The sequence below is a fragment of the Paenibacillus terrae genome, from assembly GCF_005217525.1.
GTDB classification, from domain to species: Bacteria; Bacillota; Bacilli; order Paenibacillales; family Paenibacillaceae; genus Paenibacillus; species Paenibacillus terrae_C.
Window position 1 is genome coordinate 271,684 of sequence record NZ_PNXQ01000016.1, and the last position, 57,671, is coordinate 329,354.

Consider the following 57,671-nt stretch of genomic DNA (forward strand, 5'->3'; position numbering starts at 1 on the left):
ATAATAGTGAAAGTATTATTGAGAAAACAAACGCTTGGAGATATTACATTCTCGATTATTAACGGGCTTGTTATGCTATTGGTGGTGGTAGCCACATTATATCCGTTTCTTAATACCATCGCCGTATCTTTTAATAACGGGATCGATACAATTCGAGGGGGGGTTTATCTCTGGCCACGGGAATGGACGCTTCAGAACTATGTTTCGGTGTTCAAAAATCCGCATTTAGGACAAGCTGCGTTTATTTCCGTGGCAAGAACGGTCATTGGTACTATCATCCAATTGTTTTGTACTGCGATGCTTGCTTATGTTTTAAGCCGTAAGGAATACATGTTTAATAAATTTGTAACGACATTGTTTGTGATTACCATGTACTTCAGCGGCGGTCTTATTCCGGGGTACATGCTGATTAAGCAGTTGGGTCTGTTGAACAATTTCTGGGTATACATCATTCCCGGCCTGATTGGCGTGTTTAATATGATTGTGATTCGTACTTTTATCCAAGGGCTGTCAGAAGAATTAATTGAATCGGCGAAAATAGATGGAGCGGGAGATTTTAAAATATTTTTCCGCATCATATTGCCTTTATCCAAGCCAGTTCTGGCAACAATTGCTTTGTTTATCGCTGTGGGACAATGGAACTCCTGGTTTGATTCTATGTTGTATGCAGCCGGTAATCGAAATTTAACCACATTGCAATATGAGCTTATGAAATTATTGTCGTCTGCTACTTCTCAGGGTGGAAGCGTCAATTTGGACCAATATAAGAATGTAACCAATCTTGTTACGCCTGTATCTATTCGGGCTGCTATAACGATTGTTACGGCGATGCCAATAGTTTTGTTATATCCGTTCTTACAAAAATATTTTGTGACCGGATTTATGATTGGAGGAGTGAAAGAATGACAACGCTTAAACACAATTCAGTTATGTATAATAATCCGATTATGCCTGGTTTTTATCCAGACCCCTCGGTATGCCGTGTTGGGGAAGATTATTATTTGGTGACATCGACATTTGCTTATTTCCCTGGTGTGCCGATTTTCCATAGCCGTGATCTTGTGAATTGGAAGCAGATTGGTAATGTACTTGACCGTCCTTCACAATTGAACTTACAGGGAGCAGGGCATTCACAGGGAATTTTTGCTCCAACCATACGTTATCATGAAGGTATTTTTTATATGATTACGACCAATGTAACGCATGGTGGAAATTTCGTTGTTACAGCAACCAATCCTGCTGGGCCATGGTCTGACCCTTATTTTATTCAAGGAGCGGTTGGTATTGATCCCACGATTTTCTTTGATGATGACGGGCAAACCTATTATTTGGGAACACGCCCTAACTCATCGGGAGTACGTTATGACGGCAATTGGGAAGTATGGATTCAGAAATTGAACATTGAGACCATGCAGCTTGTGGATGAAAGCTTTGTACTTTGGAAAGGCGCCATGGTAGAAGTGATTTGGCCTGAAGGACCGCATTTGTATAAGAAAGATGGCTACTATTATTTAATGATCGCAGAAGGAGGAACAGGGCCGAATCACGCGGTGACAATTGCACGTAGCAAGAAGCTGACAGAAGGTTATGTTGGGAATACGAATAACCCGATTATCACTCATCGTCATCTGGGCAAGCGCTATCCGGTTATTAATGTGGGGCATGCGGATTTGGTGCAGGCTGCGGATGGCCAATGGTTTATGGTGATGCTCGCTTCACGTCCTTATGGAGGCGGCTATAGTAATTTGGGGCGGGAGACGTTCCTTGCTTCAGTGAATTGGGAGGATGGATGGCCTGTAGTCAATGAGGGCCGAGGAATGCTGGAGGAGCAGGACGTCATGAGGTTGACACCGGTCCCGGTGGAGCCGCAATTGCGCTGTGATCATTTTGACAGTGATAAGCTGGCACTTAAATGGATGTTCTTAAGGAATCCGCAAACGGATTTGTATTCTTTGACAGAACGTAAAGGATATTTGCGGCTAAAGCTAAAGCCTCAAACGTTTAAGGATAAAGATAATCTCAGCTTTATCTGTTTGCGCCAGCAGCATTTTAATTATACGGCCGCGGCTGCGATGGAGTTTAAGCCACGTAGTATCCATGAATCTGCAGGTTTGGTTGTCATTCAAAATGATATGTATCATATCCGATTTGAGTGCGTGATACTTGATGGTCGGCAAGTATTGAGTGTTGTGACCTGCATAAATGGCCAGGAGACGAACGTTGCGCAGGCAGATGTTGATGCTCAGCGGTTATATTTAAAAATGGCTGCGAGGGGGCAGGAGCTTAGCTTCTATTACAGTACCGACGGAGATCAATATTATTTGATAGCAGAACAGGTGGATACGAGCAGTTTGAGTACCGAGGTTGCGGGCGGATTTGTTGGCTGCTGCATTGGAATGTTTTGCACGAGTAACGGTACAGCCTCTGACAATGCGGCTGATTTTGATTGGTTTGAATATGGCATGTACTAGAGCGTGTACGCAAATCTAAGCTAGCCAAACCATAATAGAAATCAGCGCGGCTTGCTTTAAAATATCGTTCTCCATTCTGAGGCGTTGATTTTCTTTGTGCAAGGTAATAAGCTTTGAACTTAAGGCTTTACTGAATTGATTAAATTAAAAACAAACTTGATCCCCTTGGGGTGGTAACAAGCATATGGTGATTTTTGAAAAATGACCTCATGTATGCCAACCTCAAGGGGATTATTTCATGTTTAGAGGTAGGTATAGTGAGTTAAAACTAATATTTCCTTAACATGTTCAGTGCATTTTTTTTAATAGTTTTTAGGTATATTATATTAAGGAATCGGTTCCAAGGAGCCTTGCTGCATTGAAAAATAAGTACATATACCTATTCGTTGTCGTTTTTATATCCTTTTTGTGTCGAAGCGTTTTAGAAGGAGATGATGAAGAACGAAAAAGGGGAAGTGAATTTGTCAAGGGAATAATCATCAGCAGAGCGAAGCGGTTCACAATATGCAAGCAATCCAGATGATGAATTGGAGATGTTGAATAATGAAGAATTTTGCAGGAAAACCATGGGATGTAAGAAGGATGCTCAGCAATAATTTTAAAACGAAGCTGATGGTTGCTTTTATTGCTTTTTTGATCATACCATCTATGATTGTTGGGGCTTTGTCGTTTGTGAGCGCCAGCAAGGAGATTCGAAACCAGATTGAGTATAGCGCCGAGCAGGCCATTGTCCGCACTAATTATGTTATTGACAGTGCTGTTTCACCTAAGGTACACGACGCAGAATATTTTGCTGAGAGGCTAAAAGGCAATCGAGTAGAGACAGAGGAAAAGGCAGCTGAGCTGGAGGGATTTTTCAAGCAATATATTATACTCCATCCTGAAACAGAATCCATTTATTATGGTTCAAAGGATGGTAAATTTACAACCTATCCACAGAAGCAATTACCCGATAACTATGACCCTCGAGTTAGACCTTGGTATGAGGAAGCCATGAAGGAACAAGCAAAAACAGTGATTAGTTCGCCCTATCTCTCCTCTTCCTCCAAGCAAATGACAGTCACAGTGTCCAGAGCCACGACGGATGGGTCGGGTGTTATTGGCATTGATCTGAAGATTAGCGGTATTAAGGAGACGCTGAACAATATTAAAGTAGGCCATGAGGGTTATGCCATATTGCTGGACAGCAATCGTACTTACATTGTTCATCCGACGAAGGCACCAGGCACCCAAATAGCAGATATTGAATCACGCATGTATGAGAGCGACGCTGGTGAATACGAGTATCAGTATGAAGGTCAGTCCAAATATATGAACTATGCGACCAATAAGCTGACAGGCTGGAAAATAGGCGGAACGCTGTATTTATCTGAAGTGGATGAAGCAGCACGACCGATTTTGATCAGTACCTTGCTTACGGTCGTCGGGTGTCTTGTGGTGGGGATAATCATTGTTTATTTCCTGATCCGTTCCATCATTAAACCTATTTTAAAATTGAAGGAACAAGCGGTTAATGTGAGCGCAGGGGATCTGACGCAGGACATTCAAGTGAAAAGTGAAGATGAGATTGGACAATTGGGACTGGCTTTCCGAAACATGCAGGATAACTTGCGATCTGTCATTCAGAACGTAGGAGATAGTGCAGATCATGTTGCTAGATCCTCAAGCGAGCTAACGGTAAGCGCAGAACAAACCAGTGCTGCAAGTGAGCAGGTATCCCAGGCTGTACAGGAAATTGCCAGCGGAGCGGAGAAGCAGACTACAGGCCTGGAAAATAACTCAGTAGCCCTTGACGAAATTGCACAGGGGGTCACACAAATTGCGGAACGCTCAATCTCGGTAGCCGATTTGGCCAGACGATCCTCTTTACAAGCAGAGGAAGGACGGAAATCCGTTGAGCAAACAGGCGAACAAATGAATTCGATTCACCATTCGGTAGAGCAATCCAACCGAATGATTCAAGCCTTGCAAGCTCGCTCTCAGGAAATCGGTGAAATTACCAAGGTTATTGGTGAACTATCCAATCAGACGAACTTGCTGGCCTTGAATGCGGCGATTGAGGCGGCCAGGGCAGGGGATCATGGCAAGGGCTTTGCCATCGTTGCTGATGAGGTGCGCAAGCTGGCAGAGCAATCGCAGGCATCTGCAACACAGATTGCCACATTGATTGCCGAAATTCAGCATGAAACGGAAACCACGGTTCAGACGATGAACCGTGTTACGGTTGAGGTTCAGGATGGGCTGCAGATTTCCAAAGCAACCATTGTCAAGCTGGGAGACGCGATGGAAGGCATTCGGGAGACCACACCTCAGGTGGAGGAGGTCGCTGCGATTGCACAACAGATATCAGCGAGTGTACAAGAGATTGCAGCGACAGCCAACGAACTGGCGACAATTGCAACTGGTAATGCTGCTACATCTGAGGAAGTCGCTGCTTCCTCGCAAGAGCAGCTGGCTTCCATGGAGGAGATATCAGCCTCTGCTCAACTGCTATCAACAATGGCTGCTGAGTTGAGGTCTATGATTAGTCGTTTCAAGTATTAAAACGAACTTGAACCCTATGGAATCTATAGTACAATGAATGCTCGGGACAGTTCTTTAAGCCTTATGGCATAAGGAATCTGTCCTGAGTTTTTTTATATTTTCATTCTTGCAGATTACAGGAGGGAGAACATTTGGTTCGAGATTTGGTGCTATATTTTATCGTGATATTATTAATAGTTTTGACTTTTCAGTCATCTATTACATTTGGACGCCCCAATCTGATTTCTCAGCTCATTAGGCAGACAATCGCGCGTGTTTTTTTTGGGGTGGCCGGAATTCTGTTTCTATATTTTGGTATCAGCGCTAGAGCAAGCATGACTTCTGTGTTGGAGCTAGGGATTGGTTTGATGTTCATCGCTTTGTTTGTACGCGTTTGGAACGTTAAATATACATATGAACAACGTTTGCTGGACCAAAACCGTGACCTCCTAAATGTGCTTCGGGTTCAACCTGGCTTTACCTTCAGGCTGGAGAAAAGCGGCGACGAATTTTATTATACACTGCTCGAAGGTGGCTTGCTGGAGCTCATGGGCCTGAATATGCAGGTCAGCTATAATCGAAGGGAGCATGTGGAGAAACTAGGGGACATTTTTGAACTATCCTCTGAAACTCTGGAGCAGCTTTGTGAATATTACAAACAGGCATGGTTCGGTGACCGGACGGTATTTGAGCTGGAGTTTTGGGAGTACTCAGCTTTAATTACCTTACATCCGGTCAGGGAGGATGGGATTACCAAGCATGTCATCGGTCATGTAATGGATATTACGGAGTATAAAGCTTCCGAGCAGAAAAGAAAGAAGGTAGACGAGGCTAACCATGCAAAAAGCGTTTTTTTGGCTCATATGAGCCACGAAATTCGCACGCCGCTAAATGGGATCATCGGTCTGTCCAAGCTGTTGAACAAGACAGAATTGACTGCTGCCCAAAAAGACTACCTTGACAAGCTGCTCGCCTCCTCACGAACCCTCTCATCCATGCTCAATAACGTACTGGACTTTTCCAAAATGGAAGCAGGCAGTTTGGAACTGGAAAGGCTGGAGTTTGAGCCGGAGAAAATGCTTCGGCATCTTGCAGATACGGTGAGTACTTTGCTGGAACACAAAGAAATAGAGATCATTTTTATAACGGACCCCAAATTACCCAAAAGTGTTAAAGGTGATCCATTGCGGATGGAACAGGTGCTTTTAAACCTTCTGACTAATGCCGTCAAATTTACGGATCAGGGACATGTGCTGTTAGAGGTGAACATGCTAAGCCAGCAGAACGGACGGGTAGCGTTGTCCTTTATGGTGGAGGATACAGGCATAGGTATTTCCGAGGTGGGTGTGAACAAGCTGTTTGTCCCTTTTACCCAAGCGGATACATCAACCAGTCGCCGATATGGGGGCTCCGGGCTGGGTTTGGCCATTAGCAAGCATTTGGCTGAAGCCATGGGCGGGAATGTAGAGGTTGAAAGCCGATTGGGGGAATACAGTAGGTTTTACTTTAATGTTGAGCTGGATATCGGGGATCTACATCCGGCAGGCACACAGATAGAAAAACAAATAAACGGCAAAGCCTTAATTGTTGTACGGCATGAGCTGTTGAGATATAGTCTGAACGAATTACTGCAAGGAACAGGATTAGAAACCTACAACATTTCTTCCTATCAGGAATGTGTGGAGGCTTTTGAAAATGGTGACCATTTTGGTTTAGTTATGGTCGACATGAGCATGGGTGGCTTTCGGGAACTGGGGACCCGGAGACAGTGGCTTCAATTGCTGGATAGACAGATGACTCAGGTCATTGGACTTACAACAGTGTACCAGATGGAAGGGATAGCGACTGGGGAGGAGGATAGCAGGGTGGATGCCTTTTTGTCCAAGCCCGTAACTCAGAACGCTCTATTGGAGTCTATCCGATGGTTGCTGGAAAAGGAAAAGGCAGTTTCTGTAGATATTAATACTCTGGATACATATACGATGATGAGTCCTCGTTATAAAGGAGAGACTACAGCGCAGAAGTATCAAATTCTTATAGCAGAGGACAATGAGATTAACCAGGTGGTGATTACCGAGTTCCTGGAAGAGCGCGGTTTTGAAGTAACTATGGCTGCAAATGGAAGAGAACTGCTAGAGTCACTGGAGCTGCGTTCATGGGATATGGTAATGATTGATCTGCATATGCCAGAGATGGATGGTTTTGAGACAGCCAGACATATTCGCAGAAACAAAGCTTTTAACAGACTTCCAATTATCGCCTTTACGGCCGATGCTGCGCAGCATGAACAGGAGGTTTGCCTTCGTTCAGGCATTAATGCTGTGCTGCTCAAGCCTGTCCATGAACTGAATGCTGTAAGAGTGTTAAACAGCTGGATTCATTTAGCATGGCTGCAAGAATTACATGGTGTTCACGCGGAGCAGGCGATAGCCGGGATGGATGGAAAGGTATATATTTTCCAATTCGCCCTTTACAAATGGATTCAGGAATACCAGCATCTCGATAAAAGATTGACGAGGAAAATGGACAACGGACAGTTATCTGCCGCTCTCCGATTAATCCACTCGCTTAAGGGAGGAGCAGGAAACCTCTTTGCGTCTGGGCTGCTGGCAAAGGTCATAGAGCTGGAAAAGGGATTGAAGCGTAGCCATGAAACCTCAGCGGGGGAGCTGTATCCAGACTGGAGAGAGCAATTGAGCTTGGTTCAAAAGGAGATTAACGAAATCAAGTCATCGGTTCCCTGGAGCTGATCGTGCTACTGCATAAATTTATAACCAATTCCCCAGATGGTCCTGATCAATTTTGGCTTTTTAGGGTCTTTTTCGATTTTCCTGCGCAAATGGTTAATATGTACGTCTACAGCCCTCTCATTAATAAAGGAGTCTGTTCCACGGAGAGCCTGAATCAAGGCATATCGGCTGAATACAATTCCCCGGTTCAAATAAAAAAGCTTCATAAGCTCAAATTCCGAAAATGTCATCTCCACAAGCTGCCCATCAACGGTAATCATTCTTCGCGCCAGATCCAAAGCAATGTCTGTTTCAGGCGCGGCCTCAGGCGCAAGGCCTCTTGCCTGTAACCGTGTAATTTCAATACGACGGAAAAGAGCCTCGATTCGTGCCTTTAGCTCCTGCATACTAAAAGGTTTGCAAATGTAATCGTCTGCTCCCAGCGTAAGTGTACGAATGCGCTCAGAGATATCATTTTCTGAAGAAACCACGATGATTGGCACATCCGTATGCTTGCGTATCAGTGGGCAGGGATTGACACCGTCCAAATCTGGAAGCAGCAGATCTAGCAAAATAATATCAGGCTGCACCATACCCAGCCGGGCAATTCCCTCAGCCGCTTGTTCAACCCGGGTAACGTTGTAGCCTTCTCCAGTCAAATACAAGGAAAGGGTATCTCCCAGCATATTGTCATCTTCAATAATCAAAACATTAGACATGATGATATTTCCCTTATCTTTCTATCGAATTCGAGCCAAATGGTTAAGATAGTTTCAATGCATACAACAAGTTTTTGTCAGGTTCTTTTGATAGAGTAACCGCCTTTGGACAGTCTGTCAAAAGATCAGGGGATCGGAGCAAACCAAAAGCCGGGCAGAACGAATTTATATCTTTTTGATATGGATATGCTCTATTTCTGAGATTTTTAGTTCTATTCCGACATTTTTCGTGGAGAATTAACAAAATGCATCAAGCCTCCGACACTCAATTACAAAAATTTAACAAAACATATCAGAAACATGCATTGACTTCAAAAAAAGTTATGGTATTTTATTACATAGGAGTGACATACACTGATAGGCCCCTTAGAAAACCCCACCATTTAATCTTCTAGAATTTAATTCACGCTCCATAGACTATTCAGCATGTATTCATTCGTACTCTAATCGTTCCCGTGATCGTACTCATGATTCTTTGGTGTGGCTACCCCATCGAGATTCAGGCTGTCTTCTTATTTTAGCTTACATATTTACACTTTTTTTGCTTTCCATGCTTGTATTTTTTTCCAAATCAGGTCTAGCGGGAGGACGAGAAATTAATGAACACATTCGAAGCACTGGAGTCCAATGTAAGATCCTATTGCAGAAGCTTTCCGGTTGTTTTCAACAAAGCGAAAAACGATGTGCTGTACACGGAGGCAGGAGAGGCATATATCGACTTTTTTGCCGGAGCAGGTGCCTTGAACTACGGGCATAACAACGATTTTATGAAAAATCGGATTTTGGATTACTTGACCTCAGATCGGATCATGCACGGTCTGGATATGTACACAACGGCGAAACAGGAGTTTATTGAGTCTTTCTCCGAGCATATTCTCCAGCCCAAGGACTTGAATTATAAGCTGCAATTTTGCGGACCAACGGGAACCAATGCGGTAGAGGCAGCGCTGAAGCTTGCACGCAAAGTCAAAAAAAGAAATGGGATTTTTGCTTTTATGGGCGCATTTCATGGCATGTCTCTAGGAAGTTTGTCCGTTACCAGTAACAACTCCATGAGAGAGAGTGCCGGTGTATCCCTAAATAACGTTACCTTCATCCCCTTTAACAGTACGTTTAACGGCTTGGATACCATTTTGTATATGGAGCAGCTTTTAACAGATACCCATTCCGGGGTGGAAAAGCCAGCGGCCATCATTCTGGAAACGGTACAGGCTGAAGGTGGTATTAACATTGCCGATACTGAATGGCTGCGTGACTTGAGACAACTGTGCGATGATCATGATATTTTGCTGATTGTTGACGATATTCAGGTCGGCTGCGGTCGGGTCGGATCGTTCTTCTCGTTTGAGCGTGCGGGTATTGTTCCTGATATGGTCGTTTTGTCCAAGTCGATCAGTGGCTATGGTTTGCCGATGTCACTGCTGTTGCTCAAGCCGGAGTTGGATATTTGGAGCCCTGGCGAGCACAATGGTACCTTCCGGGGGAACCAGCTTGCTTTTGTCGCCGCCAAGGCTGCGCTGGAGTTCAGGGATACGGTAGGGCTGGAAGCACAGGTAAAAGAGAAAGAAGCTTTTGTTCAGCAATTTTTGTATGAACATATTCAAACGATTGACCCTCTCATTGACATTCGCGGCTTGGGACTAATCTGGGGCATTGATGTGTCACCTCTGGGAGAAACCTTTGCCAAAGAAGTAGCTGCTCTTTGCTTTAGCAGGGGGCTCATTATTGAGCGGGCTGGACGTAACGATACGGTGATTAAAATTATGCCTGCGCTAACGATCAGCTTGGAAAACCTGCGTCAAGGCTGCAACATCATTAAAGAAAGCATGGTTCAGGTGTCCAGCACACTGGTTACTTTGTAATCTTCCAAAATCAAAAAATCCCCTTGGTCGGTAGACTGCCACGTTCTGCTTCACAGCAAGTGGCAGCTCCAAGCAAGGGGATTTTTGCAAAATCCTCATTCAATTAAGAAGTAACGGTTTGCGCATAGTTTTGCGCGGATTGCTCCAACTGCTCATCGGTCAGTACCGCAGCACCATATTGTACAAAATAAGGGAGCAATTTGGCACCAATCAAGTGGCTTGTAGCTTCGAGAGGTCTCAACAGCTCTTCGATTGTGTATCTGTTCCGTCCGTCATGTTGATAGTTTTCCTCTAAACTCGCAGCAGACAAGGCGATCAACAACTCTTTACCCTCCAATTTGTCACCCCCGCTTCCAAAAGCCCAGCCGTAAGTCAGAACCTCATCTTCCCATTTTTTCAGCAGGGAAGGGGTGCTGTACCAGTAAAAAGGGAATTGCAGTACAATACGGTCATGCTGCTCCAGCAGTTCCTGCTCTTGAGCTACATTGATTTTCTCATCAGGGTATACTTCATACAGGTTGTGAATAGTCACGCCGGGTTGCTTCTTGAGCTCTTGGACCCATCTTTTGTTAACACGGGACTCCGCAAGATTAGGGTGGGTTACAATAACAAGTGTTGACATGGTGAAAAACATCTCCTTTAACTTAGTTTATGTAAGTAAATTACCAATACACATGTAACTATTTTAGTTTCAACTAATAAGATTGTCAACTCCTTAAATTTTTAAGCTCTGCATACAAAAAAACTCCGGCAAGCTTATGCAGGAGTCTCATCAAATGAAATATTTTTACTTCAAGCGATATGGTTAAGCCCAGCAACAATTTTATTTTTTCCAGAACGCTTGGCTTTATACAGATAGTCATCTGCTCCCTGGAAGAATGTATCTTTGTTCATTTCTTCCGAATAGCTTTTTAATCCGATGCTTACGGTCACAGAAACTCTTTGCAATTTGTCTTCAAAGGTCTTTTTCTCTACTTCACGCCGGATGTTCTCGACAATCTGATAAGCTTCCTCAAAAGTATGCTCGAACATCAGAATAGCAAATTCCTCACCGCCATATCGGGCTGCAATGTCATTGGCTGTAATCTGCTCTGTAATGATTTGTGAGATGCTCTCCAAAATTTTATCTCCAAACTGGTGTCCGTACGTGTCATTAATTTTCTTGAAATTATCAATATCTACTACCGCTAAATGGATAATAGCACCTTGCTTGGCATATTCGAGCGCTTTCTCATAAAAAGTTTGAAACGATAAATGATTGTATAGCTTTGTCAGTCCATCGGTCATTGACATTTTGCTTATAATCGCGTTGCTGATCATTAGTTCCTGCTGTGCGTGCTGTGTTTTATACAAATCTACTAGCAGATCACGACCGCTGGCTTGAATGATGAGCGCAATAAAGGTGGACATAATCAAAAATGCCGGAATGGCTACGATGTCAAAGTCCGATAAGGAGGTATGGAACGAGCCGTCAATTGCAAGCAAGGAAAAAAAGACTACAACTTGTAAGACAAAGGAAAGCCATATCAGCCGACGATTGAAAAACAGGATGGATGAGAAAACAGGCAACAAGCACAATGCTGTAATAATCCGGACATCATAGTTTAAACGAATAATCACCCAGCAAATAACTGTACTTGCCATAAACAGGATTACGAAAGAAAACCTGTTGCATTTATGATGAGCCAGCTCTGCAAGTAAGTTGGAACCGCACATGATTAGCGTGGGAACAATGAGGGTTTCAACGTAAAATTCATAAGGTGTAGCACGATAGTCGAGAAATAGATAGCTTCCAAGCTGGGCAATAAAATGTACTGCTATAATCATCCAGTAAAGCAATAGCATTTTGCGTACCCAGCGACCTTGCTTTGTATTATAATCCAATGTTTGAGTATCCCGTTTTGTTCTATTCATGATTGTCACCACACTTAATGTATCTTTAGCCATTCTCGTATTATAAGATACTATGTGATGAAGTTGAAGCTAAATTTTTAGAGGGTAAGCACTTGTTAGCCCAGCAACACGTGTACCTGATGAATAGCACCATCTCCTGCAATCGGCAGAACATTGTCCGTGAGAGGGGTACCATCTAGTGTGACTGTTGCTACACCCTTGGATATATGTTGTGGATTCATGATTTGGATCACGTAGGTATCGCCTCGGAAGACACGAGTGATTGTAAATTCATCCCAAGCTTTAGGAATGCACGGATCAATGCGCAGACCTTCCCATTCCGGCTGAATGCCAAGAATAGACTGCGTAATGGCTACAAAGTTCCACGCCGCTGTGCCGGTCAGCCAGGAATTTTTGGCTTCGCCTTCACGAATGGCATCCTTACCCGCAATCATTTGCGCATATACATAAGGCTCGGTGCGGTGGATGTCGCTGATGTCCTCCAGATAGGCTGGAGCAATTTTGCTATACAGCTCAAATGCACGATCCCCACGGCCAATCACGGCCTCCGCCATCATAATCCACGGGTTATTGTGACAGAAGATGCCCGCATTTTCCTTGTACCCTGGAGGATAAGAGGATATTTCACCCAGATTGATGTAATAGCGGGAATAAGGCGGATTTTGCAGCACAATGCCATAGGGAGTCTCCAGCCGATCCCGTGTAGAGTCGAGCGCTTTTTGAGCCAGACCTTCCTCAACGCCGATTCCGGCCATTACGCAAAAACCCTGCGGCTCAATAAAAATTTGGCCTTCCTCACAAGCCTTGCTGCCGACCTTGTTCCCATAGTGGTCGTAGGCTCGCAGAAACCACTCCCCATCAAAGCCATGCTCTAAAGTGGCTGCTCGCATCCGATCCACATGGGCTTGCGCCGTGGCTGCTTCCTCATCTAATCCTCTGCGCTTGCACAGCTCGATAAAATCCGGTCCTGTATATACGAAGAGTCCGGCGATGAATACCGATTCCGCTGTGCGGCCCTCCAAATTTTGAGTGGTCTGATAGGGCTCATCAGGTGTGGCGGAAAAACAGTTCAGATTCAAGCAGTCGTTCCAATCTGCCCGGCCAATCAGTGGAAGACCATGCGGGCCAAGATTGTTAACCACATGATAAAAGGATCGCTTCAAATGCTCAAACAGGGTAGCTGTATGCTCTTCATTCCCATCGAAGGGCACCTGTTCGTCTAATATGGCGAAGTCTCCCGTTTCCTTGATATACGCAGCGGTGCCGACAATTAGCCACAGCGGATCATCGTTGAAACCGCCACCGACCTCGTGGTTTCCTTTTTTGGTTAAAGGCTGGTACTGATGATAAGCCCCGCCGTTATCAAATTGAGTGGAAGCGATATCGATAATCCGTTCCCGCGCCCGCTCCGGTATTTGGTGGACAAAGCCGAGCAAATCCTGATTCGAATCCCGGAAACCCATTCCACGTCCGATGCCGGATTCGAAATACGAAGCGGAACGCGACATATTGAACGTAACCATACATTGATACGGGTTCCATATATTCACCATCCGGTTCAGCTTATCGTCGTGGCTCTGAATGGTGTACTTGGAGAGCAGATTGTTCCAATAGGCCCGCAGCTCACTTAAGGCTCGTTCAACATCGGCTTCCTCCGCGAATTGAGCAATCATGGCATGGGCCTGCTTTTTGTTAATCACACCAGGAGATTCCCATTTTTCATCCTCCGGATTTTCCACATAACCAAGTACAAAGTGAAGACCCGTTTCTTCACCTGGCTCCAAGGTTACTTCGATGCAATGCGACCCTACAGGCGACCATCCGCTGGCCACAGAGTTCGAGGCTTGCCCGGCGGTGACGGTTTGCGGCTGATCCAGCCCGTTGTATAGTCCCAGAAAAGCTTCACGGTCTGTATCGAATCCTGCCAGCTGGCGATTGACTGAGAAGAAAGCATAGTGGTTGCGACGCTCACGATATTCCGTTTTATGATAGATGACGGAGTCCTGTATTTCGACCTCGCCCGTGTTCAGGTTGCGTTGAAAATTGGTCATATCGTCATAGGCGTTCCACAGGCAAAATTCCACGAAAGAGAAGAGCTTGATCCTTTTAGTCTGTGCAGAAGTGTTCTGAAGCTTGACCTGATGTACTTCGCCATCAAAGGACAGCGGTACAAAAGCCAACTGCGTGGCCCGAATACCGTTACGTTCACCCATAATTGACGTATAGCCAAGCCCATGTCGGCACTCATACAGATCCAGCTCCCGTTTGACCGGCATCCAGCCTGGAGTCCAGTAATCCCCTTCATCATGAATATAAAAATAGCGGCCGCCGTTATCGACAGGAATATTGTTGTAACGATACCTTGTTAAGCGACGTAAACGCGCATCCCGGTAAAATGCATAGCCGCCGCCTGTATTGGAGATCAGTCCAAAAAATCGTTCGTTGCCTAAATAATTGATCCAGGGATAAGGGGTTTGAGGGGTGTGGATGACATATTCTTGTTTAGCATCATCGAAGAAACCGTACTTCATGGCGCAGAACTCCTCTCGAATTTACAGAAATAAGGCCAAACACATTATTATATTCAAACATGAAGCTGTTCTTCCTAAAAGAAGCGGTTTCCTGCCTGATGCAAAAGATGCTTGATTTCCCCGACCTTGTTTCTTGAATTTGCAAAATATTTGAAATGGGTAAATATACCTCTTTATGCTAAAATGAAAGAGTTAGCACTCAGCATGGCAGGAGGTTGCAAGGATGGCACGCATCACATTGTTTTTCATTCCATATGCAGGCGGATCAGCATCGGTCAGCTTCAAATGGAAAAAGCTGCTGCTTCCGCAGATTAAGCTTGTTCCGCTGGAACTGGCGGGCAGAGGTATTCGTTCTGGAGAACCGTTAAAGGATAGCATCGAGGAAATGAGTAAGGATTTACTGCTCAAAATCAGTCAAGAGATAGCCCCTGGCGATCCTTATGCAATATACGGTCACAGCATGGGAACGATGATCGCTTTCGAGCTGTATTACAAGCTGGTGGCTGGCGGTTATGGCAAACCTGCTCATCTGTTCGTATCTGGTGGACGGGCACCGCATGTCCCAAGAGATTTCCCGTGGGCCCATGATCTGCCCGCAGAGCAGTTCAGGACACATTTACAGCGATATGGTCAGCTTTCAGAGGCTATTTTTGACAACCGCGAATTGTATGACTATTTTATCCCGGTGCTAAGAGCGGACTTCAAAGCCGTTGAGACGTATGAGTACATGACTCCAGCCGTACCTTTGAATTGTTCGGTCACAGCATTGACAGGGCTGACCGATAACACAATGACCTTGCAGGATGCGGAGGCGTGGGGGCAGCATACGGATCAGAATTTTCGTATTTTCACCTTTGATGGAGGTCACTTTTTTATTCATGACGAGGTGGAGCAGATTACGCAAATCATTAATGAGACCTTGGAACGCAGTGCTGTAGCAAGTAGAATGCAACATTAAAAAGAAGAGGTGATTTCAGTGACTGTAGGTGTACTGGCTCATTTATTTGGCAAGTTGCCTTATCACGAGTTGGCTGCAAAGGTAGGAGCAGCGGGCTTTACTCATATTCAACTGGCTCCGTGGAGAGCGATCAGTGATGTGGACTTTAATAAACCGGGAAAGTTCAGTCCGGGATTGGCACTGTCTATCGCGGAGGCATTCCGTCAGCATGGAGTATCTATATCGGTGCTTGGATGCTATTTGCATTTTTTCGAAAAGGATGAGGAGCTTCTACGTGAAAATGTAGAGCGCTTTAAAGAGCTGATCCGATATGCGAGCCTGTTAGGGGCACCGATGGTGGCAGCCGAAGTCGGACGTAATGAGGATGGAAGCGCATATACGGAACGAGACTGGAAGGTTGTAAAGGAAGTCGTGCGCGAATTAGCGGACGAGGCGGGAAAATGGGGCGTATTCGTCGGATTAGAGGCCGCTAACGATCATTTGGTCGGAACGGCGGTAGAGCTTGCTACCTTGCTGGAGGAAGTGCCGTCATCCCAGATCGGTGTAGTAATTGATCCGGGCAATCTGCTGAAAACGGAAAATCTGGCACGGCAGGATGAGGTTATCCGCGAAGCGTTCCAATTACTAGGACCTCGAATTATAGCGGCCCATGCCAAAGACCGGCGTTTGTCATCGACAGGTGAGATCGAGACCGTACCGCCGGGTTTTGGTGACATGAACTATGGTCTATACATGGAGCTACTGGAACAGTACAAGCCGGGGGTTCACATCATTATGGAGGCCGCGCAGGAGCACCAGATGGCTGAATCCAAACGCTACATCGAGGGTCATCGGTTAGCGGCTCAGAAGGTGCAAGAAGTACAGACGAAATCATAGTATTCTTTCATATTCGGGAATTGCTCAGGAGACTTGGAAGCGTCTACTTTCCAAGTCTCTTTTCATTAGCTATGTTTAACCTTGGACAACCGCCACAATCACAAGCACCCAGCTTGTCAAGAAAGCCACCCCGCCAATCGGGGTAATCGCTCCGAGCTTCTTCAGACCGGACAAGCTAAGGGCATACAAACTGCCGGAGAACAGGAGAATACCTGCTAGCATTACCCAGCCTGCGGTAACAATCAGAGAAGAATGGACCAGATTTCCTGCAACTACTCCGAGCAGAATCAAGCCCAAGCCATGAGCAATATGATATTGGATACCTGTCTGGAATATGCTCATCATGTCTGCGGAAAGTCTTTTTTTCAAAGCATGTGCTCCGAATGCTCCCAGAACTACAGCTAAAAACATCATTATACAACCAAGCAATAGCAAAACTTTCATGTTTTAACGCCTCCCTGTAAAATAGTACCGATTCCAATGGGATTCGTCAATTTTCGTTGTGAAGCTCTAAATATATAGAATTTTTCGACTCTCATTTGATGTCTAATGTGGTATATTTTTTCCAGGGCCAATGCGAAGCATTTGGGGCTATAGACAGCGTGTCCTCCACCTTTTTTTTGGGAAAGCGAGGTGATGATGCTGTCTTTTTGTGTTGTCGTTTCTCGAAATAAAATCTTATGTAAAGTCAAAATTGATAATGGAGAGGGTGAATGCAAAAGTGATTAGTAAAAAATCCGTGTTCAAGAAATCTGTCTCTATGGTTATGTCAGCAATTTTGGTACTTCCTTTATCCATAGGCTTATTTCAGGCCGAACCCAACCGTGCATCAGCTGCAACGCCAGAATCGACACGCTTTCTTCAATTGTATAAACAGCTGAAGGACCCGGCTAGTGGATATTTCTCAAAAGAAGGTATCCCTTATCATTCCGTTGAAACACTCTTGAGTGAAGCTCCAGACTACGGACACCTAACGACCTCGGAAGCCTACAGTTACTGGATGTGGCTGGAGGTACTGTATGGTAACTATACTGGGGATTGGGGACATCTGGAATCCGCATGGGACAACATGGAGAAATACATCATTCCAGGTAAGGAAGAGCAGCCGACAATGAGTAACTACAACCCGAACAGCCCTGCTACTTATGCCGCAGAATACTCGCAGCCGGATCTGTACCCAAGCCGTCTGAGTGATCAGTATAGTGCTGGCAAAGATCCGCTGGATTCCGAACTGAAGGCAACCTATGGCAATAATCAGACTTATCTGATGCACTGGCTGCTGGACGTGGATAATTGGTACGGCTTCGGCAATCTGCTGAATCCGTCGCATACAGCAACCTATGTGAACACTTTCCAGCGTGGGGAACAGGAATCGGTATGGGAGGCTATACCGCATCCATCGCAGGATAATCATAAGTTTGGCAAGTCTAATGAGGGCTTTATGAGCCTGTTCACCAAGGAAAATAATGCCCCGGCACAGCAATGGCGCTACACGAATGCTACTGATGCGGACGCACGGGCAGTCCAAGCGATGTACTGGGCTAAGGAATTGGGTTATGATAATTCTGTATATTTGGATAAAGCCAAAAAGATGGGAGACTACTTGCGTTACGGCATGTACGATAAGTACTTCCAAAAAGCAGGAAGCGCTTCCAAAGGAAGTCCGATTGCTGGTACGGGCAAGGATGCCAGTTTTTACCTGATGGCATGGTATACGGCTTGGGGAGGCGGACTTGGCCAAAGCGGCAACTGGGCTTGGCGGATTGGCGCCAGCCATGCGCATCAGGGCTACCAAAATGTCGTCGCAGCGTATGCTCTGTCTGATAAAGACGGTGGATTAATACCGAATTCGCCAACGGCGGGACAGGACTGGGCGACCTCGCTGAAGCGCCAACTGGAGTTTTATACTTGGCTGCAATCCAATGAGGGAGCTATTGCAGGTGGAGCGACGAATAACTCAAATGGTGACTATAAGGCCTATCCATCTGGCACGAGTACCTTTTATGGCATGGCTTATACTGGGGCTCCTGTATATAACGATCCACCATCCAACAATTGGTTCGGGATGCAGACTTGGCCCGTCGAGCGGATTGCCGAGCTGTACTACATTTTAGCCAAGAAAGGAGATACTTCGTCTGAGCAGTTTAAAATGGCTAAACAAGTGACGGAAAACTGGATAGCATGGTCCAAGAGCTATGTATTTGCCAACGAACGGCCTGTGACTGATGCGCAGGGCTATTATTTGGATGCTCAGGGCAAGCGCATTCTAGGTGGCAAAAATCCGAAAGTGGCTACTACAGTAGCTAAAGGCGAGTTCTGGTTGCCGAGCGATCTGGAATGGAGCGGAAAGCCTGATACCTGGAGCGGATTTGCCAATCATAAAGGGAATACCAGTCTTCATGTGGTAACAAAGAAACCGGTGCAGGATGCAGGAGTGCTAGGCAGCTATGCTAAGGCACTTACTTTCTTTGCTGCTGGAACAAAAGCTGAAAAAGGAGACTATTCCGAATTAGGCAAGGAAGCTAAGGATCTGTCTAAAGCTTTACTTGATGCTGCATGGAGTTATAACGATGGTATAGGTATTACAACGAAGGAAGCACGCGAGGATTATTATCGTTATTTCAGTAAAGAAGTGTATATTCCGAACGGCTGGAGCGGTAAGACTGGACAAGGTAACACGATCCCTGGCAAAGATGCTACCCCGTCTGATCCGTCGAAGGGCGGTAATGGTACGTATTCCACCTATAGCGATATTCGTCCTAATATCACTAAAGATCCGCAGTGGTCTTATCTTAAAGACAAATACACGACTTCCTGGAACAATCAGACCCAAAAATGGGATAAAGGAGCTCCGCAATTTACCTATCATCGTTTCTGGGCCCAAGTGGATATGGCAACGGCTTATGCCGAGTATGACCGTCTTATTAACGGTAGTGGACCAACCGAGCCTACAGCTCCCAAAGCTCCGGCAAATGTGAAAGCAAGTGCCGGGGATGCTCAGGTCACACTGAGCTGGAGCAAAGCGACGGGGGTGGACAACTATACCATCAAGCGCTCCACAACCAGTGGAGGACCTTATACCACGGTAGCAACGGTAACGGATAGCACTTACAAGGATACAGGTGTGGTGAATGAAACCACCTATTATTATGTAGCGAATGCGACCAACTCCTTGGGAACCAGCCCGGATTCCGCCGAGGTCAGTGCCAAGCCTACGGCAGCAGCCATTCCGGCAACGGGAGATGTGGTTGCCCAATACCGCGTGGGCGACACGAACCCGGGAGATAACCAGATTCGGCCACTATTCCGTATTGTAAACAAGGGTAAAGAAACTGTTGATCTGAAGAATGTCAAGCTGCGGTACTATTATACTGTAGATGGCGACAAGTCACAGGAATTCCATTGTGACTTTGCACAGTTGGGTAGTAGTAATGTTATGGGTAAATTTGTTAAATTGGATAAAGCCGTTACAGGCGCAGATTATTATCTGGAAATTTCCTTTGGAGCTGGAAGTCTGGCGGCAGGGGAAAATACAGGAGATATTCAGATTCGCATTAACAAGACGGACTGGAGCAACTATAACGAAAGTGATGATTTTTCTTATGATTCAACCAAGACATCTTATGGGGACTGGAACAAAACACCTTTGTATATAAACGACCAACGCGTATGGGGCCTGGAGCCTTGAATGTAAAATAAACATTGGGTGAGACGAGCGCAATGCAAGGAGGGGAGACCTCACATTGTATTGCGTCCGTTTTCCAATGATATTTCTCCGATATTGTATATTCCCGTCGACACTCTTGTGGTACACTAAGATCGCTACATCATTACATATATGACCGAGGTGACCTGAGACATGAAAGACAATTTGGCACAGGCTCTAAATGAGCAAATGAATTTTGAATTTTACTCCGCTCATGTATATCTGGCAATGGCTGCTTATTGCTCCAGCGAAAGTCTGGATGGATTCGCAAACTTTTTCCTGGTACAAGCTGAAGAGGAACGCTTTCATGCCATGAAGCTGTACAAATATATTAATGATCGCAGAGGACGTGCTACATTGGCTGCATTACCTGAGCCTAAAAACAGCTACGATTCCATGCTGGATGTGTTCGAGCACGGCTACAAGCACGAGCAGCAAAATACACAGAAGTTTTATCGTTTGGCTGACCTGGCCCTGGACGCACGTGAGCATGCGACGATCCATTTTCTGAAATGGTTTATTGATGAGCAAGTCGAAGAGGAAGCTCTGTTCGACAATGTGATCCAGAAGCTCAAGCGTATTGAAAGAGATAGCAACGCTTTTTATATGCTGGACAGTGAATTTGCCCAACGCAGCTTTACAGCCCCTGCGGAATAAAGCAACATGCACATTTCGTCTGAATGCTAAGGATATGGCTGGCATGGTATGAGACGAGGAATTAGAAAAGCCCGGTTTTCGGGCTTTTTTTGCGTTTTTTATGATCAGGTGCAGCTTGACACATTAGCAAATTCGAGAATATTATAGATATAATGAGTCTTTAATATCTTTTTTAAGGAGATGAGCATCATGATTTACGATTGTGCTATTATTGGCGGAGGCCCCGCCGGATTGAATGCAGCCCTTGTGCTTGGCCGGGCAAGACGAAGTGTGGCTTTGATCGACAACAACCAGCCCAGAAATGCCGTTACGCATGCATCGCACGGCTTTATTACAAGAGACGGCGTAACGCCATCCGAGTTCCGTCGCGTTGCTTATGAGGAAGTACTGCGCTATCCGTCTGTCGATCATCTGCAAGCCGAGGTTGTTTCGATTGAAAAAACTGAACCCGGATTTGAGGTGCTTGATTCGTCAGGCCTTCGCGTTCAAGCGCGAAAACTGATTTTGGCGACGGGCGTAAAGGAGATATTTCCCGAGATCGAAGGCTTTTATCCACTATACGGAAAAAGCTTGTTTAATTGCCCCTATTGCGACGGCTGGGAGCTACGGGATCAACCGCTTGTCGTTGTGTCCGAATCTCCGGGCATCTATCATACGGCCAAATTACTCCTGAATTGGAGCAAAGATATAATCGCCTGCACGAACGGCCATGCCTCCCTGACATTCGAGCAAAAAAAATGGCTTCAATCCAAGGGAATTGTGGTGATAGAGAAGCTTGTTGCAGCTTTCATCGGACAAAATGGACAGCTTGAGCATGTTCAATTTACGGATGGAACTCAAGTCTCAAGGACTGGCGGGTTCGTGTCTCCCAAATTTGTACAAAGTACACCGTTTGCAGAACGCTTGGGCTGTGAAAAGCTGGGGTCGGGCGGGATCAAGACGGATGAATCAGGAAGAACCTCTATACCTGGTGTATACGCCGCCGGGGATTCTTCATACTTCATGCCTTCCCAATTGATTTTTGCCGCAGCCGACGGCAGCCGAACTGGTATGTGCGTTAACATGGATTTGACGGAGGAAGATTTTGCAATTCGGGGTCACTTTCGCTAGGTTATCGTTATTTTAAATATACCTATAGAAAAAATTAATTTGTCGCTGGATTGTGAGCATGCTACAGTTATTTTATCTTTTATTCCTGATTAAGTAGATAGGATTAATATTTTTTATGGAGAGGCGGGTTAACATGAGCGAAATCTATCGTCTGGCACAACAGGAAGATGCGGAAAGATTGCAGTACGTGACTTATGAGGCGTACGAAACGATTCGGCAGTTGGAGCTTAAATGGCCTGCCGCTCAGGCGGACATTCCTATCATTCAGGAGAATATTAAAAATAATGACTGCTACGTGCTGGAAGTCGATGGTGTAATTGAGGCTACAGTTAGTCATCTCAAAAATAGAGCTCTTAATTTTATAACGGATCTCCCCTTTGTCATGTGGTTTGCCGTCAATCCGGCTGCTCAGGGCAAGGGCTACGGACGCAAGCTGCTCAACTGGGTAGAGCAGACTATAATCCGTGATCAGGTGGGAGCTCCTGCCGTTACGCTGGCAACAGCCGAAAAGCATCCCTATCTGTTGTCTATGTATGAGCGTTGGGGGTATGAGCGTATTCATGCATTTGACCATGGTACAGGAGACGGAACGATGCATTTATTGCGTAAAGTTGTGAATCCGGAATTATTTAAAACGTATATTCGTGAAAAAAACGAAGCCGAGACTGCTAACCGTAATTAGAGCCGATACCTGGGATGGGACGAAGCGGATTCATTCTCCGAAAGGGGGGTTCATGAAATGAAGTTTGCGTTATTCAGTCTGATGGCTAATCTGCCTAATGCGATTACCGGGGAAGCCTGGAGCTCGCAGCAAAAAATCCAAAATGTAATCAAGCAGGCTGTTCTCGCAGAGGAGCTTGGTTTTGATGCATACGGTGTGGGGGAGAGGCACGGTGCGCCATTTCTGTCATCCTCACCCCCGCTCGTGCTGACCGCTATTGCGGCGAAAACCGAACGGATTCGTCTGCTGACTATGGTGACGGTGCTTAGCGTGCTGGACCCGGTGCGCGTGGCAGAAGACTATGCGACGTTGGATCATTTATCGGGTGGAAGATTAGAGATTATTATTGGGAAAGGAAATGATCCGCGCCATTATCCGTTATTTGGAATTACAGAGGAAGAACAGTGGGACTCGCTTGCCGAGCGCTATCGTTTGCTCAAACGATTGTGGAGTGAGGAAGAGGTGACGTGGGAAGGAAGCTATCGTCCACCGTTGCATCAAGTCACGACACAGCCGCGGCCGTATCAGCAGCAGATTCCCATCTGGCATGGCAGTGCTTCCAGTACACGATCGACCGAACTGGCCGCGCAATACGGGGAGCCGATATTTTCCTCAAATTCTTTCCACCCGCAGGCCAAGTATAAAGCGCTCATTGATCATTACCGGGAACGACTGGCTTATTACGGGCATGATCCGTCTCAGGCTGTGATTGGTGCCGGAGCAGGGAGTCTGTATCTGGCAGATACGGATGAGGAAGCGATTCGACGGTATCGTCCTTATTATGATGCCTACCACTTGACAGCGGCAGCTCAGCACAATCAGTCGCCCTTCACGAGTCTGGAGGATAATATTCGTAACGGTCCTGTTCTGATCGGCTCTGCGGAGAGCGTTCTTGAAAAAATACGGAACTATCATACCGCGTTTGGTCACCAGGTACTCAGCATCAGCGTAGACGGGCTGGATGAGCAGGAGCAGCTCGAACAGCTACATCGGTTTAGCGAGAATATCATACCGGTGCTGCGGCGGGAAATTCCGAGCACGATTTGGCAGCATGGGCCGAATTTGGATGATGGAAGCAGGTCGATTATCCCTGTAAAAAATGATGCGCCACCCATATCTCCTATTTTTCAACTATAGTTGTTGACTGTTCAATCACCTTATTTCATAAAAAGCCTCCGAGTTTAGGAGGCTTTCAGGTCCGTTGCGACCAGAGAGATAAGGTTTTTTTGTATTGGAAATACATGAAGAAGCAAATTGACAGAAACAAGTAAAAAGAGTAACGTGAATTTTATATCATTTAAATCTTACATATTTCATCGGATTAATATATTTCGAATCTTATAGAGATCTGATGATTGGAGGAGGAATTGTTTTGAGCGACTCGCAAACCAGTATAGCTAAACGACATATAACAGCAGAGGATTTATATCAACTTCGGTGGGTCAGCGATCCTGCTGTGCATCCAGGTAACGGTGCAGTCGCTTACGTCGAGCAGTATATTAATGAAGACCGGATAGACTATAATTCTGACATTTGGCTTTTGCCATCAGAAAACTCCGAGCCGTTGCCCTTCACATATGGGCCGAAAGACAAATCACCTGTCTGGTCACCTGATGGATCACAGCTTGCTTTTCTCCGTACGCTGAAAGGTAAGCGTCAGGTATGGATCATTCCAGCTAGCGGAGGAGAGGCTCGGCAGCTTACATGGGCAGGGAAAGGCGTTCATTCATTGGCTTGGTCACCGGACGGATCCTACATATCCTTTGTCGCAAAAACCACAGAGAGTCTGTCATCCCCGACATCAGTGCAGCCGGAAGGACAGGTCGTTAATCGAACAAAAGCCAAGTCAGATGGCTACGGGCTATGGGATAATACACGTAATCACTTATATGTGACTGATGTAAATTCAGGGGACACCGTCCAACTAACGTTCGGCGCGTATGACGTCGCGGAACCTGTCTGGTCGCCGGATGGCAAACTTATTTTATTCGTGGCCAGAATAGCGGAGCATGCAGAAGAGGATACGGATTTACGCAAGCAAAATGATTTGTTTACGATAGCTCCTGCTATTTCAAAAGGAAATGCGGAAGCACCGCGAAAGCTAACCTTCTCCGAACTGCAAATCGAGAGTGCTGAATACTCTCCCGATGGTTCAACGATTGCCTTTTACGGACATGATCGACATGCTAAAGACGCGACCCAGACCCGATTATACATCCTCCCTTCGAGTGGTGGCTTGGCAGTATGCATTAGTGAAACGCTGGACGCACACCTCGGTAACGCGGGTATGAGCGATATGCGCTCACACCTTCATGTAGGGCCACCACGTTTTAGTATGGACGGTCAATCCCTATATACGCTTGTAACCCGTGAAGGGAATGTGCATATATATCAGTTTGCACTTGATGGAAGCTTTACAGTTTTGACGCAGGGAGACAGAGAAATTTATCAGTTCACGCTCACCCCGGATGAGCAGCATATCATTGCAGCTTCAACTCATGTGACATTGCCAGGCGATTTGTTTCGAATTGCGATCTCTTCCGGGACAGAGGAACGACTGACGCAGGTGAATGACTTGCTGCTGGAAGAGATCGGGTTAAGTGTGCCCGAGAGCTTCTGGACTGAGGTCGAGGATGGTCGGAGGGTCCAGGGATGGGTGATGAAGCCAGTCGGTTTTGGGGAGGGAGTTACCTATCCCGCCATTTTGGAAATCCATGGCGGTCCCCATGCGATGTATTCCCACTCTTTTTTTCATGAGTTTCAGTTGCTAGCAGCGCAGGGATATGCGGTCATTTACACAAATCCGGGGGGAAGCAGGGGGTATGGCCAGTCTTTTACCAATGTCGTTCTTGGCGAGTACGGTGGACGAGATTACACGGACTTGCTGAGTGCGGTGGATGAGGCCATTCGGCAGTTTCCATTCATTCATCCAGAACGACTAGGTGTTACGGGGGGAAGCTACGGAGGCTTTATGACTAACTGGATTGTCGGTCACACAGACCGTTTCCGTGCAGCCGTGACCCAGCGCTCCATATCCAACTGGCTATCCATGTATGGCGTGAGCGACATTGGCTACTCATTTACAGAAGACGAGGTCGGCGGCAATCCTTGGGACGATTTCGAGGTCTTATGGAGACAATCTCCACTGGCATATGTTAAGCAAATAAATACACCACTGCTTATTTTGCACGGGGAGCAGGATCTTCGTTGTCCCATTGAGCAGGGAGAGCAGCTATTTACAGCACTACGGCGATTGGGTAAATCCACGCAATTTGTTCGTTTTCCAGCCTCAAGCCATGAGCTTTCACGAAAAGGGCATCCGCAGCTTCGTGTGGAACGACTGCAACGCATTTCAAATTGGTTTGTCAAGCACCAGATATAACACGTCATCCGTTTCTTGTACTTACGACACAGAAATTTTTACAAAAATTCATTAAAAAAATTACAAACAATGCCTGATTTTCATACAAAAGAGGGTATTGTTTGTATAATATACTTATACATTATAAATTTATACTTTAATTTACTTTTGTGTTTATAAAATACTATTAGTCTCTATTTATTTATTTTTTTCCATTAAAGGAATTTGAAAAAATATTGACTTTTTTCGAGTCCATATTTATTATATAATTAAAATATTTCACAATTAAACCTTGCTTTTGGAATGAAATTGCGTTGTTTTCGGTATTTTCTCGACACACTCATCTATGATACTAGATTCTTAGGTCCCAACCTAAGTCTTTAGTCCACTCCGAGCTTTTCACACTTCTAAGCTTTTCACACACATCTGAATTTATATCCAATTACACTACGTTTGGCAATTTAATCACCAAATTAAATCTTAAATTGTCGCTTATTTCTTTTCTTGTCAACCTTACAACCTTGCTTTGTCATGGTTTGTTGTATCCATCTCCATATTTTCACATTTCCATACATATGTACATTAACACCTGAATCGTAAAAACATTTTTGTTTTGCCACATCTTTGTGGGGAGGAAAGGGGTTTGGTATGAATCGAATGGCTTTGGTTTTTCCAGGACAAGGATCTCAGTATACAGGAATGGGAGCCGCATGGCATAGCGATTTTACAGAAGCGGATCGCTTGTTTGAAGAGGCCGCTGATATTTTGGGATATGATCTAAAAGCTTTATGCCTGGCAGGTCCGATCACCCAATTATCCAGGACATTCTATACTCAGCCTGCACTTCTTACGATCAGCGTCATTGCATTCCGACGTTATATGCACGAAATCGGGATTATTCCGGAATTTTCAGCAGGTCATAGCCTGGGTGAATACTCAGCTCTGGTAAGTAGCGGTGTTCTATCCTTTGGCGACGCTTTACGACTGGTACAAGAGCGGGGACGCTTCATGGAAGAAACCGCTGAGGCAGGGCTGGGCAGCATGATTGCCATTCGTGGAGCGGAGCTGAACGTCGTGGAAGAATTCTGTCGTCTGCATTCCACAGTCGATCAGCCTGCTGTCATTGCCTGTTACAATTCGCCCAATCAGTATGTCGTCTCTGGTCATCATATGTCGGTAGCTGTGGTAGCTGGCAAGTTAGAACAGCGGGGGGCCCAAATTACTCGCTTGCAGGTCAGCGGTCCTTTTCATAGTCCGCTTATGCAGCATGCTGCGGACAGGCTGACCATCGAGATGCAAAAATACACCTTCCATGAAGCGCGGTGGCCCGTGATCTCCAATATGACCGCCCAGCCATACCCTGATGTAGACAGCATTCGTCAAGGATTGATTTTGCAAATGACTCACCCGGTTCGATGGATACAAACCATGCAGTATATGGCGAATCATGGCGTGAAGCAGAACATCGAGTTAGGCCCGCGAACGGTGCTGAAAAATTTGGCGAAGGAAATAAACACTACCATCGAAGTGCTGTCTCTGGACAGAGACTTGGATCGCGTTGAAATGGAACGCCGTTTCTCGATCCGTGATTGGGTTGCCCGTTCCCTGTCACTGGCAGTGTCTACCCCCAATGCCAATTGGAATGAAGATGAGTATCTAAAGGGTGTTATTTCACCTGTCCGGAGACTGGAAGAATTATTGCGGAACTCAGAATCAGGCAGTAGTCGACCACCAGCTTTTGAGCAAAGACAGGAAATACTGGGGTGTATTCGCCTGGTGTTGCAAACCAAACGGGTCTCCGAAGGAGAGCAGAAAGTAATGCTAGAGCAATTAAGGAGGGATCAGGATGGAGCAGTTTCAAACTTTAATTGAAATCATTCAAGACCGTGCACGCCGGGATGAGAACGGGATCACCTTTATTTCCGGTGATAAGCAAGAGGAATATGTGTCCTACAGTAAACTTCTGGAGCAAGCATCACAGGTGCTTCATGTATTACAGGAAAAAGGGATACAACCTGGCGATGAGCTGATCATGCAGATCGACGACAATCATACCTTTGTGAATGTATTTTGGGGCTGCCTGCTCGGTGGAATCGTTCCTGTTCCTGTAAGCATCGGGAATAATGATGAGCATAAAATGAAACTGTTTAAAATCTGGAATACGCTCTCCCGCCCTTATATGGTTGCAGATGACAAGGTTTTGGAGCAACTGGAAAAGTACGCGCATCAGCACGAACTTCTGAATTCCTTTGAGCCTGTTAAAAAAGCAACTTTTTTAAGCCATACATTCGACTATTCCGGTCTGAATAAAGGTGTAGTTCATGTATCCAAACCGGAGGATTTGGCTTTTATCCAATTTTCCTCAGGCTCTACAGGTGATCCTAAAGGGGTCATGCTGACACATGAAAATCTGGTTTACAATATTCGGGATGTCGCAAATCAAACGGGCATGAGCTCCAAGGATGCTTATTTGGGTTGGATGCCGCTTACGCATGACCTGGGATTGATCGCCTTTCATTTAACCTGTGTAATCGCTAATGCCAAGCAACTGATTATGCCGACGGCACTTTTTATCCGCCGCCCGTCTTTATGGCTAAAAAAAGTATCGGAGCATAAGGTGACTCAAATATGCTCTCCCAATTTCGGATATAAATTTTTTCTCGATCAGTACAAGCCTGAAACAGCAACTAACTGGGATTTATCAAGCATACGCATGATTTTAAATGGAGCTGAGCCGATATCTGTAGAGCTTTGCCATGTGTTTATGGATGCGATGAGTGTTCACGGCTTGAATAAACATGCGATGTATCCAGTCTATGGATTGGCAGAGGCGAGCGTAGGTGTTTCCACTCCCCCTCTGGACCAAGATACCTTTATTCCGTTTCATTTGAATCGGCAGCAGCTACACGTAGGTGAACCGATAGAAGAAGTAGACAAGTCTGACAAGCGGTGTCTTACTTTTGTGGATTTGGGGAATCCGTTGGCCAGTACCTCTGTCCGCATTTGCGATGAACATAATCGGGTGTTGGAAGATGGGATGATTGGACACACACAGATCCGCGGCAAAAATGTGACAGCTGGATACTACAACAATCCCGAGGCTACCGCGAAGGTCAAAACAGAGGATGGCTGGCTCATCACCGGAGATTTAGGGTTTATGAGAAATGGCCGTCTGGTTATTACTGGTAGAGCCAAGGATATCATTTTCGTGAACGGACAGAACGTCTATCCGCATGACATCGAGAGAATTGCCGAGGAACTGGATGGCGTGGATCTCGGGAAAGTAGCGGTGTGTGGTGTTCATGATGGGCAAACCAGGCAGGATCGTATTGTTGTTTTTGTGATGCACACGAAAAAGATAGAGCAATTTGTGCCGCTAGTTCAAAAGCTGAAAAGCCATTTGAACTACCGGGGAGGTTGGCATATTCAGGATGTAGTTCCGATTCGACGTATTCCTAAAACAACCAGCGGGAAGGTTCAGCGCTTCAAATTAGCCCAGAATTATGAGCAGGGTGAATTTGATGAAATACTGACATCACTGGCCGAGGCCACTCAAATCGCGCAAGCGGCTGAGCGTACAGTTTTGCCTCAAGGGGAAATAGAACAAAAGCTGATTGGAATCTGCCAGGATATTTTAAGTGTAAAGTCGATTGGAACGGATGACAGCTACTTTGATATCGGAGTGACTTCCTTGCAGCTCGTTCAAATTGTGGACCAGTTGGAGGACCAATTAGGGATTCATATTGAGGTGACGGATTTCTTTTCCTATCCGACCATCGCCAAGCTGGCTTCGCATATCTCCAGTCAAAGCCTAAGTAGGGACGCGACTGCAACAACACAGCCTGAGGCCAAGGAGGAAGCGAATGACCGGGATATCGCCATCATCGGCATGTCCGGCAAGTTTCCTCAAGCGGATACACTAGAGCAGTTTTGGGCGAATGTGTCATCAGGGGCAGACAATATCGGTCCGTACACCGATGAAAGAAGAAAAGATGCCGAAGCTTTCATTTCCCGTCTGTATACGGAAGGACGGAATATGCAGATCGCAGAAGGTGGCTATTTGGACGAAGTAGACAAGTTCGATTACTCCTTCTTTAAGCTGACTCCACGGGAAGCCTCGCTAATGGACCCGAATCAACGGCTATTTCTACAAACCGCCTGGAGTACGATTGAGGATGCGGGGTATGGAGGCAAGCAACTGGCAGGCCAAAAGGTCGGCGTGTATGTGGGCTTTTCCAAAACCAGCTTTGAATATGAGCGCCTGCTGTCCGAGGTGGAACCGGGTGCGCTGCCTAACTTTGCCATTGGTAATTTATCGTCCATTATTTCCAGCCGGATTGCGTATTTACTCGATCTAAAAGGACCGGCACTAACGATTGATACAGCATGCTCTTCCTCACTCGTGGCAGTACATCTGGCCTGCAAGTCCATCCTCAATGGAGACTGCGATATGGCACTGGCAGGTGGAGTGAAGACGATTTTGCTTCCGCTGAAAGCGGGTATAGGCATGGAATCCTCCGATGATCGGGCACGCGCCTTCGACGATCAGTCGGATGGAACAGGCTGGGGCGAAGGCGTTGGAGCGGTTTTCCTGAAGCCGCTGCGTAAAGCGGAGCAAGACGGTGACAACATTTTGGCCGTGATCAAGGGAAGTGCAATCAATCAGGATGGCAGTACGATTGGTATTTCCGCGCCGAATGCGCTCGCTCAGGCGGAAGTAATTTCGCAGGCGTGGCGCGATGCACAGATTGATCCAGAAACGGTGAGCTATATCGAAGCGCATGGCACCGGGACCAAGCTGGGTGATCCGGTCGAGATTGACGGCATTACCAAGGCTTTCCGCAAGCATACACAGCGCAAGCAGTTTGTGGCGATCAGCACAGTCAAAACAAATATCGGCCATTTATACGAAGCCGCGGGAATTGCGGGCTTGATCAAATCCGTACTGTCCATGAAGCACCAACAGATTGCGCCGCTCGTTCATTTTCGCACGCCAAACCAGAAGATCCATTTCGAGGAATCTCCGGTATATGCCAATACGAAGCTGAGGGAATGGAAGACGGACGGCTTCCCGAGAAGAAGCGGGCTGAGTTCCTTTGGATTCAGTGGGACAAACTGCCATGTGGTGCTGGAGGAATATATAGCAAAGACGGAATCGGATAAATCCTCCACGGACAGCAACAATGGGTCGTCACCGCTGTTGCTGACCCTGTCAGCGCGGAGTGAACCCGCTTTGCGCGAGCTGATCGGTCGGTACGCAGAACGGTTCAGACGGGCGGAAGAACTTGTGATGAAGGATATATGCTATACGGCTAACACGGGCAGAAGCCACCTCAATCACCGGATTGCGGTGACTGCCGCAGGAGCGGATGCGCTGAAAGCAAAGGTGCTTCAGTTGCACGAACAAGGCAGAGCCGTCGAAGGTGTATACACCGGGAAAGCGGATAGCACAGGTGGCGCAGAGACGGTCACTGGAAGCTTGGACACGTTGCAATCACTGGAGCAACTGGCTGCCAAGTATGTGCAGGGAGCGCAGATCAATTGGAGTGCCCTATATGCAGGTAAGCACTACAAAAAGGTTTCTCTGCCTACGTATCCATTCGAACGGAAAAGATGCTGGATTAACGTGCCCGAACAGGTTCGAACGGAACCGAAGGCACCCGTTCATGAAAACTCAACAGTAAGGGAGACTGGAATTATGGGGAACGAGTACTCGGTGTCAGCATCGGCTACCGATCAGAACAAATCATCTATCCTTCAAAAGTTAGCGAAAATGATCAGTAACGTGTCCCAACTCAGTCTGGAGGAACTGGAGCCACAAACACATTTTCTGGAGCTCGGGCTAGATTCCATTAATTTGTCCCAGGTTCGCCACAGCATCAAGGATACCTTCGGACTGGACGTTCCGATGAACGAATTTTTCGAATCGTTGACCACGCTGGAGCTGTTAACCAGCTACGTAGCCGAGCGGGTGAGCATTTCCACGTCTGCTGAAACCCCGATTCAGTCTGTGGTAAATCGTTCGGAAACCACTCTGAGTCAAGCTGATCATGCAGCTTCTCCGTTAACCCAACTGTCTCATGAATCCGGCGTTCCGGCTGGGCAAACACGGGCTCAAAGCTTCCCAATCGCTACAGCTCCGGGTGTAGAGCGAATTTTGGAGCAACAGCTACATCTGATGTCACAGCAGCTTGATGTTCTCCGGCATCAGCCATCTGCATCCGTAATAGCTTCTGAGCCATTTAACACGGAATCCGGCGTTTTGCCATCAGCAAGTAGAGGAAGCGCGGAGATTATCCGTACCGAATCCAAGCAGGAAGTTGCGGCCGCATTAGCACCCGCTCCATCCGTACAGGCTATTCCCAAGCAGACAGGCAATGAAGCCAAGCCGTTTACGCCTTATAAAAAGCTGGATGTTAAAGCACGCGAATTGCTTTCGCTCCGTCAGGAACAACATCTGCAAGAGCTGATTGAACGCTACACGGCCCGTACGCGTAGCACCAAGCAGTACACCCAGCAGTATCGCTGCGTATACGCCAATAACCGTAATGTGGCTGGTTTCCGGCCTGTTTTGAAGGAAATGGTGTACCAAATCGTTTCTCAACGTGCAGACGGATCAAAAATTTGGGATCTGGATGGCAATGAATATGTCGATTTGACGATGGGCTTTGGCGTGAATCTGTTTGGGCACAATCCGGCCTTTATCCGAGAAAAAATGGAGGAAGAACTGAAAAACGGCATGTGTGTCGGCCCGATGTCCAACATGGCTGGGCAGGTCGCCGAGAAAATTTGCAAGATGACCGGCGTGGAACGGATTGCGCTGTACAATTCCGGCACGGAGGCTGTCATGGTCGCGCTCCGTTTGGCACGTGCTGCTACGGGACGGGCTAAAGTCGTCATTTTTGCCGGCTCGTATCACGGTACATTTGACGGCGTGCTGGCGCTGGGGAGCGCGAGTGACAACAAGGAGCAATCGACACCTCTCGCTCCAGGTATTTTGCAGCATATGGTGGACGATATCGTCGTGCTTCATTATGGAGCGGACGATTCCCTGGATTACATCCGCACCCATGCGCATGAGCTGGCCGCGGTTGTAGTGGAGCCGGTGCAAAGCCGTCGACCAGATTTTCAGCCTCAAGCCTTCTTGCAGGACATTCGCCAGATTACGGAACAGTCGGGTACTGCCTTCATTTTTGATGAAGTCATAACAGGCTTCAGAATTCACCCGGGAGGGGCACAGGCGTGGTTTGGGGTGCAAGCTGACCTTGTGACCTACGGTAAAATCATTGGCGGCGGGATGCCCATCGGTATCGTAGCCGGGAAAGCCGCCTTTATGAACGGGATCGACGGAGGTACGTGGAGCTTCGGAGACGATTCCTATCCACAACATGAGCAGCAGCGGACCTTTGTCGCAGGAACCTTCTGCCATCATCCGCTGGCAATGGCTGCATCCTTAGCGGTGCTGGATCATTTGGAGCACAATGGCGAGCAGCTGCAAAATCGCTTGAACAGCCGCACCTCGGCGTTAGCAGCCGAGATGAACAGCTATTTCACGGACGAACACGTACCTATGAAAGTTGTTAACTTTGGCTCCCTGTTCCGCTTCGTGCTCAAAGGCGATCTGGAATTATTCTTTTATCACATGCTGGACAAAGGCATCTATATCTGGGAAGGACGAAACTGCTTCTTGTCCACGGCTCATACCGAGGAAGATATTGCGCGAATCGTGCAAGCGGTCAAGGATAGCGTGAACGAGCTGCGTAAAGGAGGATTTTTACCGGACCCGCCACCGAATGGAGACGGCCCTGGGCCGGGCAAGCAACCTGTAACCATACCTGCAGAGGCTGAAGCAGTGGGCGCTCCAGAAAACGTTATTGTGCTGACTCCAGATCAAAAACAGCTCTGGTTTACCTCTGTCTCGGAACGAAGTGACTCTCAATGAATAAGATCACCAAAGAACTGAATGAGAAACTTTTCACCCTGGGAGAGCTTTCCCGCAATTCGTAAGCCACGCATGCCAAATGTCAGGCCTTATCATAGGGCCTGGCATTTTTAGTATGTCTGGCTTCGCCACGTCGAGGCAGATCATTTTGGTGCTGGTGTTGGAGCATCGTTTATGGTTATCATAGACGAAGGTGTGAATCTATCGTTTATATTCGGATACAAAAGGAGATACAAGATGGCTGAACCTTTAAAAAATATATACACAGAGGATTTTCTTCGCCTGTTCGGTGAAAGAGTACAAACGGCGTATAGCTCATTTGATACCCAGGGATTTATCCATCAAGTCATGGACCAGACGTGGAATGAGCTGGAGCTAAAAGCCCGGATGCGGCGGATTTCGCTAACATTGGGAACATTCTTGCCAAGTCGTTATGAAGAAGCCTTGGCTGTCCTTTTTGCCATAGACGAGCATTGCAGCGGTTTCCCGTACCTATTCTTTCCGGATTTTGTGGAGGTGTATGGACAGGGAGAGGAACACTGGACGCTTTCCATGGAAGCGCTGGAGCGTTTCACTAGGAAGTCATCTGCGGAGTTTGCCGTGAGACCCTTCCTCCTGCGTGAACCGGAACGGATGATGCGCCAGATGACGGTCTGGGCGGGACATTCGAGCGAGCACGTTCGCCGTCTTGCCAGCGAAGGCTGTCGTCCACGTCTGCCGTGGGGGCAGGCGCTGCCCATATTTAAGCGCGATCCCGCTCCGGTATTGGCCGTGCTGGAACTGTTGAAAACCGATCCCTCACTCTATGTACGTAAAAGTGTAGCCAACAACCTGAACGACATCGCCAAGGACCATCCCGAAACGGTCATTGCAACAGCTCAACGATGGAAAGGTACGCATCCTGACACCGACTGGATCGTACGTCACGGCTGCAGGACCCTGATTCGCAAGTCCAGCCCCGAGGTGATGGCACTGTTCGGCTATGCCGAAGAAACAAACGGGTCCCCGTTAGTCACGGAAGCGTCTTTTACCGCCGATCCTGCTGTGTTGAAGCTCGGGGATAGCTGTGAGCTGAGCTACGCGCTTCAACTTCGGGAAGGCGACCCGGTGCGAGTCCGCATCGAATATGGCATCGACTTTGTGAAGGCGAGAGGACAAGTCTCGCGTAAATTGTTTCTGCTTTCTGACAAAACCGTCCCCGGAGGAACCCGTCTTACAGGTATGCGGACACACCGTTTTGCAGACCTGACGACCCGCCGCCATTATCCAGGAGCACACCGTATTTTACTGCTGGTAAACGGACAGGAAGCTGCATCTACGGAAGTCGAACTCCAGTTTTAAAAGCTTTATAGCAGCAGAGAGAAAGAGTCTGAAACCAGGCTCTTTCTTTTTGTCGTTCGCTTTTACGGGCATTATTTTTCCCAAAAAATAATGTTGGGTTTAGAACCTGGTACTAGGACGTGTTATAATAAGATTATATCGTAGCTTTCATCTTATGTATAAAGGGGAATGTACAATTTGACAGATCAACAGCAATGGCTTGCGCCTGAATATTACAATATGACTGCGGAAATGGAGCACCATGACGCTGGCAAAGCAGCAATCAAGTGGTTAAGCGACACAGGAGACTACGAGGAAATTACCTACGGGGAGCTGCTCAAAAAGGCTAATCGACTGGCAGGAGGACTCGCAGGGCTGGGATTTAACAAAGGAGACCGGGTTCTGGTCATAGTACCGCGTCGCATTATTGCGTATGTGATTTACCTGGCATGCTTAAAGCTGGGACTTGCCGTCATTCCTTCTTCCGAAATGCTGCGGGCCAAGGATATTGCCTATCGGCTTCGCCATTCGGAAGCACGCGGGGTGATTGCCTGGACCGGAGTAACTGGTGAGGTGAACAAAGTAGACGGGGATTTGCCTTCCCTGGATTACCGTATCGCGGTTTCCAGCGACGACACGGTAGCTGAACCCGGCTGGCTTGCGCTGAATGAGCTGATGGCAGGACAGGAAGATACCTTTGAAGCTGTGAAAACGCACCGGGATGACATGGCAATTCTGGCCTATACCTCCGGTACCACGGGAAATCCTAAAGGTGTCGTACATAGCCACGGCTGGGGGTATGCCCATCTTCGGATTACATCCCCTTGGCTGGATATCCAAGCCTCCGATACGGTATGGGCTACAGCTGCGCCAGGATGGCAAAAATGGATTTGGAGTCCGTTTTTATCCGTACTGGGTAATGGAGCGACTGGATTCGTATATCATGGTTCGTTTCGTCCGGGTCGATATTTACAGCTCATGCAGCAGTACGGAATTCAAGTGTTGTGCTGTACCCCGACGGAATACCGGATTATGGCGAAAGCAGACGGTCTGGATCAATATGATCTGTCCCAATTGCGCAGTGCGGTTTCTGCTGGAGAGCCTCTTAATCAGGAGGTCATTAACAAGTTTCAGGAGCAGTTCAACATTACGATTCGTGACGGCTACGGTCAGACGGAAAGCACTTTGATTATTGGTAATTTGAAGGACGCGCCATTGCGCACAGGTTCAATGGGTAAATCTATTGCGCCGGGACTGGTTGAGATCGTAGACGAGGACGGTGTTCCGTTGACTCCGGGTCAGGTGGGAGATATTGCAGTACGTGCTGATCTGCCGGCATTATTCCATACGTATTATCTTGACCCAGAGCGCAAAGGATTCAGCATCCATGGAGACTATTTTGTTACAGGAGATCGGGCGCGCAAGGACGAGGATGGATATTTTTGGTTCGAAGGACGCGGTGACGATATCATTATCAGCTCTGGTTATACCATCGGTCCCTTCGAAGTGGAGGAAGCGCTCATGAAGCATGACTCCGTTCAGGAGTGTGCTGTCGTAGCCAGTCCTGACGAAATCCGTGGGCATGTCGTAAAAGCTTACGTTGTGCTCAAAGCCGGAATAGAAGAATCTCCAGAGTTGGTGAAGGAACTGCAACATCATGTGAAAGCATGGACAGCACCTTACAAATATCCACGAAAAATAGAGTTTATTCAGGAGCTTCCCAAAACCAGCTCGGGTAAGATAAGAAGAGTAGAGCTGCGTGAACTGGAGAAGCAGTCTGTACTGTAATTGTAGATTGTAAATATCATGAAAAGCGGAACAGGAGCGTGGGAAAATGAGTTCATTTGAAGCATTGCTGGAGCAATATGCAGAGCTGGTTGTAAAAGTAGGTGTCAACATCCAGCCCGGACAGGTGTTTTTGGTCACTGCACCACTGGAAACTGTCGAATTTACGCGGCTGATTGTTAACAAAGCCTATGAAGCAGGAGCCAAATATGTGCAGGTGGAGTTCGAGGACGATCAGATTACGCGCAGCCGTTTTGAGCATGGTGACGAAGCCAGCTTTGATTACTATCCAGCTTGGAAGGCAGAAATGATGGAGAAATTCGCCGAAGAGGGTGGAGCCACGCTAATGATTAAGGTGCCGAATCCGGATTTATATCAAGGTATTGATCCGCAACATGTTTCTCGTGCGACAAAGGCGGCGGCTACGGCGAGAGAAGGCTATGCTCACTATACGCGGAATGCTAAGATTAGCTGGTGTTTGATTAAAGCACCGACGAAGGCTTGGGCCGATAAAGTATTTGCCGATGTAGCAGAGAAGGACCGCATTCGAGTCATGTGGGATACAATCTTCCAAATGAATCGTGTAGACGGCTCTGATCCTATTCAGAATTGGCAGGGCCATCTAAATAATCTCGAACAGCTACAAAATAAGCTGAATCATAAAAACTATAAAAGTCTACACTATCGCGCACCCGGAACAGATTTGAGAATCGAACTGGCCGAAAGACACATTTGGCGCGGCGGCGGCGGTGAAAACGCCCAAGGAATTTATACCGTGGCAAATATGCCGACAGAAGAAGTGTTCACAATGCCTAAACGTACAGGTGTGAATGGTTATGTTACCAGCACGATGCCGTTAAATTTGAACGGACAGTTGGTGGATCGCATTACATTTACCTTTAAGGATGGCAAAGTCACCAAATATACAGCGGAATCCGGTGAGCAGCATTTGACGAATTTGTTGGCTACGGATGAAGGGGCCAGCTATTTGGGTGAAGTTGCGCTGGTGCCGCACGATTCACCGATTTCCAATCTCAATCGCATCTTTTACAACACAGGGATTGATGAAAATGCCTCCTGTCACTTGGCGCTCGGCAGTGCGTATCCGTTTAACCTCGAAAAAGGAACACAAATGAACCGGGAAGAGCTGCTTCGGAACGGTGCCAATGTCAGCCTGACCCATGTTGACTTTATGATTGGCTCCGCTGAACTGGATATTGACGGCGAGCTGCAAGACGGAAGTACAGAGGCCGTGTTCCGTCATGGTAACTGGGCGATTTAAAACCTTTTCTCAATCTCAATGCATAGCAACCCGCAAGCGATCTTATTCGTTTGCGGGTTTTTGTATATGCTAAATATCAAACTGCGCTTGTATTGCGAAATATAAAGTGCTAAACTGAGTTCAAACATAAATTAAAACGGTGTTTTAAATTATGTTTAACTTATAGAATTCTGGTCTATTCAATTCCCTCTGATTGGACCAAGTAAGAGGAGGAGAAGTATGAATCACGTAGACAAAAAACAGCAAACCAAAGAAAAAATATTACACGCTGCGCTTGAATTCATTAAAAAGGAAGGCTTCGAGGCGGTTACAATCAGGAAAATTGCCGATCTGTCGACCACCAATATTTCTTTGGTTAATTATTATTTTGGCTCTAAGGAAAATCTGCTCAGTGAAGCCATTGAGGTCATATTAAGTGGCTTTCAGCACACCTTTTCTATTTTGGACAATACATCGATCCCACCCCAAGATCGGCTGAAACAATTTTTGTTTGATTACTTGCAGGTCATTCGCCAATACCCGGAACTTCTCTCCCGAATCATTGTCATGGGCAGCACGCCCTTTACCTCCCAACAGGAATACGGAAGGTTTTTAAACATGATGGGATTCCCCAAAGTGCAAAGTACGATCAAGGAGCTGACAGGTGAGCAACGGCCAGAGCGATTGTTAGCGATGATGCTGCAAATATTTGGGGCTATTTTTCTTCCCGCATTGATGAGCCCGATTCTTGAATCCGGAGCGGGTGTGGAAATGCCTTCAATCGAGGAGCAATTAAACCTGTTGTTTGATAGATATTTTGATAAATAATAAATGACTGGAGTGAATACTATGAATCTTCTGAGAAAATACTGGCAGGACGCAGGGGCTATCATCGGTGTGATCGTATGTATTGGTTTACTTATGAACAGAACCATTTTTTCCGATATAACAGGAATTTTATGGTTGAGCTTTGTAGCCATCCTTTTTCATCAATTTGAGGAGTATCGCTGGCCTGGATATTTTGCCGGTTTGTTTAACAACGTCATGTTTAAAAGTGAAACCCCGGATCGCTATCCTTTAAACACTCAATCAGCCATGATTATTAATGTTGTGATTGCTTATGTGTTTTATTTACTCCCGATATTATTTCCACACGTGATATGGCTTGGACTCGCACCTGTTTTTATGGGTTTCTTCCAGGTAGTCTGGCACGGCATTGTGGTGAATATAAAAGCAAAAACCTTATATAATCCTGGCTTGTTTACGGCAGTACTCGTGCATGTTCCGGTCGGAATCTGGTACATTCACGATATTGTGAAGTACAATGCACCGACCCTAACAGACTGGATTTGGGGGACGATCTACTTTGCTTTTGCTGTATATATCTTCATCATAAAAGGGAATATGTGGTTGAAAAACAGCAATTCTCCCTATCCTTTTTCTAAGCAACAGTTAGGATCGTATTATCGAAAATAGTGTATGTTGGATGATCTTCAATGTCCTTGTTTACAAGTTGGAAACAAGTAGAGGTATTCTGGAAATGTGGTTCGGTTACACTTGGTTTGTACCTCATTGAAACAAGGAAAGAGTGATCTCATGATGAAACATTCACATCCACATCAACCAAAAAAGCTTCCCTATAAGCTAGTCACAGCTACCGCTTTGATGGCTATAAGTTTCGCTGCCATCACCGGATGCGGCAATAGCGGAGAAACAAAATCAACTGCTCCAATTACGGAAGGCGCGGTTGCACCATCTACCGATTCTTCGGCTCAGAAAACGGACAATAATAGTAAGAGTGCAGATGCGAACAAGCAAGGTTCGGACGCAGACCAGCAAAGTCTGAGTCCAGCAGATTCCAAAGATACCGGAAAGGTGTCTGAGCAAGGCTCAACCTCGGCCCATCAGTCATCTGCTAGCAGTAGGGCGCCATCTAATGTGCTAACTAATAACAAACACAGTTTCCCAGCAACCATACTCAGCGCAGCCAAGCAGGGGACACTTCCGAATTTGCCCAAAGGTCTTGGTTTGGGAACGGGTAGCGATCTTTTGTTCGAGCTATGGGGAAAATCCGAGTCAGGCTCAACCGGCCATCTACGGAGCTACACCAAGCACCATACGGATATCGTACTGGATGGAAGTGATAAAGTTACAGAAATCACATCATCCGATCCATCTTATACAAAACTGCTCATCAACCAAGTCGTTAAGGAACTGGGTAAGCCGACCGAAACGAATGATACATCCAAAGACGTACCCGGTACAGCAGAAGCCAGTTATATGATCAAAAAAGCTTCCGCGCTGGATCAGTATCTAGTATTTTCTTATCAGACAAAAACACAAAAGGTCAACTATGTCAGATTGTATTTTAACTCCATGACTCCATAAATCTGAGACACAATAAAAGAGTCGCTTCCGTAACCATCCCGGAGGCGACTTATTTTTTCTAAGCGATTACTATTGCATTTTCGCGCAGTGTTGTTTATATTGGATCTAGTGATTGATTAATCACTAATGTGAATCTGTGTTGAACAAAAGGATGGAGATTTCATGACCAAAGCTACGTCAACATCAATAAATCGCCAAAAGGAAATCATATCCGCCGCCATTGAAGTATTTGCAGAGATGGGCTACTATCGTGCAACCACAGCCAAAGTGGCTGAACGGGCCAACATTTCTCAGCCTTATGTTTTCCGTTTTTTCGCTACCAAGGAAGCTTTGCTGATTGAAGCGCTGAAGGTTTCATTTGCACGTATCATCGACTCTTTTCACCGAGTTATTCATTCGGTTTTGTCTGAACGGCTAGAGCAGAAGCTTATTGCAGCATATTCGCAAATTATGGTGGAATACCGCAATGAGATTCTTTTGCAAATGCAGGCGCAGACCATCCACGAGGATGTGGTTGTGAACGTGATGCAGCAGGGATTTCGTGAAATTCATGCGACGGTGTATGATGCTTTCCGCCAAGCAGGTATTGAACAAGCATTGGAAAGAACGATGCTTTTTCTAGCAAGAGGTATGCTTTGTAATATCTCAATGTCCCTGGATCTGCCGGAGCTAATGAAAATAGACGATTAAGTTCGTTTATTTTCATGTTTTGTAATTGATCAATCAATAATAAAATTTATTCCATCACATTTTATTATTGATTGATCACTAAACAATTAATTTATTTAAGGAGTGTTCACAATGAAAAAAGCAATCGTATTAGGTGCAACCGGAGGAACTGGGGCGGCAATTCTACAAGAACTTCTCAACAGAGGCATTGAAACCATCGCCTTCGGACGTTCTTCCAACAAGCTCCAGCAATTACAAGTGTCATTAGGTAAGCCAAAGCATCTGTCTGTTTATAAAGGTGATGTATTCGATGCGAATCAGGTCAGTGACGCAGTTAAGGATGCAGATGTCATTTTTCAATGTGCAGCTGTTCCATACCACGAAATGGAGACCCGTCAGCTTCCTTTAGGAGAATCCGTTATGGAGGCAGCCAACCGTTTAGGGAAGAAAATAGTCATCGTTGACGGAATTTATCCGTACGGCAAGGCATTGACCCCTTTAGTGAATGAGGAACATCCCAAAAACCCGCATACCCGCAAGGGAAAGGTCAAGCTGGATTTTGAAAATCTTATATTCAGTTCCCGCTGGGATCATGCACGGCCTATGATTACAAGATTGCCTGATTATTACGGACCTACCGCGAACAAGTCCTCTTATTTAGGATTAACGATGGAGGCTGTGGCTTCTGGAAAACCGGCTATTTTCATAGGAGGATTAAATGTCCCACGCGAATATGTGTATCTGCCCGATGCGGCAGTAATGATCGTGGAATTAGCCAGCCGGGAAGAAGCATACGGTCAAAATTGGAACATACCGGGCGCGGGTGTGATTTCCGGCAAAAAGCTTGTTCAGATTGCACAAAAAGCAAGTGGTAAAATTAAACCTGTCTTTCCACTGCGAAAAACCGCACTCCGTCTGATCGGATTATTTAATCCGGTGATTCGTGAAATCGTAGAGATGCTATATCTGACCCAAACACCTGTAGTGCTGGATGGCAGCAAATACGAGCGTGTTGTAGGCCCTATACCCAAGACACCTTTTGAAACAGGCATAACGGATACCATACTGGCATTGAAGAAACGTCAATAATATCTATGATGAGAGGCTATATCAAGTGTACTCATTCGTGCGCCTGTGAGTACCAACTGCTAAATTAGGTTGACAAGGAGTGTACGCTTCGTTATCATTATACCCATAGGGGTATATGTATAATGAAGATTTTAGATTACATGCCCCTCAAAAAATAAGCGGAGGTATGTACAATGTCATCAACTAATATCCAAGCAGATCAAATTCTGGATTGTAAAGGACTTGCTTGCCCCATGCCCATTGTCAAAACGAAAAAAGCCATGAATGAGCTCAATGCCGGGCAGGTTATTGAAATTCAGGCCACGGACAAAGGCTCATTAGCCGATTTACAGAGCTGGGCCCAAAACACCGGACATCAATATTTAGGTACTCTTCAATCGGGAGATGTCATGCAGCATTATTTACGTAAATCCCATCCTGATGAAACGAGGGGAGAACAGACCTTTCCATGGACGATAAGCCACGAAGAATTGCAGACGAAACTATCCGCAAACGAGAAAATAACGTTGCTGGATGTCCGTGAACCCGCGGAATTTGCTTTCAAACGTATCCCTGGCTCAAAATCCATTCCTCTCGGAGAACTGGAAAGTAGACTCGGTGAGCTAAATGTAGATGGAGAGATCGTAGTGATTTGCCGTACTGGAATCCGTAGTGATCTGGCCTGCCAGCAATTAGCAGCCAAAGGCGCCCAAAACGTCAAAAATGTGCTTTTAGGCATATCCGCATGGACAGGTGCGACTGAGGGGAGCAAAACCATATGACTACGACAACAGGAATCAACGCCATGACAGCGCAGGAATTGACTAAAATCATTTTAAATAAAGAACATCTCTTTATTGTAGATGTCCGTAACGAAAGTGATTTTAACAATTGGAAGGTGGAGGGCGAACAGATTGAGATTATCAACCTTCCGTATTTCGATTTGCTGGATGGCGTTGACCATGTACTGGAGCAAATTCCGGATAATGAACCAGTACTAGTCATCTGCGCCAAGGAAGGGTCTTCTATATTTGTCGCAGAACAGTTGGTTGCAGCCGGTCGGACCCAACTATTTTACCTTCAAGGAGGGATGAAAAGCTGGAGTGAATATTTGGCGCCTGTCAAAGTTGCTGAACTACAGAATGGCGGAGAACTATTTCAATTCGTTCGAATCGGCAAAGGCTGTCTTTCCTACATGATCATTTCCGAAGGAGAAGCGGCTGTCGTAGATACACTGCGGATGACGGATATTTACGAACAATTTGCCCGCGAAAAAGGAGCCCTAATCACACATACAATAGACACTCATCTACATGCAGATCATATCTCGGGAGGCAAAAAGCTGGCGGAGAGCGTAGGGGCAACCTATTGGCTGCCCTCCAAAGACGCTGAAGAGCTGACCTTTGATTATGCCAAGCTGGAAGATGGTCATGCCATTACGGTTGGTAACACAACGATTAACATCCAGCCGATTTACTCTCCTGGTCACACCTTCGGCAGCACATCCCTTATTGTGGATCAACAATATCTGCTGACCGGAGACATTTTGTTCATTCAATCCATTGGCCGTCCAGATTTGGCGGGGAAAGCGGAGGATTGGGTTGGCGACCTGCACACCACACTTTATACCCGTTACAAGGATTTGCCGGAGGATTTGATCGTACTTCCTGCGCATTTTGGCAGCATCACGGAGCTGGGTAAAGGGGGTAAAGTTTCGGCACGATTAGCAGACATTTACCAGACGAATCCGGGTTTAAGCCTGCAAAGTGAGACTGAATTCAGGAATAGAGTGACTGCTAACTTACCAGAACACCCTAATGCCTATCAAGAAATTCGGCAGACCAATATGGGAAAAATTACACCCACGGAAGAAGAACAGCGAGACATGGAAATGGGACCTAACCGCTGTGCCATACATGACCACTAAAGTGGGTGCATGATGGATATTCTCCTGTATGGAGTCATGGTGCTTCTGGGTCTGATCGGATCATTCTTTTCCGGTTTGCTGGGTATAGGCGGAGCCATTATCAATTACCCGTTATTGCTTTTTGTCCCGGCTGGCTTGGGTGTAGCGCATTTTTCAGCGCAAGAAGTGTCCACGATTAGCATGTTTCAGGTCTTCTTTGCCTCATTAGCGGGAGTATTGGCCTTTCGCAATAGAAAAAACAAGCCTTCCCTTGTGCATAAGGGACTTGTCTTGTATATGGGCACAAGCATTATGCTTGGAAGTCTGATCGGCGGAATGGTATCTCATTTTCTGGACGAACAAGTGATCAATATTATTTATGGGGTGCTGGCGATGATCGCCGTCGTGCTGATGCTTATACCTAATAAAGGGAAACCCGAGCAATCCACAAGCGAAATTACGTTTAACAAATGGATCGCGATGGGGTCCGCCTTTTTGGTCGGTATCATATCAGGCGTCGTAGGTGCAGGAGGGGCATTCATTTTAATTCCTATTATGTTAACCGTGCTCAAGATTCCTACCCGAACGACCATTGTATCCTCACTCGCTATTGTGTTCATTTCTGCCATTGGCGGTGTGATTGGCAAAATATCAACGGGCCATATTCCGATTATCGTAACTGCTTTTACGGTATTGGGGAGTTTGATCGGCGCACCTCTGGGCTCCAAATGGAGTGCGAAAATCAATCCAGTTATTTTGCGATACTGTTTAGTGGTATTGATCCTTCTTACTACCGTTAAAATTTGGAGTTCCATATTAAGATTTTAAATAACAAAGTTGCAGTGAAAAAGGAGCTTTCAGGATGAATCAGGAATATACTCAGCAAAAAACTACCATCGTATTATTCAGCGGGGAGCTGGATAAGGCTATCGCTGCATTTATTATCGCAAATGGCGCGGCAGCTTACGACCATGAAGTGACCATCTTCTTTACGTTTTGGGGGCTAAACACGTTGCGTAAGGAGGAACTCGTACGCACAAATAAGGGGCTACTCGAAAAAGCCTTTGGCTGGATCATGCCGCGTGGACCCCAAAAGCTGGCATTGTCCAAAATGAATTTTGCAGGACTCGGCCCGCAGATGATCAAGCATGTCATGAAAAAGCATAATGCGCTTTCTCTTCCGCAGCTTATCGAGCTGGCGCAAGAGCAGGGAATCAAGCTGGTAGCTTGTACCATGACCATGGATCTGCTAGGGCTGCAACAGGAAGAACTGATGGACGGTTTGGAATATGCCGGAGTAGCTGCCTACTTGGGGGATGCTACGCAGGGCAAGGTAAATCTATTCATTTAGGGTGTCCTAATTATTTTTTTGGTTTATAATATACCTATACATGTATATGATTAAATCAAAAAGGAGTCTATACCTTATGGATTACAATTATAGTGATGAACTGAAAACACGCCTGAGAAGAATTGAGGGTCAGGTGCGTGGGGTGCTTCGTTTAATGGATGAAGGACAGTCCTGCAAGGACGTAGTAAGCCAGTTATCTGCCGTACGCAACGCATCCGATAAGGCAATTGCCCAAATCGTGGCAGAGAATCTGCAACGTTGTATATTGGAAGAGCAAGAAGCTGGTGGAGATACAGATAAACTTGTTAAGGAAGCGATTCAGCTTCTCGTAAAAAGCCGTTAAGGAGGTCATTTTATATGTCTTTTAAAGTTGAAAAAGAAATTACTCCTCAGCAGCTCGCGGCCCGACTGAAACAAAATGAGGAAATTGTCATTATAGATGTACGCGAACCTGCTGAATGGTCAGAAGGCCATATTGAAAGTGCCAAGCACATTCCCCTCGGTCAATTGCTGGAAAGACAACACGAGCTTGATCCAAAGCAAGAAACGATTATAGTATGCAGAAGCGGAAACCGCAGCGGGCTGGCATGTGAATTACTTGGCGAAAAAGGTTTTAATGCGGTTAATATGATCGGTGGCATGAATGAGTGGACAGATACAACGGTATAAGCATAAAATTTTTCTTAGGGCAATATTATTTCAAATAATTGTTGCCCTCTATACATAAGGAACGCTGAACATAAGTGCCTAAATTTTTGTTAAAATAAACAGGATTTCGAAAAGTTTCGTTCGTAACCCGAATACCAAAACCCCCATTTCCATTGGATATGATTTCATTTAAATGAATGCTGGATTGTTGAACATCCGTTTCCAGATCCATGTCTTTATGGCAATTACCTGTTGATTTTTGTAAGACGAACCCGTAACATTAGAAAAAAATATAACGGGAGCCTGTGGAAGCAAGCTGAGAGTATGACTAAGCCGTCGTAGACCGTGTGAACCTGTTGGATAATGCCAGCGTAGGGATAACTGTATACATATGTATAAGCCAACAGTCTTTCACAGGTTCCTGAAGAAAGAGGGTTGGTTTTTTGTGTTAGATAAAAAGGCTTTATTGCTACAAAATATGCGGGATACGAATCCGCTCATTCACAATATAACTAATGTGGTCGTCACCAATTTTACGGCAAACGGACTGCTCGCGCTCGGCGCTTCACCAGTTATGGCATACGCCAAAGAGGAAGTCGCAGATATGGCCCGTATTGCGGGGGCGCTTGTACTTAACATCGGGACGTTAAATGAGGAACTTGTAGAATCCATGATTGTGGCTGGTTTATCGGCTAATGAGCATGGGGTACCCGTGCTGTTAGATCCCGTGGGTGCGGGGGCGACTCCATTCCGCACAGCCTCCGCTCTCCGTATTCTAGATCGGGTCAAGGTGGATATTGTTCGCGGTAACGCTGCTGAAGTTGCACAAATCATTGGCGAAGACATGCAGATTAAAGGTGTCGATGCTGGAGAAACAGGTGATTTGAATATTCCACAACTTGCAGTCAAAACAGCCCATCAACTGAATACGATTGTTGCAATCACCGGCAAAGAAGACGTCATTACCGACGGCCGTATAGGATGGATCATTGAAAACGGCCATGGCATGCTTACCAAAGTTACGGGAGCTGGTTGCCTATTAACTTCGGTGCTGGGCGCTTTCGCTGCTGTCGAAAACGACAGGCTTACTGCTGGTATGGTAGCACTTGCCGTATATGGCGTTGCTGCTGAAATGGCAGCGGAACGAAAAGGTGCAGAAGGACCAGGAAGCTTTCAGATCGAGCTGCTTAATATGCTGTTCGCTGTAACGCCGGACGATGTGCGCCAGTACGGTAGGGTGCGCCCGCTAGAATTACAGGGCGGAAAACCCTCAGTCAGTTAACACCGCTCGATTTTTTAACGTCATTGGTTTTAAGTGAAATTGTGGGAAATACACTATACGACGATAAGGTGAGCATTGGGCAACTTTTGTTTGCTTTGATACTGTGGTGCGCGCTGTCCTACTTTTTTGAAAAGGCACCGACCCATTTTGTAAGATTTGGATATATGGCGGAGGGCCGGACTGTACTGCTCATCGAGCCAAACGAAGCGAGGGCCGCAATCAGCAGCAATTGCCGGACCAGGGGCAGGACGATATGCCGCATCCGGTCGAAAATGCTGGCGCCTTGAATCGCTGCCGCCCGCAGCATTGTACCCGACAGATTGCCAAAAGCCCCAAGCTGCACCCTAACCGCATATGGAATTGCTCCGGCAATACCGGCAATGACCAGTAGGGAAGGGGTGCCGTACACAGATGAAAATATACCCGATCCCCAGGACTACGCCGGGTACCGCCAGCGATACAATCTATGTTTTATTGAAGGAGAGGAAGCCTGTGAATTTGCAGCAATTAAAGGTGTTTGTTCTCGCAGTTGAACTGCAGAAGCTGTATCTGGTAGCGCAAAAACTGGAGGTGACGCAGCCTACCGTTACTTTTCATCTGAATAAATTACAGGAGGATATTGGCGTTTCACTGTTTCATACGAAATCTTATCATGTCATTAAGCTGACTGAAGCGGGGAAAGCCTTCTATCATTATGCTTCGCAGATCAATGCCTTGTCCTTGGAGGCCGAATCGCTGATGGACATGCACCGGGGAACGGGAGCAGGCAAACTGCAGTGGAGTAGCCTAAACATTTCCGCTAGATATTCCGATAACTATTAAATGGACATATACTGCTTATGTAGCGATTTACAAGGCTGGATTACAGCAGTAGGTTTTTGAAAGCTTGCTTACCGGTTAGACAAATACATACTGTTATCAAGGAGAGCATAGATCATGAATAAGAAACGTTTGCGCCAATGGATGGCTCCGTTCGCAACGGCTACATTGATTTTGAATACGGGATATAGCATCTGCGGAGGAACCGATGCAGTGGCGAGTGCGTTGCCGACTGAAGGGCATAATTCGAATCTGACAGGCTTGAATATAGCACAGCCACATACGAAATTAGCATCAGTTCAAGGGCGCCATGTGCCAGTTACTTCAGGCACAAAAGTGACTTCGTTTACAAAAAATAGTAATCAAACACCCTATATTAACAAAATGATAAAAGCGATGGCGAGCCAAACCGCTGCTCTAAGTATTGCACCAGCAGAGGTGAGCAATCTGACAGCGGTTCCGCTAGATACAACAAAGGTGAATTTGTCTTGGACCAATCCGTCAGACATCAATTTTGACCATGTAAAGGTGGTCAATGTCAGTACCGATGTGTATGTCAATAACATTAACAGTAACTCTTATACGATGAGCGGATTACAGCCAGATACGACATATACCTTTCGAGTGAAGACGGTGGATAAAAGTGGAAATGAATCTCAAGGTACTACAGTACAGACCAAAACTGCTTCCATTAATGTTCCTGTAGATAAGACACCTCCAGGAGAGGTAAGCGGGCTGACAGCGACGAATGTGGGTTACAACGCTTTTACTGTGAATTATATATTGCCGAAGGATACTGACCTGAGCCAAGCCATTATCTATTTAAATGACAAAGAGGTGCAGCGAACTACAGGGACGTCCTATACGTTCAGTGGATTGATTGCTTCGACAAACTATAAAGTAACAGTTAAGACAGTGGACAAATCCGGCAACATATCTGGAGGGGTCAGTATTCCGGTTACGACTACAGCGCTCACCGTCGATACAGTGCCAGAAGTAACAGGAGCTTCAGTGACATCAGTTAATAACTATAGCGTTACGGTTTCCTGGACGAGGCCCAGCGGAATTAATACGGTCAGTCTGTATAAAGACGGACAGCTGGTAACCGATTCAACGGGAACATCCTATACATTCAACAATCTTTCGGCAAGCCAGACATACACGTTTATGATCAGATCCAAGCGAAGCACAGGTGTATTGTCCTCCGGTGTGAGGCTGACTGCCACAACGAACAGCACGTCCTCCAATTCGTCGGAAGTATCCAATCTTGAAGTAGATAGCAAGAGTGATACCTGGATCAAAATTACTTACGATATGCCGAGTCAGGCTGAAAAAGTAAAAATATATGTTGACGGTAATTATAGGGGTACTACATCCTCTGAATCCTATAAAATTACTGATTTACGTGAAGGACGCTGGTATGAGATTAAGGTTACAACTGTAAATAGCAGTGGAAGGGAATCCAGCGGTGTAAGGATCTCAGAACGTGCAGATAGTTATAGTTATTCCTCGTCGTCATCTAGTTCATCTAACTATGAGAAAGCAAGAGATTTGATGCGAATTGCGGAAAACAGTCTGAATGCTTCTGATTGGCGCTCTGCCAGAGACGCAATCAGTGACCTGCCGAGCGGGACACGTAAAAGCGATCTTCTGGATCGTCTAGAAGCTATTCGCAATAGAGCGGTTGGTACCGGTAGTTCATCGACCGGGACAAGCTCAGCTACATCGAATTCCAGCACAGCGTCTTCATATTCTAACAATGCGTTTTCCTCATATTCAACTTCATTTACCCTGACACCAGGAGCTACATCAGCTTATGTCGATGGTCGTACTACGACGATGGCTCAGGCACCACGAATAATAAATGGGGTAACGATGGTCCCGCTGCGCTTTATCGGTGAACGTGTGGGCTACCAAGTGAACTATGATAAAGGGACTAAAAAGATTATCATGAATCGCCTTACAGATGGCAAACAAGTGGTGCTTCAAGTCAAGAATTCGACTCTTGCAGTGTACGAGTTAAACAACTCTCGGAATTACTCGACGAACATCACAGCTCCGGTTATTATTAACGGGCACACACTGGTTCCATTACGAGTCATTAGCGAGCTTTCGGGCTATCAGGTGAACTATAACGCTGTATCCAAACAAATCACGATTACAAAATAACTGCTTCTGTAAAAACAATTTCATAGTAAATCATTTGGAACACAGCTTGTCGAGAAACCCGGTCATTTCCATGACCTAGGGTTTCTCCTTTTTTGTATGAAAGCCCGGATTTACACGAGTTCTTTTTGAAGATAAGCATCAATTTTTGCAAGGGCTTCTTCTGTACCGCCAGATTGCTGGAAGCTATCATTTATTTTTTGTATGCCTTTTTTATACGCTGCGTTCGATATCACTTCATGTACGGCCTCTCTTAACGAATGTGCATTGATATGCTCTTTGGTTATTCGATAGCCAGCTTGAAGTTCCGTTAACCGCTGCGCGACCATCGGCTGATCCTTGTCCTGTGGCAGCACGACCAAGGGAACATTGAAGTGAATCCCTTCATTCACGCTGTTCATTCCACCATGAGTAATAAATACATCTGCATGACGTAATACCTCCAATTGGGGAACATAAGGAGAAATAATAAAGTGCTCAGGGGCCGGATTGATCTTCGTAAAGTCAGCCTTCTCGCCAGCTGCAATCACAACCATGCCTTCAAAATCGGAAAAAGCTTCAATACAGGTGTTAAAAAAGTCTTCAACATGATCCAAAACCGTTCCCATCGAAATATACAGAACCTTGTTATTTTGTAATACATCCAAAGGAAAAGAATATTCCCCTTTGCGCTCAGGGAAGCTCGGACCAATAAAAAGGTTCTCCTCACCAAAACGGTCACCGTCCGGTTGGAAATATCGGCTGGTATATACCACATTCAGTTCCCCAGAATTGTTCATAAATTGAAACATATCCTCAGGAGCAGCCCCGAATCTTTCTTTCATGAGATGCAGTGAAGTCGTGGCATGTTCATCAAGTTGAAATGGCGCTTTTGCGTCAGAGCTAAAAAGATTGCTGGCCATCCGATTCTTTGAAATTAAAAAGGATGGTGATGAAGCAATGCCTGGGATATTCAAATAATCTCTAACTAACTCACCAGCTCCAAATCTATCATAGAATACAAAGTCAAAATCAATATTTTCAGATAACCTCTGAGTAACTGCCAATATGTCCATCGAAGTCTGAATATGAATCTTCAAAAATGCGTTCAATCCGGCTGGAGATGCAGTGTCGATGTAAGCAGTCCTGATCAGATCGGGGTGCAGGTGAACCGTTGCTCCAACTGCTTGAAGTCTGTCCTTGTATTTCTCAGTTGTAATGTAATGTACCTGGTCTCCCCGTGCTGCAAAGGCTTGCGTAATCCCAATCGTAGGGTTCACATGTCCTTCTGCCGGAAAGTTAACCATTAATATGTGTAGCATTCATCATCACTCCTTTATGCATCGTTAGAGACCGCAGCTCTCACTGAATCTCTCTATCTATAATAACAATAATATTTATATTTTCAAATGATATCCTTTCAATATCTTTTCAATACCCTCTTAAGGTCTCTCAGCATACCGTAAGAAGCCAGCTATGTATCAATAGAGTATACTCTATTGATAGAAGTCTAGTAGACTGATAAAATCGCAGTTTGGAGTGTCTCATAAAGTGGAATAACACAGTTGATGGGTTATACTAAAAATCGGAAATAGATTGTGAAGAATTAAACCTAAACTAACTACTCTAAGGAATGATATCCTTATTTTTAGAGTAGATCGAATTGAAAGTCTAATACTAACTCCTTTACATGCGTTAGAGCGTGAGGAGCTACTAGAAGAAGGTGGATCAGGCATTGTATCTGGCCAAGAGCAGGGGAAGGAACAGGACTATGGTCGCTGAAGATTAAAACGATTCCTCAAATCGCTTTCAACCAGTAATATGGACGGATAATAGTTTTGGGTGGCTGGTAAATATCAACTCAATGGGTGAACTCGGGCAATCTCGTTATCGATGCAACGAGTACTTTCTTCATCTCTGCGTTAGTCCAGAACAACGACAAGTGCCATTGAGCCTGGTTGACATTCGTTAATGCTTTCACTTATACTGTCTGTAATCTTATATACGATATACGTTGAAAGAGCCCAGTAGTTGCTTCATCCCTGTTCCAGAAAGCCGGGGGGAGATGAGACCCGGTACACATGAAGCGAGCGAATTACACTCTGGAGTATCCTGGCTAATCCCGGGCGGACGTTGCGAACGTTAACTCGCTATCGAGTGGTATCCAGGACACGTCAAGCCAGTCTATGCTTCCTGTGCCGGATACAATCAGGGTGGTAACACGGTTATATAATCGTCCCTATGTCTACTAATAGACGTGGGGACGATTTTTTTGTCTTTCAACAAATGCTGTGAGTTGTGCACGGCTCGCGGTAGTAGTTCTCCATGGCTGTTGACCAAAATTGGCCAGCTGTCCGAGAATAAGGACTCGATATAAGGCACGCGACAAATTGAAGGAGTGGAATAAATCATGAACATTATTGATGAACTTGAATGGCGCGATGCCATTAACCAACAGACGGATAAAGAGGGGCTTCGGGCCTTGTCGAACGAGAAGTCTGTCTCCGTATACTGTGGGGTAGACCCAACAGGCGACAGCATGCATATTGGACACTTGATTCCGTTCATGGTGCTTAAGCGCTTCCAGCTTGCCGGGCATCGTCCGGTCATTCTGATCGGCGGAGCAACAGGTACAATTGGTGATCCGAGTGGCCGTCAGACCGAGCGCTCCCTTCAAACTCTGGAACAAATTCAGGCTAACGTCGATGCGCTCACAGCGCAGATGAAGAAGCTGTTCATTACGGAGGGCGACAACCAGATTCGTATGGTGAACAACTATGACTGGACGCAACAGATCAATGTGATTGAGTTCCTGCGGGATTACGGCAAGAACTTCAGCATCAATACGATGCTTGCGAAGGATGTCGTTGCAAGCCGACTGGATAGCGGCATTTCCTTCACGGAATTCTCCTACCAGATTCTGCAATCGCTGGACTACCTGCATCTGTACCGGAATGAGGATGTGCAACTTCAGATTGGTGGCTCTGACCAATGGGGCAACATTACGAGTGGCCTGGATCTGATCCGCAAGAAGGAAGGGGCAGAAGCCAAGGCATTCGGTCTGACGATTCCGCTGATGCTGAAGTCCGACGGCACAAAATTTGGCAAGACCGCCGGAGGGGCGGTATGGCTCGATCCGAAGAAGACGACGCCATACGAGTTCTACCAGTTCTGGGCGAACACGGACGATCGGGATGTCGTGAAATACCTGAAGTACTTCACTTTCCTGTCGAAGGAGCAAATTGACGAGCTGGCCCAGAAGGTCGAGACCGAGCCGCATAAACGCGAAGCGCAAAAAATGCTCGCTGAGGAAATGACCCGCTTCGTACATAGCGAGGAGATGCTGGAGCAAGCGAAGCGGATTACGTCAGCTCTGTTCAGCGGCGATATCCAATCCCTGACGGCAGATGAAATTGAGCAGGGTTTCAAGGAAATGCCGACCTACGAGGCAACCAGGGACTCCAAAAATATCGTGGACTGGCTGGTAGATATGGGCATCGAGCCTTCCAAGCGGCAGGCGCGCGAGGATATCACCAAGGGAGCGATCTCTATTAATGGTGAGCGGATAAGCGATATTGCCCATGAGATAACAGCCGAGCAAGCGATTGGTGGCCGCTTTATTATCGTACGTAAAGGGAAGAAGAATTACAGCCTGGTAAAGCTGGCGTAGCTATAGCAAACAGTTGCAGTAGCCATTCCATCAGATAGCCAAGCAGATTCATCGCCCTGACAGGCGACATCGCTGCGGCTCCGTTGTTTGGGCCCTTTTGCAGCTGATCTGGGTAAATGAACCTCAAATCAGCCGCGAAGGGGCTGTTTTTGCTGTATATCCAAGCGTCTGCTCATTGTAGCTTCGAACCAAATCACGTAGCTGCCTCATCAGGCAGATGAGCTTCTTTGGGTCTCTTAATGGTGCAGTTCTCAGCGTGAATCAATCAGAGTTTTTTTGTCATTTTTCGCTAGATATAAAATACAAGAATCAAAGCGGAGAGAAGTCCGAAAATAATAGGCGAATACAGATACATGAACTTGATTGTGCTCAGGGCCGCAGTTGACTGTTGTTCCTGAGTTCCAATATAGCCAACCAGGCACAGAGGGACAATCATGATCCAGTACTTATTGCGGAGCAGAGCAGGGATTGAACGCTTCAGTGGTATTTTTTTTGTGTTACCACCGGTTTTACACGTTCTTTGGTTGTTTTGAATGTAATCAGGTACATGAACGGTGCTAGACAGCCAAAAATCAGGAATGTAAAGAACCAGCCTGACTTGCCGCCACCAAAAGCATTCACGAGTGGCATCGTGGCATAAGAGATCAACGCAGCCCCTGCCATAGCCAGCGTCATTCGGAAGATGTTGAGTAGGGACGAGCACTCCAATGACAGCTCCTTCAATTGATTGAAACAATAACTTATGTACAAAATACTATATAATATTAATTTCTAAGATTTGTTGACGAAGCTATGAAACTACTGTATTTTCATATAGTGTTACACATCATATGTGGACATCCGTTTCATGGGAACGGAAGTGTCCTTTTTTTGTGTAGAAGATAGGTGGAGGTAGTGGAGGAAATGGCTTCATTTTTTCATGCATATTGTCCTGAAGGAGTGAACAGCAAATACCGTCTCATTGTTTTTGACGATAAGAAGGAGGCGTTCATTCCTCTTACAGTGTTTTATCACGATCAGTTCAACAGGATCAGTGAGAGTTCCGTAATCGCTTATTTAAATACCTTAGAGCCATTCTTTTATTGGTTAAAGTACAAAAGCTACTACAAGGCCAGAAAGGTCTGTTGGGATGATGAGCCAGAGGCTGTTAAGGAAGCGGTAAGGCAATATTTAATAGAACAGATGCATTGTAAGATTCGTGGTAGAGATAGGCATGAAGGCGTGTACTTAACGAGTAAAAGCTCCAAAACTGTTCAACTGTTTCTGTCCGCTATTAAAGGTTTTTATAAGACCATGATTCGCTTAAAGAAGTATACACAGGCCAATCCACTTATCGATATAGAATATAAAGATAGTGTTTCTGAGCAACCAGGGGAAAGGGGGAACAGACCAAGGATGCCCAAAGCGGCAGGTACCGAGGAACCGCTATCTTTCAGAAAACAAACGGATTCTTATTTTAAGATCATCAATGAAGAATGGCTTACTCCTTGAAGCAAAGAAGATGAAGATCGCAAAAAATAGAGCTAAAAACGAACTTAAGGAGATCCAACTGATAGAGAAATCTCAAAGGGATGAGACATATGCGCCGGAAATCCGTATCTCAAACAAATGAGCTGGAATGGCTTCAAGCATCATACGACAAGAGAAAGAACCGTTCAGTCGAACTTGGTGTAAAGGCGATTGATGCGCTAATTAAAGAAGGTAAATCTGTTTCGTACCGAACTGTTTCGGACAAGTCAAAAGCAATTGATCCAGATGGAATAGGTATCCACCAAAATACAATCCGTAAGAACCCAGAACTTCATAACCATTTCCTAAAGCACAGTACTACTAAAGCTTATAGGCCTCGAAAAAGGTCATATAAGCCCTTAGACGATGATCTGGATGCATTTAAGCACATAAAAGAAGATCGCGACATAGATCGAGTCAGACAGCGTTATATGCAGCTAACTAAGCCAGAATTGGTTGATTTGCTAATTCGGATGGAACAGTATATTGCATATCAGAATCAGTATTGGCTGAAAAGTGAATTTGAAAAGTATATGAATGAGTAAACCTAACTTTGGTTTGTTAAATCAAACGGTACTGCCCCGCAATCAATCGGCAGCCTTGTTGTGCAGCGACACAAAACAGCTTAAATAAAATGATCGAAAACAGTATATCTTTAAATGTAATTAAGCAGACTTATGCCGTTTTTGTGAGACACAAGTCTGCTTAATTAATGACCACGTCGAAACAAATATGCTCAGCTTTCATAATTTTTTGGTGAAAACTGTATGTTATTTGTGCGACCTCGGCGCAAAACGTTAAGGGATGAAGGGAGAAGACCTGTATGATTACGTCCTAGATTCATCCTTCGGCTCAACGGTCACATTCGTAAATCCGCTTTGCATTATTTCATCAACCATCGCATAGATATAGATTCCCTTCGGCTTACACTTGCAGCACTTGTGACTAATCCTTTTCGTGGAATATGGACAGGTACTACCTTCCATTCCATTGTAAAGGATTTTTCTTTTTGTGCAGCACATAAACATAGAAAATTATGAAATTTCTGAGATCATTAATGCAACGCTAGTGATTATTAATCAACTTTCAAAATTTGCACTTCTCCTTCAGTGAATGTTTTATCGGCATAACCGTCACCCCATTGACAAAGCGCTCTTAGAATCGGTTCAAGCGATTGCCCAAGCTCTGTGGTCGAATATTCGACCTTCGGAGGGACCTGATTAAACATTTTTCTGCTTACAAGTCCATCAGCTTCCAATTCTCTAAGCGTTTGGATAAGCATTTTTTGAGTTATATTGTGTACAAGTCGCTTTAACTCACTCGTTCGTTTTGGACCATGTATCAAATAATATAAAACTAGCCCTTTCCATTTCCCCCCAATTACCTCCAATGTAACTTCAAGGTTACAATAATAAACTTTCATGTAGTAAACTCCTCCAGTGTCAATTATTACTTTTTAGTTACTATATAACAAAAAAGTGGGTACTTCTATTATTATTACTTTTGATACATAATATCATTTGTGGGATGTTATTAACAGTTTTTTTGAAAAAACGGCAGTCAAGAGATAATATACTTAGAACAAAAATTAACCTTACAAGGAGAGTCATAACATGGGAAAGTTTAATGGAAAAGTAGCGGTTGTAACAGGGGGTACTAGCGGCATCGGTCTTGCAACAGCGCAGAAGTTTGCAAAAGAAGGTGCACATGTTTTTATTACAGGACGCAGACAAAGTGAACTTGATTCAGCGGTGAAGCTGATTGGAGATA

The 57,671-nt window shown here is 45.8% G+C and carries 45 protein-coding genes, 1 pseudogene, 1 riboswitch and 1 other annotated feature (1 of these 48 running past the window's edge); of the genes and pseudogenes, 37 read left to right on the forward strand and 9 right to left on the reverse strand.

Annotation, left to right across the window (positions count from 1 at the left end; translation table 11 throughout):
* From C1I60_RS18840 to C1I60_RS18855, 4 genes are all read left to right on the forward strand, one after another.
* Complete coding sequence (locus C1I60_RS18840; protein WP_434784408.1) at window positions 1–906, forward strand: carbohydrate ABC transporter permease; 906 nt, start codon at window positions 1–3, stop codon at window positions 904–906.
* Window positions 903–2,471 carry a glycoside hydrolase family 43 protein gene (locus C1I60_RS18845; protein ID WP_137063121.1) on the forward strand — a complete coding sequence of 523 codons (1,569 nt, stop codon included), beginning with the start codon at window positions 903–905 and terminating at the stop codon, window positions 2,469–2,471. Before C1I60_RS18840 ends, C1I60_RS18845 begins: the two co-directional genes overlap by 4 nt.
* Window positions 2,472–3,014: 543 nt before the next feature.
* Window positions 3,015–5,015, forward strand: coding sequence for a methyl-accepting chemotaxis protein (locus C1I60_RS18850; protein ID WP_137063122.1), 2,001 nt, complete (start codon window positions 3,015–3,017; stop codon window positions 5,013–5,015).
* A 131-nt stretch (window positions 5,016–5,146) separates the two neighbouring features.
* Window positions 5,147–7,744 carry a hybrid sensor histidine kinase/response regulator gene (locus tag C1I60_RS18855; RefSeq protein WP_137063123.1) on the forward strand — a complete coding sequence of 866 codons (2,598 nt, stop codon included), beginning with the start codon at window positions 5,147–5,149 and terminating at the stop codon, window positions 7,742–7,744.
* A gap of 5 nt (window positions 7,745–7,749) precedes the next feature.
* Here the strand turns inward: C1I60_RS18855 and C1I60_RS18860 are convergent, their stop codons facing one another.
* Window positions 7,750–8,442: a response regulator transcription factor gene (locus C1I60_RS18860; protein ID WP_137063124.1), complete on the reverse strand. Its 693-nt coding sequence runs from the start codon at window positions 8,440–8,442 to the stop codon at window positions 7,750–7,752.
* Window positions 8,443–9,041: 599 nt separating this feature from the next.
* On the opposite strand from C1I60_RS18860, the gene ectB reads away from it, so the two are divergent.
* Window positions 9,042–10,304 carry a diaminobutyrate--2-oxoglutarate transaminase gene (gene ectB / locus C1I60_RS18865; RefSeq protein ID WP_137063125.1) on the forward strand — a complete coding sequence of 421 codons (1,263 nt, stop codon included), beginning with the start codon at window positions 9,042–9,044 and terminating at the stop codon, window positions 10,302–10,304.
* Between the two features lie 103 nt (window positions 10,305–10,407).
* Here ectB and C1I60_RS18870 read toward each other — a convergent pair whose 3' ends face one another.
* The 3 genes from C1I60_RS18870 to C1I60_RS18880 all read right to left on the reverse strand — a co-directional run bounded on the left by C1I60_RS18870 (window position 10,408) and on the right by C1I60_RS18880 (window position 14,749).
* Window positions 10,408–10,926 (reverse strand): NAD(P)H-dependent oxidoreductase, encoded by a 519-nt coding sequence (locus C1I60_RS18870; protein ID WP_137063126.1) that lies wholly within the window; start codon window positions 10,924–10,926, stop codon window positions 10,408–10,410.
* Window positions 10,927–11,096: 170 nt separating this feature from the next.
* Window positions 11,097–12,218, reverse strand: a complete 1,122-nt coding sequence (locus tag C1I60_RS18875) for a GGDEF domain-containing protein (protein WP_137063127.1) — start codon at window positions 12,216–12,218, stop codon at window positions 11,097–11,099.
* Between the two features lie 95 nt (window positions 12,219–12,313).
* Complete coding sequence (locus C1I60_RS18880; protein ID WP_137063128.1) at window positions 12,314–14,749, reverse strand: glycoside hydrolase family 94 protein; 2,436 nt, start codon at window positions 14,747–14,749, stop codon at window positions 12,314–12,316.
* 223 nt (window positions 14,750–14,972) lie between these two features.
* Between C1I60_RS18880 and C1I60_RS18890 the strand changes: the two genes are divergently transcribed.
* On the forward strand, window positions 14,973–15,707 hold the full coding sequence (locus tag C1I60_RS18890) for a thioesterase II family protein (protein ID WP_137063130.1): 735 nt from the start codon (window positions 14,973–14,975) through the stop codon (window positions 15,705–15,707).
* A gap of 18 nt (window positions 15,708–15,725) precedes the next feature.
* On the forward strand, window positions 15,726–16,583 hold the full coding sequence (locus C1I60_RS18895) for a sugar phosphate isomerase/epimerase family protein (protein WP_137063131.1): 858 nt from the start codon (window positions 15,726–15,728) through the stop codon (window positions 16,581–16,583).
* A gap of 75 nt (window positions 16,584–16,658) precedes the next feature.
* Here C1I60_RS18895 and C1I60_RS18900 read toward each other — a convergent pair whose 3' ends face one another.
* Window positions 16,659–17,027 carry a DUF423 domain-containing protein gene (locus tag C1I60_RS18900; protein WP_137063132.1) on the reverse strand — a complete coding sequence of 123 codons (369 nt, stop codon included), beginning with the start codon at window positions 17,025–17,027 and terminating at the stop codon, window positions 16,659–16,661.
* 316 nt (window positions 17,028–17,343) lie between these two features.
* Here C1I60_RS18900 and C1I60_RS18905 point away from each other — a divergent pair, with 316 nt between their 5' ends.
* From C1I60_RS18905 to C1I60_RS26355, 24 genes and pseudogenes are all read left to right on the forward strand, one after another.
* Window positions 17,344–20,271 carry a glycoside hydrolase family 48 protein gene (locus C1I60_RS18905; RefSeq protein ID WP_170970879.1) on the forward strand — a complete coding sequence of 976 codons (2,928 nt, stop codon included), beginning with the start codon at window positions 17,344–17,346 and terminating at the stop codon, window positions 20,269–20,271.
* Between the two features lie 171 nt (window positions 20,272–20,442).
* Window positions 20,443–20,946: a ferritin gene (locus C1I60_RS18910; protein ID WP_137063134.1), complete on the forward strand. Its 504-nt coding sequence runs from the start codon at window positions 20,443–20,445 to the stop codon at window positions 20,944–20,946.
* A gap of 189 nt (window positions 20,947–21,135) precedes the next feature.
* Window positions 21,136–22,056 (forward strand): NAD(P)/FAD-dependent oxidoreductase, encoded by a 921-nt coding sequence (locus tag C1I60_RS18915; RefSeq protein ID WP_137063135.1) that lies wholly within the window; start codon window positions 21,136–21,138, stop codon window positions 22,054–22,056.
* A 133-nt stretch (window positions 22,057–22,189) separates the two neighbouring features.
* Window positions 22,190–22,738 (forward strand): GNAT family N-acetyltransferase, encoded by a 549-nt coding sequence (locus C1I60_RS18920; protein ID WP_137063136.1) that lies wholly within the window; start codon window positions 22,190–22,192, stop codon window positions 22,736–22,738.
* Window positions 22,739–22,795: 57 nt separating this feature from the next.
* Window positions 22,796–23,914, forward strand: a complete 1,119-nt coding sequence (locus C1I60_RS18925) for an LLM class flavin-dependent oxidoreductase (protein WP_137063137.1) — start codon at window positions 22,796–22,798, stop codon at window positions 23,912–23,914.
* Window positions 23,915–24,149: 235 nt separating this feature from the next.
* The gene (locus C1I60_RS18930) at window positions 24,150–26,159 is read left to right on the forward strand and encodes a S9 family peptidase (RefSeq protein WP_137063138.1); all 2,010 of its coding nucleotides are present in this window, start codon (window positions 24,150–24,152) and stop codon (window positions 26,157–26,159) included.
* 627 nt (window positions 26,160–26,786) lie between these two features.
* Complete coding sequence (gene fabD, locus C1I60_RS18935) at window positions 26,787–28,010, forward strand: ACP S-malonyltransferase (RefSeq protein WP_137063139.1); 1,224 nt, start codon at window positions 26,787–26,789, stop codon at window positions 28,008–28,010.
* Window positions 27,985–34,080 (forward strand): aminotransferase class III-fold pyridoxal phosphate-dependent enzyme, encoded by a 6,096-nt coding sequence (locus C1I60_RS18940; protein WP_252361780.1) that lies wholly within the window; start codon window positions 27,985–27,987, stop codon window positions 34,078–34,080. The genes fabD and C1I60_RS18940 overlap by 26 nt, the downstream gene beginning before the upstream one ends.
* Window positions 34,081–34,317: 237 nt before the next feature.
* Window positions 34,318–35,421, forward strand: coding sequence for a DNA alkylation repair protein (locus tag C1I60_RS18945; RefSeq protein ID WP_137063140.1), 1,104 nt, complete (start codon window positions 34,318–34,320; stop codon window positions 35,419–35,421).
* A gap of 177 nt (window positions 35,422–35,598) precedes the next feature.
* Entirely contained in the window at window positions 35,599–37,188 is a 1,590-nt protein-coding gene (locus C1I60_RS18950) for an acetate--CoA ligase (RefSeq protein ID WP_137063141.1), read from the forward strand.
* A 46-nt stretch (window positions 37,189–37,234) separates the two neighbouring features.
* Entirely contained in the window at window positions 37,235–38,467 is a 1,233-nt protein-coding gene (locus tag C1I60_RS18955; RefSeq protein ID WP_137063142.1) for an aminopeptidase, read from the forward strand.
* A gap of 219 nt (window positions 38,468–38,686) precedes the next feature.
* The gene (locus C1I60_RS18960; RefSeq protein ID WP_137063143.1) at window positions 38,687–39,274 is read left to right on the forward strand and encodes a TetR/AcrR family transcriptional regulator; all 588 of its coding nucleotides are present in this window, start codon (window positions 38,687–38,689) and stop codon (window positions 39,272–39,274) included.
* A gap of 21 nt (window positions 39,275–39,295) precedes the next feature.
* A complete protein-coding gene (locus C1I60_RS18965; protein WP_137063144.1) occupies window positions 39,296–39,922 on the forward strand; it encodes an HXXEE domain-containing protein in 627 nt (208 codons plus the stop codon).
* 120 nt (window positions 39,923–40,042) lie between these two features.
* Entirely contained in the window at window positions 40,043–40,834 is a 792-nt protein-coding gene (locus C1I60_RS18970) for a DUF4309 domain-containing protein (RefSeq protein ID WP_137063145.1), read from the forward strand.
* Window positions 40,835–40,996: 162 nt separating this feature from the next.
* Window positions 40,997–41,524, forward strand: coding sequence for a TetR/AcrR family transcriptional regulator (locus tag C1I60_RS18975; protein ID WP_137063146.1), 528 nt, complete (start codon window positions 40,997–40,999; stop codon window positions 41,522–41,524).
* A 111-nt stretch (window positions 41,525–41,635) separates the two neighbouring features.
* A complete protein-coding gene (locus C1I60_RS18980; RefSeq protein ID WP_137063147.1) occupies window positions 41,636–42,592 on the forward strand; it encodes an SDR family NAD(P)-dependent oxidoreductase in 957 nt (318 codons plus the stop codon).
* A 173-nt stretch (window positions 42,593–42,765) separates the two neighbouring features.
* Complete coding sequence (locus tag C1I60_RS18985; protein WP_137063148.1) at window positions 42,766–43,353, forward strand: sulfurtransferase TusA family protein; 588 nt, start codon at window positions 42,766–42,768, stop codon at window positions 43,351–43,353.
* Entirely contained in the window at window positions 43,350–44,498 is a 1,149-nt protein-coding gene (locus tag C1I60_RS18990; protein ID WP_137063149.1) for an MBL fold metallo-hydrolase, read from the forward strand. The genes C1I60_RS18985 and C1I60_RS18990 overlap by 4 nt, the downstream gene beginning before the upstream one ends.
* A 12-nt stretch (window positions 44,499–44,510) precedes the next feature.
* Window positions 44,511–45,305: a sulfite exporter TauE/SafE family protein gene (locus C1I60_RS18995; protein WP_137063848.1), complete on the forward strand. Its 795-nt coding sequence runs from the start codon at window positions 44,511–44,513 to the stop codon at window positions 45,303–45,305.
* Window positions 45,306–45,339: 34 nt separating this feature from the next.
* Window positions 45,340–45,828 carry a DsrE/DsrF/DrsH-like family protein gene (locus C1I60_RS19000; protein WP_137063150.1) on the forward strand — a complete coding sequence of 163 codons (489 nt, stop codon included), beginning with the start codon at window positions 45,340–45,342 and terminating at the stop codon, window positions 45,826–45,828.
* A gap of 76 nt (window positions 45,829–45,904) precedes the next feature.
* Window positions 45,905–46,171, forward strand: a complete 267-nt coding sequence (locus C1I60_RS19005) for a metal-sensitive transcriptional regulator (RefSeq protein ID WP_044645886.1) — start codon at window positions 45,905–45,907, stop codon at window positions 46,169–46,171.
* 14 nt (window positions 46,172–46,185) lie between these two features.
* Entirely contained in the window at window positions 46,186–46,497 is a 312-nt protein-coding gene (locus tag C1I60_RS19010; RefSeq protein ID WP_137063151.1) for a rhodanese-like domain-containing protein, read from the forward strand.
* A 264-nt stretch (window positions 46,498–46,761) separates the two neighbouring features.
* Window positions 46,762–46,871: riboswitch (TPP riboswitch) on the forward strand.
* 83 nt (window positions 46,872–46,954) lie between these two features.
* Window positions 46,955–47,758, forward strand: a complete 804-nt coding sequence (gene thiM, locus C1I60_RS19015; protein WP_252361843.1) for a hydroxyethylthiazole kinase — start codon at window positions 46,955–46,957, stop codon at window positions 47,756–47,758.
* 23 nt (window positions 47,759–47,781) lie between these two features.
* Window positions 47,782–47,829: pseudogene (locus C1I60_RS26355) on the forward strand (hypothetical protein); the annotation flags it as partial.
* Window positions 47,830–47,876: 47 nt separating this feature from the next.
* Here the strand turns inward: C1I60_RS26355 and C1I60_RS19025 are convergent.
* Window positions 47,877–48,167: a hypothetical protein gene (locus C1I60_RS19025; protein WP_252361781.1), complete on the reverse strand. Its 291-nt coding sequence runs from the start codon at window positions 48,165–48,167 to the stop codon at window positions 47,877–47,879.
* A gap of 83 nt (window positions 48,168–48,250) precedes the next feature.
* On the opposite strand from C1I60_RS19025, the gene C1I60_RS19030 reads away from it, so the two are divergent.
* Both C1I60_RS19030 and C1I60_RS19035 read left to right on the forward strand, forming a co-directional pair.
* Window positions 48,251–48,580: a LysR family transcriptional regulator gene (locus C1I60_RS19030; RefSeq protein WP_252361782.1), complete on the forward strand. Its 330-nt coding sequence runs from the start codon at window positions 48,251–48,253 to the stop codon at window positions 48,578–48,580.
* 114 nt (window positions 48,581–48,694) lie between these two features.
* The gene (locus C1I60_RS19035) at window positions 48,695–50,746 is read left to right on the forward strand and encodes a fibronectin type III domain-containing protein (protein WP_137063153.1); all 2,052 of its coding nucleotides are present in this window, start codon (window positions 48,695–48,697) and stop codon (window positions 50,744–50,746) included.
* 110 nt (window positions 50,747–50,856) lie between these two features.
* Here the strand turns inward: C1I60_RS19035 and C1I60_RS19040 are convergent, their stop codons facing one another.
* Window positions 50,857–52,044: a macrolide family glycosyltransferase gene (locus C1I60_RS19040; protein WP_137063154.1), complete on the reverse strand. Its 1,188-nt coding sequence runs from the start codon at window positions 52,042–52,044 to the stop codon at window positions 50,857–50,859.
* 683 nt (window positions 52,045–52,727) lie between these two features.
* Window positions 52,728–52,966 (forward strand) — a binding site (T-box leader).
* A 166-nt stretch (window positions 52,967–53,132) separates the two neighbouring features.
* Here C1I60_RS19040 and tyrS point away from each other — a divergent pair.
* Window positions 53,133–54,392 (forward strand): tyrosine--tRNA ligase, encoded by a 1,260-nt coding sequence (tyrS, locus tag C1I60_RS19045; RefSeq protein ID WP_137063155.1) that lies wholly within the window; start codon window positions 53,133–53,135, stop codon window positions 54,390–54,392.
* 477 nt (window positions 54,393–54,869) lie between these two features.
* On the opposite strand, the gene C1I60_RS25820 is transcribed toward tyrS, so the two are convergent.
* Window positions 54,870–55,142 carry an MFS transporter gene (locus tag C1I60_RS25820; RefSeq protein ID WP_434784409.1) on the reverse strand — a complete coding sequence of 91 codons (273 nt, stop codon included), beginning with the start codon at window positions 55,140–55,142 and terminating at the stop codon, window positions 54,870–54,872.
* Window positions 55,143–55,286: 144 nt separating this feature from the next.
* Here C1I60_RS25820 and C1I60_RS19055 point away from each other — a divergent pair, with 144 nt between their 5' ends.
* Complete coding sequence (locus tag C1I60_RS19055) at window positions 55,287–55,883, forward strand: site-specific integrase (protein WP_252361784.1); 597 nt, start codon at window positions 55,287–55,289, stop codon at window positions 55,881–55,883.
* Between the two features lie 89 nt (window positions 55,884–55,972).
* Complete coding sequence (locus C1I60_RS19060; protein ID WP_137063156.1) at window positions 55,973–56,446, forward strand: hypothetical protein; 474 nt, start codon at window positions 55,973–55,975, stop codon at window positions 56,444–56,446.
* Window positions 56,447–56,976: 530 nt separating this feature from the next.
* On the opposite strand, the gene C1I60_RS19065 is transcribed toward C1I60_RS19060, so the two are convergent.
* Window positions 56,977–57,324, reverse strand: a complete 348-nt coding sequence (locus tag C1I60_RS19065) for a winged helix-turn-helix transcriptional regulator (RefSeq protein ID WP_137063157.1) — start codon at window positions 57,322–57,324, stop codon at window positions 56,977–56,979.
* A 190-nt stretch (window positions 57,325–57,514) separates the two neighbouring features.
* Here C1I60_RS19065 and C1I60_RS19070 point away from each other — a divergent pair, with 190 nt between their 5' ends.
* Window positions 57,515–57,671, forward strand: the start of a protein-coding gene (locus C1I60_RS19070; RefSeq protein ID WP_137063158.1) for an SDR family NAD(P)-dependent oxidoreductase. The gene runs 590 nt beyond the window's last position; the window shows 157 of its 747 coding nt (coding positions 1–157); its start codon is at window positions 57,515–57,517; its stop codon lies beyond the right edge, outside the window.

Bases quoted from the DNA above. Each gene is read 5' to 3' on its own strand.
- C1I60_RS18845 (WP_137063121.1), top strand. From the start codon at position 903: ATGACAACGCTTAAACACAATTCAGTTATGTATAATAATCCGATTATG.
- C1I60_RS18850 (WP_137063122.1), top strand. From the start codon at position 3,015: ATGAAGAATTTTGCAGGAAAACCATGGGATGTAAGAAGGATGCTCAGC.
- C1I60_RS18860 (WP_137063124.1), bottom strand. From the start codon at position 8,442: ATGTCTAATGTTTTGATTATTGAAGATGACAATATGCTGGGAGATACC.
- ectB (WP_137063125.1), top strand. From the start codon at position 9,042: ATGAACACATTCGAAGCACTGGAGTCCAATGTAAGATCCTATTGCAGA.
- C1I60_RS18870 (WP_137063126.1), bottom strand. From the start codon at position 10,926: ATGTCAACACTTGTTATTGTAACCCACCCTAATCTTGCGGAGTCCCGT.
- C1I60_RS18875 (WP_137063127.1), bottom strand. From the start codon at position 12,218: ATGAATAGAACAAAACGGGATACTCAAACATTGGATTATAATACAAAG.
- C1I60_RS18880 (WP_137063128.1), bottom strand. From the start codon at position 14,749: ATGAAGTACGGTTTCTTCGATGATGCTAAACAAGAATATGTCATCCAC.
- C1I60_RS18890 (WP_137063130.1), top strand. From the start codon at position 14,973: ATGGCACGCATCACATTGTTTTTCATTCCATATGCAGGCGGATCAGCA.
- C1I60_RS18900 (WP_137063132.1), bottom strand. From the start codon at position 17,027: ATGAAAGTTTTGCTATTGCTTGGTTGTATAATGATGTTTTTAGCTGTA.
- C1I60_RS18905 (WP_170970879.1), top strand. From the start codon at position 17,344: ATGGTTATGTCAGCAATTTTGGTACTTCCTTTATCCATAGGCTTATTT.
- C1I60_RS18910 (WP_137063134.1), top strand. From the start codon at position 20,443: ATGAAAGACAATTTGGCACAGGCTCTAAATGAGCAAATGAATTTTGAA.
- C1I60_RS18915 (WP_137063135.1), top strand. From the start codon at position 21,136: ATGATTTACGATTGTGCTATTATTGGCGGAGGCCCCGCCGGATTGAAT.
- C1I60_RS18920 (WP_137063136.1), top strand. From the start codon at position 22,190: ATGAGCGAAATCTATCGTCTGGCACAACAGGAAGATGCGGAAAGATTG.
- C1I60_RS18925 (WP_137063137.1), top strand. From the start codon at position 22,796: ATGAAGTTTGCGTTATTCAGTCTGATGGCTAATCTGCCTAATGCGATT.
- fabD (WP_137063139.1), top strand. From the start codon at position 26,787: ATGAATCGAATGGCTTTGGTTTTTCCAGGACAAGGATCTCAGTATACA.
- C1I60_RS18940 (WP_252361780.1), top strand. From the start codon at position 27,985: ATGGAGCAGTTTCAAACTTTAATTGAAATCATTCAAGACCGTGCACGC.
- C1I60_RS18945 (WP_137063140.1), top strand. From the start codon at position 34,318: ATGGCTGAACCTTTAAAAAATATATACACAGAGGATTTTCTTCGCCTG.
- C1I60_RS18955 (WP_137063142.1), top strand. From the start codon at position 37,235: ATGAGTTCATTTGAAGCATTGCTGGAGCAATATGCAGAGCTGGTTGTA.
- C1I60_RS18960 (WP_137063143.1), top strand. From the start codon at position 38,687: ATGAATCACGTAGACAAAAAACAGCAAACCAAAGAAAAAATATTACAC.
- C1I60_RS18965 (WP_137063144.1), top strand. From the start codon at position 39,296: ATGAATCTTCTGAGAAAATACTGGCAGGACGCAGGGGCTATCATCGGT.
- C1I60_RS18970 (WP_137063145.1), top strand. From the start codon at position 40,043: ATGATGAAACATTCACATCCACATCAACCAAAAAAGCTTCCCTATAAG.
- C1I60_RS18975 (WP_137063146.1), top strand. From the start codon at position 40,997: ATGACCAAAGCTACGTCAACATCAATAAATCGCCAAAAGGAAATCATA.
- C1I60_RS18980 (WP_137063147.1), top strand. From the start codon at position 41,636: ATGAAAAAAGCAATCGTATTAGGTGCAACCGGAGGAACTGGGGCGGCA.
- C1I60_RS18985 (WP_137063148.1), top strand. From the start codon at position 42,766: ATGTCATCAACTAATATCCAAGCAGATCAAATTCTGGATTGTAAAGGA.
- C1I60_RS18990 (WP_137063149.1), top strand. From the start codon at position 43,350: ATGACTACGACAACAGGAATCAACGCCATGACAGCGCAGGAATTGACT.
- C1I60_RS18995 (WP_137063848.1), top strand. From the start codon at position 44,511: ATGGATATTCTCCTGTATGGAGTCATGGTGCTTCTGGGTCTGATCGGA.
- C1I60_RS19000 (WP_137063150.1), top strand. From the start codon at position 45,340: ATGAATCAGGAATATACTCAGCAAAAAACTACCATCGTATTATTCAGC.
- C1I60_RS19005 (WP_044645886.1), top strand. From the start codon at position 45,905: ATGGATTACAATTATAGTGATGAACTGAAAACACGCCTGAGAAGAATT.
- C1I60_RS19010 (WP_137063151.1), top strand. From the start codon at position 46,186: ATGTCTTTTAAAGTTGAAAAAGAAATTACTCCTCAGCAGCTCGCGGCC.
- thiM (WP_252361843.1), top strand. From the start codon at position 46,955: ATGCGGGATACGAATCCGCTCATTCACAATATAACTAATGTGGTCGTC.
- C1I60_RS19035 (WP_137063153.1), top strand. From the start codon at position 48,695: ATGAATAAGAAACGTTTGCGCCAATGGATGGCTCCGTTCGCAACGGCT.
- C1I60_RS19040 (WP_137063154.1), bottom strand. From the start codon at position 52,044: ATGCTACACATATTAATGGTTAACTTTCCGGCAGAAGGACATGTGAAC.
- tyrS (WP_137063155.1), top strand. From the start codon at position 53,133: ATGAACATTATTGATGAACTTGAATGGCGCGATGCCATTAACCAACAG.
- C1I60_RS19060 (WP_137063156.1), top strand. From the start codon at position 55,973: ATGCGCCGGAAATCCGTATCTCAAACAAATGAGCTGGAATGGCTTCAA.
- C1I60_RS19065 (WP_137063157.1), bottom strand. From the start codon at position 57,324: ATGAAAGTTTATTATTGTAACCTTGAAGTTACATTGGAGGTAATTGGG.